General features: G+C 47.3%; 51 protein-coding genes and 1 tRNA gene (1 of these 52 only partly in view). 24 read left to right on the forward strand and 28 right to left on the reverse strand.

Annotation, left to right across the window (positions count from 1 at the left end; all coding sequences use genetic code 11):
* Positions 1-12: 12 nt before the first annotated feature.
* Entirely contained in the window at positions 13-1410 is a 1398-nt protein-coding gene (locus tag P6910_RS12265) for a hypothetical protein (RefSeq protein WP_317141585.1), read from the reverse strand.
* Positions 1411-1707: 297 nt separating this feature from the next.
* Positions 1708-3669 (reverse strand): cation:proton antiporter, encoded by a 1962-nt coding sequence (locus P6910_RS12270; RefSeq protein WP_317141586.1) that lies wholly within the window; start codon positions 3667-3669, stop codon positions 1708-1710.
* Between the two features lie 286 nt (positions 3670-3955).
* Between P6910_RS12270 and P6910_RS12275 the strand changes: the two genes are divergently transcribed.
* The gene (locus P6910_RS12275) at positions 3956-4231 is read left to right on the forward strand and encodes a glutaredoxin family protein (RefSeq protein WP_317141587.1); all 276 of its coding nucleotides are present in this window, start codon (positions 3956-3958) and stop codon (positions 4229-4231) included.
* A 240-nt stretch (positions 4232-4471) separates the two neighbouring features.
* Positions 4472-5359, forward strand: coding sequence for a cation diffusion facilitator family transporter (locus P6910_RS12280; RefSeq protein ID WP_317141588.1), 888 nt, complete (start codon positions 4472-4474; stop codon positions 5357-5359).
* On the opposite strand, the gene P6910_RS12285 is transcribed toward P6910_RS12280, so the two are convergent.
* On the reverse strand, positions 5334-6140 hold the full coding sequence (locus tag P6910_RS12285) for a TatD family hydrolase (RefSeq protein ID WP_317141589.1): 807 nt from the start codon (positions 6138-6140) through the stop codon (positions 5334-5336). The genes P6910_RS12280 and P6910_RS12285 overlap by 26 nt on opposite strands.
* Positions 6141-6245: 105 nt before the next feature.
* Here P6910_RS12285 and P6910_RS12290 point away from each other — a divergent pair, with 105 nt between their 5' ends.
* The gene (locus P6910_RS12290; RefSeq protein ID WP_317141590.1) at positions 6246-7061 is read left to right on the forward strand and encodes an MOSC domain-containing protein; all 816 of its coding nucleotides are present in this window, start codon (positions 6246-6248) and stop codon (positions 7059-7061) included.
* A gap of 67 nt (positions 7062-7128) precedes the next feature.
* Here P6910_RS12290 and xthA read toward each other — a convergent pair whose 3' ends face one another.
* Positions 7129-7947: an exodeoxyribonuclease III gene (gene xthA / locus P6910_RS12295; protein ID WP_317141591.1), complete on the reverse strand. Its 819-nt coding sequence runs from the start codon at positions 7945-7947 to the stop codon at positions 7129-7131.
* A gap of 215 nt (positions 7948-8162) precedes the next feature.
* On the opposite strand from xthA, the gene P6910_RS12300 reads away from it, so the two are divergent.
* Both P6910_RS12300 and P6910_RS12305 read left to right on the forward strand, forming a co-directional pair.
* Positions 8163-9287, forward strand: a complete 1125-nt coding sequence (locus P6910_RS12300) for an efflux RND transporter periplasmic adaptor subunit (protein WP_317141592.1) — start codon at positions 8163-8165, stop codon at positions 9285-9287.
* Entirely contained in the window at positions 9284-12376 is a 3093-nt protein-coding gene (locus P6910_RS12305) for an efflux RND transporter permease subunit (protein WP_317141593.1), read from the forward strand. The genes P6910_RS12300 and P6910_RS12305 overlap by 4 nt, the downstream gene beginning before the upstream one ends.
* Before the next feature lie 86 nt (positions 12377-12462).
* On the opposite strand, the gene P6910_RS12310 is transcribed toward P6910_RS12305, so the two are convergent.
* From P6910_RS12310 to galU, 3 genes are all read right to left on the reverse strand, one after another.
* A complete protein-coding gene (locus P6910_RS12310) occupies positions 12463-15294 on the reverse strand; it encodes a hypothetical protein (RefSeq protein WP_317141594.1) in 2832 nt (943 codons plus the stop codon).
* A 222-nt stretch (positions 15295-15516) separates the two neighbouring features.
* Positions 15517-17124, reverse strand: coding sequence for a hypothetical protein (locus tag P6910_RS12315; protein ID WP_317141595.1), 1608 nt, complete (start codon positions 17122-17124; stop codon positions 15517-15519).
* Positions 17125-17478: 354 nt separating this feature from the next.
* Positions 17479-18306: a UTP--glucose-1-phosphate uridylyltransferase GalU gene (gene galU / locus P6910_RS12320; protein WP_317141596.1), complete on the reverse strand. Its 828-nt coding sequence runs from the start codon at positions 18304-18306 to the stop codon at positions 17479-17481.
* A gap of 234 nt (positions 18307-18540) precedes the next feature.
* Here galU and P6910_RS12325 point away from each other — a divergent pair, with 234 nt between their 5' ends.
* Positions 18541-18870 carry a MarR family winged helix-turn-helix transcriptional regulator gene (locus P6910_RS12325; RefSeq protein WP_317141597.1) on the forward strand — a complete coding sequence of 110 codons (330 nt, stop codon included), beginning with the start codon at positions 18541-18543 and terminating at the stop codon, positions 18868-18870.
* Between the two features lie 191 nt (positions 18871-19061).
* Here P6910_RS12325 and P6910_RS12330 read toward each other — a convergent pair whose 3' ends face one another.
* Positions 19062-19364 (reverse strand): high-potential iron-sulfur protein, encoded by a 303-nt coding sequence (locus tag P6910_RS12330; RefSeq protein WP_317141598.1) that lies wholly within the window; start codon positions 19362-19364, stop codon positions 19062-19064.
* A 196-nt stretch (positions 19365-19560) separates the two neighbouring features.
* On the opposite strand from P6910_RS12330, the gene P6910_RS12335 reads away from it, so the two are divergent.
* The 3 genes from P6910_RS12335 to P6910_RS12345 all read left to right on the forward strand — a co-directional run bounded on the left by P6910_RS12335 (position 19561) and on the right by P6910_RS12345 (position 22875).
* Complete coding sequence (locus tag P6910_RS12335; RefSeq protein ID WP_317141599.1) at positions 19561-20646, forward strand: DNA-binding protein; 1086 nt, start codon at positions 19561-19563, stop codon at positions 20644-20646.
* A complete protein-coding gene (locus P6910_RS12340; protein WP_317141600.1) occupies positions 20643-21785 on the forward strand; it encodes a tyrosine-type recombinase/integrase in 1143 nt (380 codons plus the stop codon). Before P6910_RS12335 ends, P6910_RS12340 begins: the two co-directional genes overlap by 4 nt.
* A 67-nt stretch (positions 21786-21852) precedes the next feature.
* The gene (locus P6910_RS12345) at positions 21853-22875 is read left to right on the forward strand and encodes a protein DA1 (RefSeq protein WP_317141601.1); all 1023 of its coding nucleotides are present in this window, start codon (positions 21853-21855) and stop codon (positions 22873-22875) included.
* Positions 22876-23003: 128 nt separating this feature from the next.
* On the opposite strand, the gene P6910_RS12350 is transcribed toward P6910_RS12345, so the two are convergent.
* Positions 23004-23077: transfer RNA gene (locus P6910_RS12350), tRNA-Cys, on the reverse strand.
* A gap of 291 nt (positions 23078-23368) precedes the next feature.
* On the opposite strand from P6910_RS12350, the gene P6910_RS12355 reads away from it, so the two are divergent.
* Positions 23369-24790: an L-serine ammonia-lyase gene (locus tag P6910_RS12355; RefSeq protein ID WP_317141602.1), complete on the forward strand. Its 1422-nt coding sequence runs from the start codon at positions 23369-23371 to the stop codon at positions 24788-24790.
* A 44-nt stretch (positions 24791-24834) separates the two neighbouring features.
* Here P6910_RS12355 and cyoD read toward each other — a convergent pair whose 3' ends face one another.
* The 4 genes from cyoD to P6910_RS12375 are packed head-to-tail and all read right to left on the reverse strand — an operon-like array spanning position 24835 to position 28565.
* Positions 24835-25137: a cytochrome o ubiquinol oxidase subunit IV gene (gene cyoD, locus P6910_RS12360; protein ID WP_317141603.1), complete on the reverse strand. Its 303-nt coding sequence runs from the start codon at positions 25135-25137 to the stop codon at positions 24835-24837.
* Positions 25138-25146: 9 nt separating this feature from the next.
* Positions 25147-25749 carry a cytochrome o ubiquinol oxidase subunit III gene (gene cyoC / locus P6910_RS12365; protein WP_317141604.1) on the reverse strand — a complete coding sequence of 201 codons (603 nt, stop codon included), beginning with the start codon at positions 25747-25749 and terminating at the stop codon, positions 25147-25149.
* Entirely contained in the window at positions 25746-27746 is a 2001-nt protein-coding gene (locus P6910_RS12370; protein ID WP_317141605.1) for a cbb3-type cytochrome c oxidase subunit I, read from the reverse strand. Before P6910_RS12370 ends, cyoC begins: the two co-directional genes overlap by 4 nt.
* A 3-nt stretch (positions 27747-27749) precedes the next feature.
* Positions 27750-28565: a COX aromatic rich motif-containing protein gene (locus P6910_RS12375; protein WP_317141606.1), complete on the reverse strand. Its 816-nt coding sequence runs from the start codon at positions 28563-28565 to the stop codon at positions 27750-27752.
* Between P6910_RS12375 and P6910_RS12380 the strand changes: the two genes are divergently transcribed.
* Both P6910_RS12380 and P6910_RS12385 read left to right on the forward strand, forming a co-directional pair.
* On the forward strand, positions 28564-28707 hold the full coding sequence (locus P6910_RS12380) for a hypothetical protein (RefSeq protein WP_317141607.1): 144 nt from the start codon (positions 28564-28566) through the stop codon (positions 28705-28707). The two genes, P6910_RS12375 and P6910_RS12380, sit on opposite strands and share 2 nt — an antisense overlap.
* Positions 28708-28997: 290 nt before the next feature.
* Entirely contained in the window at positions 28998-29414 is a 417-nt protein-coding gene (locus P6910_RS12385) for a hypothetical protein (RefSeq protein ID WP_317141608.1), read from the forward strand.
* 45 nt (positions 29415-29459) lie between these two features.
* On the opposite strand, the gene htpG is transcribed toward P6910_RS12385, so the two are convergent.
* Together htpG and P6910_RS12395 are read right to left on the reverse strand one after the other, a co-directional pair.
* Complete coding sequence (htpG, locus tag P6910_RS12390; RefSeq protein ID WP_317141609.1) at positions 29460-31373, reverse strand: molecular chaperone HtpG; 1914 nt, start codon at positions 31371-31373, stop codon at positions 29460-29462.
* A gap of 153 nt (positions 31374-31526) precedes the next feature.
* Positions 31527-32237 carry a DUF599 domain-containing protein gene (locus tag P6910_RS12395; RefSeq protein WP_317141610.1) on the reverse strand — a complete coding sequence of 237 codons (711 nt, stop codon included), beginning with the start codon at positions 32235-32237 and terminating at the stop codon, positions 31527-31529.
* Positions 32238-32556: 319 nt separating this feature from the next.
* Here P6910_RS12395 and P6910_RS12400 point away from each other — a divergent pair, with 319 nt between their 5' ends.
* Entirely contained in the window at positions 32557-32955 is a 399-nt protein-coding gene (locus P6910_RS12400; RefSeq protein WP_317141611.1) for a hypothetical protein, read from the forward strand.
* A gap of 59 nt (positions 32956-33014) precedes the next feature.
* Entirely contained in the window at positions 33015-33791 is a 777-nt protein-coding gene (locus P6910_RS12405) for a class II glutamine amidotransferase (RefSeq protein ID WP_317141612.1), read from the forward strand.
* A gap of 38 nt (positions 33792-33829) precedes the next feature.
* Here P6910_RS12405 and P6910_RS12410 read toward each other — a convergent pair whose 3' ends face one another.
* The 3 genes from P6910_RS12410 to P6910_RS12420 all read right to left on the reverse strand — a co-directional run bounded on the left by P6910_RS12410 (position 33830) and on the right by P6910_RS12420 (position 36283).
* Positions 33830-34840: a potassium channel family protein gene (locus P6910_RS12410; protein ID WP_317141613.1), complete on the reverse strand. Its 1011-nt coding sequence runs from the start codon at positions 34838-34840 to the stop codon at positions 33830-33832.
* Between the two features lie 61 nt (positions 34841-34901).
* A complete protein-coding gene (locus tag P6910_RS12415; RefSeq protein ID WP_317141614.1) occupies positions 34902-35351 on the reverse strand; it encodes an NfeD family protein in 450 nt (149 codons plus the stop codon).
* 17 nt (positions 35352-35368) lie between these two features.
* A complete protein-coding gene (locus tag P6910_RS12420; protein ID WP_317141615.1) occupies positions 35369-36283 on the reverse strand; it encodes an SPFH domain-containing protein in 915 nt (304 codons plus the stop codon).
* Between the two features lie 220 nt (positions 36284-36503).
* On the opposite strand from P6910_RS12420, the gene P6910_RS12425 reads away from it, so the two are divergent.
* The 4 genes from P6910_RS12425 to P6910_RS12440 are packed head-to-tail and all read left to right on the forward strand — an operon-like array spanning position 36504 to position 39553.
* Positions 36504-37340, forward strand: a complete 837-nt coding sequence (locus tag P6910_RS12425) for a MoxR family ATPase (protein ID WP_317141616.1) — start codon at positions 36504-36506, stop codon at positions 37338-37340.
* A 9-nt stretch (positions 37341-37349) separates the two neighbouring features.
* Complete coding sequence (locus P6910_RS12430; RefSeq protein WP_317141617.1) at positions 37350-38531, forward strand: vWA domain-containing protein; 1182 nt, start codon at positions 37350-37352, stop codon at positions 38529-38531.
* Positions 38532-38534: 3 nt separating this feature from the next.
* The gene (locus tag P6910_RS12435; RefSeq protein ID WP_317141618.1) at positions 38535-38891 is read left to right on the forward strand and encodes an SH3 domain-containing protein; all 357 of its coding nucleotides are present in this window, start codon (positions 38535-38537) and stop codon (positions 38889-38891) included.
* A 2-nt stretch (positions 38892-38893) separates the two neighbouring features.
* On the forward strand, positions 38894-39553 hold the full coding sequence (locus P6910_RS12440) for a class I SAM-dependent methyltransferase (RefSeq protein ID WP_317141619.1): 660 nt from the start codon (positions 38894-38896) through the stop codon (positions 39551-39553).
* Between the two features lie 259 nt (positions 39554-39812).
* Here P6910_RS12440 and P6910_RS12445 read toward each other — a convergent pair whose 3' ends face one another.
* From P6910_RS12445 to P6910_RS12460, 4 genes are all read right to left on the reverse strand, one after another.
* Positions 39813-40010 carry a hypothetical protein gene (locus tag P6910_RS12445; protein WP_317141620.1) on the reverse strand — a complete coding sequence of 66 codons (198 nt, stop codon included), beginning with the start codon at positions 40008-40010 and terminating at the stop codon, positions 39813-39815.
* Between the two features lie 285 nt (positions 40011-40295).
* Positions 40296-40592 (reverse strand): 4a-hydroxytetrahydrobiopterin dehydratase, encoded by a 297-nt coding sequence (locus P6910_RS12450; RefSeq protein ID WP_317141621.1) that lies wholly within the window; start codon positions 40590-40592, stop codon positions 40296-40298.
* A 275-nt stretch (positions 40593-40867) separates the two neighbouring features.
* Positions 40868-41266 carry a hypothetical protein gene (locus P6910_RS12455; RefSeq protein WP_317141622.1) on the reverse strand — a complete coding sequence of 133 codons (399 nt, stop codon included), beginning with the start codon at positions 41264-41266 and terminating at the stop codon, positions 40868-40870.
* A 256-nt stretch (positions 41267-41522) separates the two neighbouring features.
* The gene (locus P6910_RS12460) at positions 41523-42977 is read right to left on the reverse strand and encodes an aminoacyl-histidine dipeptidase (protein WP_317141623.1); all 1455 of its coding nucleotides are present in this window, start codon (positions 42975-42977) and stop codon (positions 41523-41525) included.
* A 158-nt stretch (positions 42978-43135) separates the two neighbouring features.
* Between P6910_RS12460 and aat the strand changes: the two genes are divergently transcribed.
* The 3 genes from aat to infA all read left to right on the forward strand — a co-directional run bounded on the left by aat (position 43136) and on the right by infA (position 45009).
* Positions 43136-43825 (forward strand): leucyl/phenylalanyl-tRNA--protein transferase, encoded by a 690-nt coding sequence (aat, locus tag P6910_RS12465; RefSeq protein WP_317141624.1) that lies wholly within the window; start codon positions 43136-43138, stop codon positions 43823-43825.
* 25 nt (positions 43826-43850) lie between these two features.
* Positions 43851-44561 carry an arginyltransferase gene (locus P6910_RS12470; RefSeq protein ID WP_317141625.1) on the forward strand — a complete coding sequence of 237 codons (711 nt, stop codon included), beginning with the start codon at positions 43851-43853 and terminating at the stop codon, positions 44559-44561.
* A gap of 229 nt (positions 44562-44790) precedes the next feature.
* Positions 44791-45009, forward strand: a complete 219-nt coding sequence (infA, locus tag P6910_RS12475) for a translation initiation factor IF-1 (protein ID WP_252180026.1) — start codon at positions 44791-44793, stop codon at positions 45007-45009.
* 37 nt (positions 45010-45046) lie between these two features.
* Here infA and clpA read toward each other — a convergent pair whose 3' ends face one another.
* The 3 genes from clpA to P6910_RS12490 form a co-directional block, all read right to left on the reverse strand.
* On the reverse strand, positions 45047-47347 hold the full coding sequence (gene clpA, locus P6910_RS12480; RefSeq protein ID WP_317141626.1) for an ATP-dependent Clp protease ATP-binding subunit ClpA: 2301 nt from the start codon (positions 47345-47347) through the stop codon (positions 45047-45049).
* A gap of 20 nt (positions 47348-47367) precedes the next feature.
* Positions 47368-47751 carry an ATP-dependent Clp protease adapter ClpS gene (clpS, locus tag P6910_RS12485; protein ID WP_317141627.1) on the reverse strand — a complete coding sequence of 128 codons (384 nt, stop codon included), beginning with the start codon at positions 47749-47751 and terminating at the stop codon, positions 47368-47370.
* Between the two features lie 310 nt (positions 47752-48061).
* Positions 48062-50293, reverse strand: coding sequence for an NADP-dependent isocitrate dehydrogenase (locus P6910_RS12490; protein WP_317141628.1), 2232 nt, complete (start codon positions 50291-50293; stop codon positions 48062-48064).
* A 256-nt stretch (positions 50294-50549) separates the two neighbouring features.
* Here P6910_RS12490 and mnmA point away from each other — a divergent pair, with 256 nt between their 5' ends.
* From mnmA to purB, 3 genes are all read left to right on the forward strand, one after another.
* A complete protein-coding gene (gene mnmA, locus P6910_RS12495; RefSeq protein ID WP_317141629.1) occupies positions 50550-51698 on the forward strand; it encodes a tRNA 2-thiouridine(34) synthase MnmA in 1149 nt (382 codons plus the stop codon).
* 92 nt (positions 51699-51790) lie between these two features.
* Positions 51791-52402, forward strand: a complete 612-nt coding sequence (hflD, locus tag P6910_RS12500) for a high frequency lysogenization protein HflD (protein ID WP_317141630.1) — start codon at positions 51791-51793, stop codon at positions 52400-52402.
* Between the two features lie 77 nt (positions 52403-52479).
* Positions 52480-53850, forward strand: coding sequence for an adenylosuccinate lyase (purB, locus tag P6910_RS12505; protein ID WP_317141631.1), 1371 nt, complete (start codon positions 52480-52482; stop codon positions 53848-53850).
* Between the two features lie 85 nt (positions 53851-53935).
* Here purB and P6910_RS12510 read toward each other — a convergent pair whose 3' ends face one another.
* The 3 genes from P6910_RS12510 to P6910_RS12520 form a co-directional block, all read right to left on the reverse strand.
* Complete coding sequence (locus P6910_RS12510) at positions 53936-56110, reverse strand: malate synthase G (RefSeq protein ID WP_317141632.1); 2175 nt, start codon at positions 56108-56110, stop codon at positions 53936-53938.
* A gap of 515 nt (positions 56111-56625) precedes the next feature.
* A complete protein-coding gene (locus P6910_RS12515) occupies positions 56626-56757 on the reverse strand; it encodes a hypothetical protein (protein ID WP_317141633.1) in 132 nt (43 codons plus the stop codon).
* A gap of 163 nt (positions 56758-56920) precedes the next feature.
* Positions 56921-57671 carry the 3' portion of a LysR family transcriptional regulator gene (locus P6910_RS12520; protein WP_317141634.1) on the reverse strand. Its footprint extends 206 nt past the window's final position, so the window shows 751 of its 957 coding nt (coding positions 207-957); its start codon lies off the right edge, out of view — the gene reads right to left on this strand; the stop codon is at positions 56921-56923.

A 57671-nucleotide genomic window follows, 5' to 3' on the forward strand; every position in this document is an offset into this window, starting at 1 on the left:
TCCGACAGGCTGCTAGGGTCTTCGCTTACAGGCATAGTCATAATTTCCCATCACGGTATGACCAAGTGCCAGAACCTTACCTGCAGCCGGATAAGAATGACTAACCAGTGCAGAGCCCACTTCGTAGATCATGATTAACCCGGAGCCCTGCAATAAGTACATCATCATCGATCCGGGGAAGTAACGGAGGTTGAGGTAAAGCGACCCTGCCGTAATAGCCCCTCCCATGGCGAGCCCAGCCGTATCTTTAGCGACAGGATGATCGAACAGGTTTCGACCCAGAGTGATCGCCATTTCAGTGTTAACCAGACCCGCTGCTTCGACTGCATTCACAAGATAGATCCAGGGCAAACCACCGGAGAATTTCAATAAGGCCAGACCGCTCATGCTGGCCATAGAAACAGAAGCTAATCCTTTACATAAAACCAGTTTTTCTGATTCCCCATAGTGGGCATGAGGTAAAACATGATCAAAGTTTGCCATACAGTAATTTTCAAGAGAGCCAATGGTTTCATAAGCGGCACTGATCATCAGGGCGCCTGATAGGGATACGTGGTAGTATTTTCGACCGACATAACGAGCCATCGCCAATGAATACTGCTCAATATCTTTGGCGTTTATACCTTCCATGGCTGCTGAGTTGAGCAGACCAGTATTAACCACACCAGCCAGAACGACAACATAGATGGTGGTTACATCTCTTGATGCTGCCGCACTTGCTTCATGGCTTGTGTAGCCTCTACTCAGGTAAATATTTTTAAAGCGAGTTCTCAGGGCTGAAGCCATATTGCTGGTAACACCAATGGATTTAGCTCCGATGGCGAAATTTTCCATCATATTCACTCCGGGTCCCGGAGATGGATTGTTGGCATTATAAAATTCAGCGAGTAAATTGAGGCCAGCAAATGACAGGCCGGTCAGGACGTAACCGGCTGAAGGTTCTTCCTTGTAAAGCTGAGTCTCGTTGCTTTCTGTCGTTTTTATTTGGTCCAACATCTTTTCGACTTCACGGTATTGTGCAACAGGTAGAGCGTATTCGTTGGTGAAGCTGGTCTGAGGGATAGACCAGGAAAGAATGGTGACCAGATTCAATAGAAAAACAGGTTTGTGCCAGTAATTAAGGGGATCCACTCCGCCTGCTATTGAATTGGTAAAAGCTGCTCCCAATAGTGCGAAACCACCAAACTTGAATAATGAGGCGGATGGCAGACTATTAAAATAATTAAAATTAGTCTCATAATCATTGCAGAAAAAAGGCTGCTGATGCCGGATCAGGGTAGCATTCTGATTAGGTTCTTCTTCAGAAATAACCGGATACCCTTCCATACCTGAGAAGTAGGATGGCAAGTAAAATCCAGGAAAGATGGCGTGACTATTAAGAGGCTTCATGGTCAGAATCAACGTCAGCATAAAACACGAACCGAGAGACAGCCGAATCGATCGAGTGACCATATTATTCACCTATTTAATAATTATAAAAATTTTTGTTAACACCCTGTTTTACCTGAAAATCCTTTCGAAAAATCATTATAGTGCCTGTTTGAATAATTATTAGGTTATTCTTGTATCATATTGAAATGAATGGAGTTATTTTTATTATATAAATGGTTATTCCTGTCTCAGGCAGTAATCTCACACTGAAAAGTGTTTAATTTTTCGAGAGGATTTTGAGAATGTGGCAGCCCGTATTTCAGGACTGCCAGAATATCAGATAAGGTTCTTTTCAGATTGCTGCATAGGTGCAAGAGGTCCCGTCAGAATAACAATATCGTCTTGTTCGAGGGCATCCACCTCTTCCGGATCCAGACTTTGGCCATTCCGTTTTACTTCAACAACAGAAACGTCTTCTTCAAGCGGTAATTCACAGGGATTCAATCCTTCACAGGTATTACCTCGACAAACGCTAACAGCATGCCGTAAAGAAGTTTCCTCACTGTCTCCCATAACATCTTCATAGCCCGGATAGTAACCGTTGAGAATATCGTATTGTTGTTCTCTGGCTTTATGGATCTTGTCTCTAACCTGATTACGATCTATGCCCAGCATTAACAGAACATGCTTGACGATCAACAAACTGGATTCGAGCACTTCAGGAATAACGGCTGTGGCACCGGCCTTTTTGAGCGAATCTGTCAGACTGTCATCCTGGGTTCTGACCAGAATGGGAATATCCTGATAATGGGAGCGAATCGTTTTGACAATTTCCAGGGCATTTTCACTGCGATCGATGCAGACAATGACTTGCCTGGCGCGCTTCAAACCAACTGACTCCAGAAGCTCCAACCGACGCGAGTCTCCATAAAAGACAGGTTCGCCTGCGAGTCCGGCTTCATGAACATGTAACGGGTCATTATCTACTGCTACAAAGGCCAGCTTTTCCTGCCCCAGGAACCGGCTTATTGTCTGTCCCACACGGCCGTAGCCACAAATGAGGGTATGCTGTCTGATGTGGGAGACCTGCTGCTCAATATCGCCCTGATCAATTTGGGACTGTATAGCCTCTTGTTTCTTATATAAAAGATTGACAATTTTGCTGCTGTTTCTGATGAGCAATGGCGCCAGAATCATGGATAGAATAGTGATGGCCAGCACCACGGAAGCTCTTTCTCCCTCCGTTTGGCCATATTGAGTAGCCAGAGCAATGAGGGCAAAACAGAATTCCCCCCCCTGAGCCAGAGCCAGACCGGTTTTGAGTGAAGTACTTTTTTTCTCTCTGAGCACTCTTGCCAGTAGCGTAATGATACCCAGCTTGAAGATGACCAGACCCACTGTACCCAGAATAATCGCTGGCCAGAAATTCAGCAGGATATTCAGATCCAGCATCAGCCCGACGGAGACAAAGAACAGTCCCAGTAAAATATCCCGGAAAGGTCGGATATCCGCTTCCACCTGATGCTTATAGTTACTCTCACCCATCATCATGCCGGCAATAAAACCACCCAGGGCCATGGACAAACCCAGAACATGGGTTAACCAGGCCGCCATCAGGGCAACCATGAGAGCGGTTAATACGAATAACTCTTCAGAGCGGGTCCTCGCGACTTCGTTAAAGACCCTGGGCAGAATCCATTTACCAACGGCCATCATGAGCAGGACAAAAAGCAGGCCCTTGGCCAGAGCCATGCTAATGGTGGTGAAGATTGATTTGTCTCCCGCCCCCGCCAGGGCTGGAACCAGAATCAGGAACAGAACCGCCGCAATGTCCTGGAACAGCAGCACACCAATCGCCATCTGGCCCTGACGACTGCGAATTTCATTGCTCTGGGTCAACTCTTTGGAAACAATCGCAGTAGAAGACAAAGCAAGAGCCGCTGCGACGATCAATGCTTCTTTTACTGATGTTCCAACCACCAGCAAAACCACAAAGATTCCTGCCCCACACAAAAGGACCTGCCCGCCCCCAAGCCCAAACACTTCCCGCTTCATGGACTTGATTCGTTTAAGCGAGAACTCCAGACCAAGAGTAAACAGCAGGAAGACCACGCCAATTTCTGCCAGCAAGCTGATATCAAAGCTATGGTCGATCAAGCCGGTAGCGGTGGGGCCAAGCACGATACCTACCGCCAGATAGCCGAGGCTTTCTGGCAGATTCAGTCGATGAAACAGAGCAATGGCTCCCACGGAGAGAGCCAGAATTAACATCAATTGATTGAAAAAAGTAAAGTCCATCGTTTATCAGGCCTGGTTATTCTTTTTACAGTGAAAATGCAGCTCTCTAGGAGCCTGACCGAGAATAGACTGCCCTACTGCGGCGGCAGCAAATTGGTCTGAAAATCCGCTTTTGTTCGTCAAATAGCTCGCTATTCTCCTTACAAAACCGAATTTTCATCCTCAATTTTCTGCCGTCCTCGCGACGGGCGCTATTCTCGGTCAGGCTCCTAGCAAAATTTTGGGGTGAGCTAAATGAACGGTTACAATTGTATCCGACTTAGCCTCCCGCTGTTCAGGAAAACTTGTGCTGCACTTATCTTTCTATACCACATCCGGTTGCCATCTGTGTGATCATGTTGAAGAGTTCCTTATAATTCTCGGCCAACATCCCCAACTTCATAGTCAATTCTGTTGGTCGGCGGTTGAAATCAGCGTATCTGACGATTTGATTGAACAATATGGTGTCAGAATCCCGGTGATCGCTACCGAAGAGGGTGATGAGATAGGCTGGCCGTTTGAAATGGAACAGCTCGGAGAATGGATCTACAACCACCTGACTGAGCATTCATCCCGGAGTTGATGGCTTCTTAGTCGGGCTCCTGGCAGCCTGTCGGACTTAAGACTGTCCTACGCGGCAACTGCTCCTGCGTTTCTCTAGCTCCTGCATCCATGCAGTCGTGCGGTTGCGATAAATTGGTCTAAAAATTTCTCGCAATCCTCGTCGCTACGGACGCTCAAGTCCGACAGGCTGCTAGGATTTTTATTACAGATTCAGTATTCTGAAATCAGGGAAACAGCTCACGCAACATTGATGGATCGTATGTCTACAGCTTTTAAAAAAATATCCGGCAGCCATGAAAAGTTAATGAAGCTCGCTTCAGTGGCTTCAGTCACAACTGCCGCCATCCTCTTATTTGTTAAAATTGCCGCCTGGTTTATGACCGGTTCTCTGAGTGTTCTGGCAACACTGCTGGATTCTGTCATGGATGTGGTTGCCTCGGTGATCACACTGGTGGCAGTCAAAATTTCTCTCGAGCCTGCCGACAAAGAGCATCGATTCGGCCATGGCAAAGCAGAGTATCTGGCTGTTCTGGCCCAATCCGCTTTTATTTCTGGCTCGGCCATTATTTTGTTTCTCAGTGCTACTGACCAGCTGTTTGGAGAGGAAGGCAGCGTTGACAATGAAACAGTGGGCATGACCGTCATGCTGTTCTCAATCGTGGTGACTCTCATACTCCTGTCTATACAAAACTATGTCGTGAAGAAGACCGGATCTGCTGCCATTGCTGCAGACTCCGCACATTACCGGGTCGATCTGCTCACCAATGCCTCTGTTATTATTGCGCTCTATGGTGCCAGTCAGGGGTATTTCTATCTTGATCCGGCATTTGCTCTCCTGATTTCGATTTATATGCTGGTCAGTGTTGGCAAAATGGCATGGAATGCGGTTCAGCAGCTTATGGACCATTCATTGCCAGAGCAGCAGGTTCAGGACATTGAGCGCATTGTGCTGGCTATTGAAGGGGTTCTTGGTATTCATGAGATGAGAACCCGTATTTCTGGCCGGGTTCCCTTTATCCAGATGCACATCGACCTTGATGGTGATCAGAGCTTGCACGAAGCTCATGATATTGGTCAGGCAGCGGAAGATGCCATTATGGCGTTCCTTCCCAATGCCGACGTCATTGTTCATCTGGATCCAAATTGAAGAAGTTTCTGGCCGTTTGTGATGTCTCTTTGGCCACTTGCCAGTAGCTTTTGCCCGTTTGCTCAGCAATGGTTTTCACTACCCAGGACAAATAGGCAGGCTCATTCCTCCTGCTCTTTGGTTTTTTGTCCATGCTTCTGGGCAGAAGCCAGGGGGCGTCGGTTTCTATCATCAGGCGATTTGCCGGAATCTCTTTCAGTAATGGATGCAGGTGCGTACCACGCCTTTCATCACAAACCCAGCCGGTTATGCCAATGTGCATATCCAGATCAAGGTATTGATAGAGCGCTTTTTTGTCGGCTGTAAAACAATGCACAACCAACCCATCAAGATGATCTCTGAACTCTCTGGTAATGGCTGTAAAACGCTCAGCTGCATCGCGTTCATGGCAGAAAGCAGGAAGACCTGCTTCAACGGCCAGCTGTAACTGTTGCTGAAAAACGGTTTCCTGAATCGGTCTGGGTGAAAAATCCCGATTAAAGTCCAGACCCATTTCACCCGCAGCAACCACTGGCGGTGCCTGAAACAGCTCCTTCAGGGCTTTGTAACAGGACTCTGTGGCGTTTTTTGCATCGTGAGGATGAATGCCGGCCGTTGAATAGCAGTAATCGGAATACTTTTCAGCCAGTTCCAATGCCTGCTCAGACGCATCAACAGAGGTTCCTGTAAGAATCATCGTATTCACGCCTGCTTTAACGGCACGCGCCACGACTTCGTCCCGATCCTCTGAAAATTGCTTATCGGTGAGGTTTACACCGATGTCCACCAGATTAGGCTTCATAAAACCTCGAAGTTACAGGTAAAAATCTGGTACATTCTCTCCAAAATAAGGTGGGCATGGCAATCGGGCTATGCGCTCAATCTGTAAATTCACAGTGAGACTTTAATGACTCATTCTTCCCTGACTGTTTCCCATCTTGCCATTCATCCGGTGAAGTCACTCAAGAAGATTTCAGTCGATCAGGCTGTTATTGATCGTATGGGATTTATTAATGATCGACGCTGGTTGGTCGTCGAGCCCGAAGGCAAATTTATGACCCAGCGCCATTATCCAAAAATGGCACTGATTTCTGCTATCCCAGACGAAGGTGGATTGATCCTGTCTGCACCGGGCATGTCTGATCTTATGATTAAAGACCCGGAGCAAGCGTCTGCAGCCTCTCAAAAGCGTGTTGTGGTTTGGAAAGATGAAATGCAGGCGCTTGATGCGGGTGATGCCGCATCCCAATGGCTCACGGAATGTCTTGGCTTGCCATGCAGAATGGTTAAGTTCTCAAGTCAGGAGCATCGTCAGGTGGATCTTCGCTTTGCCAATGAAGGAGATTGCACAGGTTTTGCTGATGGCTTCCCTTTTCTTCTGACTACAGAAGCTTCATTGCAGGAGCTTAACAGCCGCCTTGATACTCCGGTCACCATGGACCGTTTCAGACCCAATATTGTCGTTCAGGGCACCGACGCTTATGCAGAAGATCGTTGGAAAAGAATCAAAATAGGTGAGGTGGTTTTCCGTGTCGCCAAGCCTTGCAGCCGATGTGTCATGACAACGGTTGATCCGGCAACAGGCACTAAGACAGGAAAAGATCCGCTATTGACATTGTCAGGTTACAGGAGAGCGGAAATGGGCGTCATTTTTGGACAAAACCTGATCCATGAATCTGAAGGCGTTATCCGATCTGGCGACACAGTCGAGATTATTGAATAGTTTTAAAGAACGTTAAGAAAATGTTGTAGCCTCTTGATAAAAGAGGCTATTTTTTGTCAGATAATAGTCAGACGTCGAATTCTACCCAGAGAGGAGCATGATCTGAAGGCTTCTCCAAACCACGTATATCGTAATCAATGCCGGTTGCTTTGCAATGCGTCATCAAAGAGTCCGTTGCGATAACACCATCTATTCGAAGACCTCGTTTGGGCTCACGATCAAATCCACGACTGCGGTAGTCAAACCAGCTGTACAGTTCTTCACTGTTCTTTTTAGCGCATGCACGGAAGCAATCAGTGAACCCCCAGGCCAGAAGTTGGTCAAACCACTCTCTTTCTTCCGGCAGGAAACTGCATTTTCCCGTTCTTAGCCAGCGCTTTGCATTATCGGGGCCGATACCAATATCAGTATCGGTGTGAGAGATATTAAAGTCGCCCATAACCAGCAAAGGTTGATCCGGTGAATACTCTTTTTCCAGAGTGCTCATCAGATCCTGATAAAAAGCCTGCTTGGCTGGAAACTTGGTAGGGTGATCACGGCTCTCGCCCTGAGGGAAATAACCATTAATGACGGTAAAGGATTGGCCACTGTCGGTCTGATATTCTCCGGTGATAAGACGCCTTTGGGCATCAGGGCCATCGGTTTTGAAACCTTTCTCAACCCGGACTGGCTTTTGACGACTCATCAAGGCAACGCCATAGTGTGTTTTTTGTCCGAAATACTCAACATGATAACCCAGGGCTTCAATGGCCTCGACCGGGAAATCTTCATCAGTGACTTTGATCTCCTGCAGTCCAATGACTTCCGGCTGATGCTTTTCGATCAGAGCCTTGAGTTGATGCAGACGAACACGGATTCCATTGACATTGAATGTAATGACTTTCATAACCTTGAAACGGCTTCCTTAGGTGGTATGAGCTGCATCATAGCCGAAAAGCCTCCTGGTTATAAGCTGAAACGCCAGACCCAAAGGTCAGAGATGTGCAAAGATATTAGCCTTGGCTTGCTGCTTACTGGTCAGCTTTTATATAGTTTCCTTTAAAGAGTCGTACAAGGTCGTACGACATCTCTGGAACCATCACGACACATTGCGAAGACTCTATGCCTGACATTAATCGATCCTGGATCCTTGCTGGAGGAATGGCGGGGCTTTTAGGAATCTACCTGCTGAGCGCAGATGTGACTTCCATGTCCGATACCGGTAAGTCCTCATCTCTGGCGGAAAACAGACCTGTTGCTGAATTACCACTGGCCAGAGTTTCAGCCAGAGTTTTTCCTGTTGAATCCATTCACCGTACCCTTAACTTATTTGGCGAAACCCAGCCCGACAGGATCGTGACGATCAGTGCAGAAATTTCTGCCAGGGTGGTAGCCGCAACAGGTCAGAAAGGGCAGCTCATAAACAGTGGAGAAGCTATCGTCACTTTGAAAGGTGGGGCATTACCGGCGCAAATTGCTACTGCCAAAGCCAGAGTCCGAAAAGCTGAGCTGGACTATGAATCGGCACTGTCACTGAAAAGTAAAAACCTGATTGCTGAGAATGATTTGCCACGACTGGAAGTGGACCTGAGCGAAGCGCGATCAGCGCTTGCAACGCTTGAAATTGATTTCGATAACACCCGAATCCGTGCTCCGGTAACCGGAATCCTGAATGACCGGTTTGTTGAGCAGGGTGATTATATTGAAACAGGGAAACCCGTCGCTGAGATACTCGATCTTGATCCTCTGGTGGTGTCTGTTGATGTTCCCCAGTCACATATTGCTGCAGTTACCCAGGGTGATAGTGCAGATATTCGTTTTGCTTCCGGTGCAACAGCCTCTGCAAAAGTTCGCAACATTGCCCGTCTGGCGGAGTCAGGCACCCGAACCTTTAAGGTAGAACTCAGTCTGCCTAATGCTGCTATGGAGATTCCGGCCGGTTTGAGTGTTGAGGCTGAACTTCAACTGGAACAAGTTCAAGCCATCAAGGTTTCACCGGCCTTATTAAGTCTGGATGAGACCGGTAACCCCGGCATCAAATGGGTGGATGAACAGGATCAGGTGCACTTTACTGCCGTCGATATTGTCAAATCTGAAGCCAGCGGTATCTGGCTTGGCGGTATTCCTGCCAATGCCAGACTCATCACCAGAGGACAGGGCTTTGTCAGGGAAGGGGACCGGGTGATGGTTGAACTGGAGCAGGCTCTTGCAGCGGCAGGAGACAGGCTTGCAGGAGAGACACCATGAGCAGCCTGATTGGTCTGTCACTGAATCGCAGTCGAACAGTTCTGATGATGTTTGTCCTGATTCTTATTTCAGGAATGGTGTCCTATCTGACAATTCCCAGAGAATCTTCACCGGATATTCCTATTCCCATCATCTATGTTTCCGTCAGCTACGAAGGCATTTCACCGGAAGATTCAGAAAGATTACTGATTCTGCCCCTGGAAAAAGAGCTACAGGGACTTGAAGGTGTCAAGGAACTCTCTGCAACTGCGTCACAATCCCATGCCTCTGTTACGCTTGAGTTTGAGGCCGGTATGGAGCTTGATAAGGCGCTCGCCGATGTCCGCGACAAGGTGAATCTGGCAAAAAGCAAGCTGCCAGACGGAACCGATGAGCCCGTCATTGAACAAATTACCATGGCCAGTGTAAACCCTGTGATGACTGCCATCCTCTCGGGCCATCTTCCTGAAAGAACCATGGTAAAGATTGCCCGAGCCCTGAAGGATGAACTGGAATCCCGCAAGGCGATTCTGGAAGTAGACATTGCCGGTGACAGGGAAGAAGTCGTAGACGTTATTATCGATCCTATGAAGCTGGAAAGTTACGGTCTGGTGCCTGCCGATGTCATTAACCTGGTGTCACAGAATAATCAGCTGGTCGCCGCTGGCAGTATGGATACCGGTCAGGGCAGTTACTCTATTAAAGTGCCTGCCGTTTACAAAACCCCGGCAGATATTCTTTCCCAACCGGTAAAAGTAGAAGAGAACCGGGTAGTGACTTTTGCAGATGTTGCTACCGTCCTGAGTACGTTTAAAGAGGGCGGGGGGTATGCCCGCCTGAACGGCGAAAACAGTATTGCCCTGGAAATAAAAAAACGACCCGGCGAGAACATTATCGAAGCCATTGAAGTGGCAAAAACTATCATCAATCATGGCATTGCAGCCGGCCCCGAGACGTTGAAAGTGGATTACGTGGGTGATCAGTCCGAAGAAATAAAAAGGATGCTGACTGACTTGCAGAACAATGTTCTGTCTGCGGTAATTCTCGTTGTGATCATTATTATTGGTGCTCTGGGGGCTCGGAGTGCCTTTCTGGTGGGCATCGCAATACCCGGTTCATTCCTGTCGGGCATTCTGATCCTGGAGATTATGGGCCTGACCATTAATATGGTTGTGCTTTTCTCGCTGATTATGGCGGTAGGTATGCTGGTTGATGGCGCTATTGTTGTCACTGAGTATGCAGACAGGAGAATGGGGGAGGGGATTCATCGCCAACAGGCCTATCTCGAAGCCTCTCGCAAAATGGCCTGGCCCATCACCGCCTCCACAGCCACAACACTGGCAGCCTTCTTTCCACTGATGTTCTGGCCGGGAATGATGGGGGAGTTTATGAAGTACTTGCCCCTGACTCTGATTGCAACACTGGCTTCTTCACTGATCATGGCCCTGATTTTCATCCCGACGCTGGGTGCCATGATTGGCAAACCCCGCTCACTGGGGGCTGGAGAAAAAGCATCCATGCAGGCTGTTGAGTCAGGCGAATTTGATCAGACCACCGGATTCACCGGGCGATATGTTTCATTTTTAGCCCGCGCGATAGACAACCCTGGTAAGGTGTTACTTTTTACCTGCATCACGGTAGCGCTGATTTTTACTCTTTTTATCAAGACTTCCCGTGGCGTCGAATTCTTCCCTGATGTGGATACTGACGCCATTATCATTACCGTAAAAGTGAACGCAGGGAACCTTTCCGTTGATGAAAAAGATGCCCTGATGAAAAACATAGAAGCCCGCCTGCTGGATCTGCCTGGCATGGAGACACTTTATGCCAGAACCGGAGATAACCAGATTGTAGGGACGTTAAGAGTCAATCTTGAAGACTGGCAGTACCGTGACACCACTCTGGCCATTGCCCGGGAGGCTGAACAAAGATTGTCAGTATTCTCAGGGCTTGATATAGCCGTTGAACGTGTCAAGGATGGTCCTCCCGGCAGTAAGCCTCTGGAGCTGGTTGTCAGGGCCGACAATCTTGACACTCTCTACAATGCAGTGGCTAAAGCAAGAAACCTGCTCGAGAATCTGGGTTCTTTTACCAATATTGAAGATTCAGGGCCAGCACCCGGTTACGAGTGGCGACTGAGTGTTGATCGTGCTGAAGCTGCCCGATATGGAGCCGACGTTACAACAACCGGTAGTATGGTAAGAATGGTCACATCCGGATTAACAGTGGGGTCCTATCGCCCTGACGATTCCGACGATGAGGTGGATATACGCATCCGTTATCCTGAAAGTGAACGACACCTGGAAAGTATTGACCAGCTTCGTCTAATGACTTCTTCCGGACTGGTGCCCATCAGTAACTTTACAGAGCGGCAGGTCAGTAGCAAGCTCGATAATATCAAACGCATAGACGGTAAACGAAGCATCACCCTTTCAGCTGATCTGGTTGATGGAGAGCTGCTTTCACAACAAATCCCGTTACTGACCCAAGCGTTAGCAGCGGCCAATTTTGGCGATGGTGTCAGCTTTGACTTTAAGGGCGAGGAAGAGGACCAGAAAGAGAGCGGACAATTCCTGATGCAAGCATTCAGTGTTGCGCTGTTTGTCATGGCCATGATCCTGGTCACCCAGTTCAACAGCTTCTATCAGGCCGCATTAATTATGTCAGCCGTGATATTGGCCACCGGTGGTGTCTTCCTGGGACTGATGATCAACGGTCAGAGCTTTGGCATCGTAATGTGTGGTATCGGCATTATTGCCCTGGCGGGTATTGTCGTGAATAACAACATTGTTTTGATCGATACTTTCAATAGTCTTAAAAGAGAAGGGCACAGTATCCGTGAAGCAATTCTCAGAACCGGTGCCCAGCGCCTCAGGCCCGTTATGCTGACAACCATCACAACCGTATTGGGCCTGATGCCCATGGTATTATCAATGAACATCAATATGTTTGATCATTCCATCGAGATTGGAGCGCCCTCCACCCAGATGTGGAATCAGCTGGCGACCTCCATAGCAGGGGGGCTGACCTTTGCCACTGTGTTAACATTGCTGGTGACTCCCTGCTTGTTGATGATCTCCGGGAAATGGCAAGCTATTAAAGTTCGCTGATCTCGTCAAGGGCATAATGCTTGCTGTTGAGGATTATGCCCTTCTGGCTTCTAAGCCTGCAATTTGGATAAATTGCATCTCTATATCTATACACTTTCATGCTCGAAAAGAGCCGCAATTGCTTTAGATCGTTGATCGAAAGACATTTGCTCAGGCTCCCTGTTTTTGACAGGGTCAAGCATGGCAGTGGGGATCGGTTCGTCCGTCGCCTCATGTCCCATTGCTCGAATACGTTCAAAGGTTTTCTCCATGCTTGCCTGATGCGTCTCTTTTAAATGGGCTTGCAGCTCGCGCTTCTGACCAAAATTAGTCCGACAGGCAAGGCAGAAGGTCTTATGGAGGTATAACCCCTTCATTTTCCTTTTATCCAGGGGAATAAAGTTATTATCCTTTCCAGCTGCCAGGTCATGAAGGTGTTTATTAAATGATTCAATATTGTGATAGACCTCCTGACATGGAATTGCCTTAAATGACTTAGGCCTTGCAGACTGCAGAGTGTCCGGTTTAAACAGTGATCTTGTCTCTTGTGGCTTTTTCTGCAAATAGCTAACAGCAGCAGCTGCCTGTTCCGGGTTTTTATCAAACCAGTCAAGGATTTTAGCATTGCTTATTCGGGAGGTTGGGTTGTCAGCATGGTGTTTATACAGTTGCCGGAGCACTTTATTATATTTTAGTTGCCCGGCAGGTAGTGCTGAATGTCGGTGACGTCGTTGTTTTTTTGCGGGAGAGTTTACTTTTTTACGAAATACTTCGGTTATAAACTTGCGCTGGTCCTTATCAATCACGAATTCTGAGCGGTGTTTTTTCTCACACCGGCTTCCATCCGTGAGCATGTGCTCCAAACGAGTCATTTTAGCTGGATGGGAGAGGGTGCTTTTATCAGGATCAGCAGGGGACTTTGTGCGTTTTCTGTTATTTGGGTTTTGTGTCTGTGCTGCGGGAATGGCTATTTGCTTATCTTCTACCAACACAGGAGTGCCTTCTGTACAGAAATTTTTAGCATAAAAATCCTTAACGCTTTTAACAATTCTTTGTTTCAGGACGTGATCTCTGTGTTTGTTCTCTCTTATGGCAAGCCTCTGGTTCAAGCCATCCCTACATTCGCAAAGATAACGGGTTGCTTCGCAAACGGTACACGTTGAACAGCGGCAAGTAATAAATTTACTTTGTTGTTCCTTCAGTTTTTCGTGCTCATCGGCCAGATCTGAAGGCTCCGAATCTTGTGACAGTGTCAAATCTTCCAATAGTTCCGGAATGGCAGTGCTCTCAGCATAAGCGCGGCTCATTTTCCAGTACCGTTGCTCAGCAATGGGTAATTCATCAAATGCCTCAAGCAACTGGTTCAACTGCAAAGCCGTTACTTTAAAGGGAATAGGGATGCCAATATGTTGTTCAACGGCCAGTTTTTGTTCCTTAAGGTGACTAATGTATTGTTTGCGCGCTCGATAATATTCCTCTCCATAGCTGATATTGCCCTGATTATCCTTTGTTGCTGCAAATCCCTGCTCTTTGAACTGCTTTTTAATGAGTTCAGATTTCTCTTTTTTAATCTGCTTTATCGTAGTTTTAATGGCCTCAGTGAACCCTTGTCTGGCTTTCAGTCGCCTTTGTTCTTTTTGGAATACTTTGAATTCTTCTGTTCCTAAAAACAGTTTCTGATTGTTGGGATTGGTATAAAACTGAGACAGTATCTCTTTTACTTCCGGAATAGGAGGTAACGTTTTCCATTCAGCCAGTTGAATTGGAAACGCCAACTGTTTAGTGGTGCTGTCGAAATAGTCTCCATTAGCTATCGCTTCAGTGAGTGTTTTGCTTCTCCAACTGACCACTGATCTATAGTTCATCAGGTAGTTAAAAATGCCATCAAGGTAATGTAAGGTAAGGGCAATATTAGGGATGATCTCGGCCTCAACCTTTTTGCAAACCTTATCTTGCTGGGCTGGATCCTGCCACTGCGAATACAGAGGAGTCAGTTTATCGGTCTTGTCAGTAAAGGCCCTGCCAATCATCAACTGAAAGGTTTCAAGTTTATGATCAGTCCATAACGATGGGTTTGCTACCAGCATAAAAGCAAAAGCGCCAATATCATAAGTCGATGAGATGCCTTTTTTCAGCTCCCGTTGAATGACATTTTCGAATTGTTCTTTTCGACTGGCTCCTTCATATTTGGTGGTATTGCCAGATATTTCCTTGGTAAAGAAAATCAGCAGATGGCAGACTCTGTTCATAGTGCATGCATTGTTCGTATCTATAGCACCGAACCAGATGTCTTTGACCAGACGGAAAAATGCCAGATAGCCTAACTGTGTTGGTGCACCTCTATAGCCTCGATAGTGGTTGGAGCAGACCTCTGACGTAGAACCGAAGTTAAACTTCACGTCACCTTTTAAGACCAGTTCTGGCCAGTTTCTTTTAATATATCGAGCTTGCTCTTTGAGTTCAGGAGGCCAACCGTCGACGATGGTTGCAATTTCCGCACTATTGGGCCACAAGGTGGCATAGTGTTTGTCAAGTTTCTCGGCTACATCATTATTGACTAACTCTGCAAATTTTGTCAGTGCCTCGGCCAGCCGGGCTTTACCCTGAACGCCTGGTGTCCGTTTAATAGCTTCACTGAGCTGGTCAAAAAGAGGAAAACGACCAGTGCGCGAGCCCGGATCCAAAAAGTGGGATATAGCTTCATAGGTGGGGGTAATGTTTCTCTCTTGAAGTGTTTTCTCTGCTGCACTGATTTCTCGTTGTGAAAATCCCCGAATCTTCAGACTCTGTATTTCAAGTGGCTCTGTTGTAGAGGTATTTCGTGAGTGAAAAGTACTGGTTATTGATGCAGAATCCTCCTCCGAGTCACTCAGACCCACTAGCCAGAACCTTTCATTCTGATCGGTTGTACTTCGATTTAGCGTCGATGAAATATCCATTTAAATTTTCTCCAATCTATATCTGCCTCTGTTAATGACCAAAGTGGGCAACACTCAAAGAATTGCTGGTAACCCTCTGTGAAAAAAACCATAAAACTGCAGAGTGACCATAATGGCGAAGTTGAATTACCCTCTATGGGTACTTGTAAATATTGACCAGTGAATTAAACAAAAGTTCCATAAAATGAATAAAATAAAAGTTCCATTTTCTCCAATCTTTATTCAGGCCGGATCGTTATCAGCAGGCTGGCTCAGGCTGCTCTCACTATCACCCGGAGGCTTGCCACTCAAGTTCAGATGCAGCTTTTCAGCCAATTCATGTTTACGCATCAACTCCCACACTTTTACCTGAGCCTGGTCAAAGTCAAAATTACCAGATGGCTCACATTGTGCTCTCTCGTCGGCATCTTGCCCTTTATTTCTCAGAGCCAGCAGCCGTGCTTCAGCAACACGGTAACGTCCAGCTGCTTGTTCACAAAGACTCAGGGTCAGGTCAAGGTTAGGAATAGTCGAAGCTCCGAATTCATTTAGCGAGTTTTTCGACCTTAGCACTTCCAGAATAGAGCAGGCTTGCGTCCTTTTTTCATAGGTCTGTTCTTTCAGCGAGCTTGCAAGCCCTATGATAATATTCTCGCATTCACTAAGACTCAGCATGAGCGGGGCTTCGTTCAAGATGTCTCGGAATAATTCTTCCGCATGTCTGAAATTTTGTTTTTCCAGTTCTATGAAAGCTTCACGCATTCTATCTTTAGCGGTAGTCATGTTTTTACTTGTTACAGGATCTGTTGTGAAATCTGCTCGATTGAATCCTTTCCTGACGTAGATTTGCACCTGCGTAGGATTTGACAAAGTCCCTCGTAAAGGAATTTTATCAAGCAATTCATAGTGTTCTCTGAGAAACTCTATTGTCTCTTTTGACACAGAAAAAAAATGACCCTGTTGGTCATCATCGTTGACAATAAGAAGAACAACCACTTTATTCAATGCTTCCGATTCAGTGTATTTTTTTACCAGAGGAAAGCTAATAGGATGCCCCGGCAAGTCAGGGAAACTCATAAATAATACTGAGTTCTTATCAAAAAATGAGGGAGTAATATCATCGCCCGTCAAATCTTTATCGTTTACCTTCAGAAAAGGAGAAAGAGCTTTTTCTGCTAAGCCATGATCTTCTTTATCGTAGAGACTTCTGCCAGGTGAATAGTCGTAAGGTCTCACAGTAAAGCCTGCCATGGCAAATAGCGCACTGTGATAACAAAAAGGCCCTGAGCCCGCATCAATGATAACATTGTCTTTTGGATCCAGATTTAAGTTGTCCTCCAAAAAACTGCGAACCTCATCAAACTCGGACGGCAATAATGGAGCATATGTTACTATGTCCCCAGCTAAAAAAGCTTTAGGTTTAGCCATAAGCTTATGATATTTGATTAATCCAACTATTGAGTCTTCTGAAATATCGCAAATATCACGGCATTCACCCGGCCTGTTGCTAACCTCAAACTTCTTGCCGGGATGAGCTTCCGCCTTAAAGATTTCTTGCCAGTAAATAAGACCAATACTACTGACATCAACAAAATCCAGTTTTGGTTTGCGCTCAGCCGCTTTACAAGCATTTACATCGAAAGCAACTGCTCTGGAGGAAATTTCGATCTCTTTTTGTCTTGCTGCAGGGGTGGGTGTGAAATCCGCTTGATTGATTCCAGATGGCTCACCGCTGACAGGCCTTACGGTTTTGCATGAGGCATTGCCATAATTCTCATTAGCATCGCTTTTAGCACTATAGCCAGACTGGCTTGGTCCCGGATTACATGAGGTGTTAGTTAATCTGTCCATCGTTTTATTCTCTTGGCTTTATCCATGATGAAGGAAAGTTACCCTCTACGGGTACTTACGCTTGTTGACCAGTGAATAAAAAAAAAGTTCCATACAACAGAGGAAGAGGGTCTTGAATCCTGAATAGTTCCAAGGAAAAAACATCTTACGTTAATCTGATGCAGACATGGTCAATGCCTCTGAATCAATCTTCGGATCATGTCTATATTTAACATAATATATATTATGCGCAATCTATGATATCAAAAAACCGGCAATGTATGCCGACTATATAAACCTTAAACTTATTAACTACCACTCTCTGTTGCTTCCAGAAATTCCTTAGCAATCTCTGTTTCAGTAACTTTGCCGATTCTACGCCTTATAGACATTCTCGTAGCAGAAATTAGTCGCTTCTATGTAACCCTCGATACTGCCACAGTCAAAGCGTGTACCCTCAAACTTATAGGCGAGAACCAAACCGGCCTTACACTGTTCACGCAGAGCGTCTGTGATCTGGATCTCACCATTACTGCCCGGAGGTGTTTCTCTGAGGATGTCGAAGATATCCGGCGTTAAAATATAGCGACCAATAATAGCCATGTTGCTGGGCGCTTCACCTTGAGCCGGTTTTTCTACCATATCTTCAACACGGTATAGCCCTGGCTTGATCATTTCACCACTGATAACCCCGTACTTGTAGGCCTCTTCGGCAGGCACTTCCTCAATAGCGACAATACTGCAACGGAACTGTTTGTACAGTTTAACCATCTGGGACAGAATACCTTTTCCATCAAGGTTGATACAGAGGTCGTCGGCTAAGACGACAGCGAACGGCTCATCTCCGATCAGGGTTTCTCCGGTCAGAATGGCATGACCCAGTCCTTTCATTTCACGCTGACGTGTATAGGAGAACGTACATTCGTCCATCAAACCCCGAATGCCCGAAAGGGTTTGTTCCCTGGCTGTTCCCTGAATCTGATGTTCCAGCTCATAATTTATATCAAAATGGTCGTCCAAAGCCCGTTTACCCCGTCCTGTAACGATGCAAATCTGATGCAAACCACCTTGCAGCGCTTCGTCAACGCCGTACTCAATAAGGGGTTTGTTTACGATGGGCATCATTTCCTTGGGCATCGATTTGGTCGCAGGCAGAAAGCGTGTCCCGTAACCGGCAGCAGGAAAAAGGCATTTTTTGATCATGGGTTAATAGTAGCCTTACTTGTTTCAAAGCGTAACAGCTATGTCACCTTTGTATTAAAATAGACGACCTGACTCTTAAAATTTGCCAGATCAGTATAAAACTGTCTAATATTTGTTCTGGTACCTCTGTTGTTGCACCCGTTGTGCAGTATGCTTTAGAGGCCGAAACACAAGAAGTATACGACGCCTTAAGCTCACAGCGTACCCATAACCTAACTTAAAGGTAGATTAATAATGACATTAAAAGGTCTGATTAAACTTACCCACCTGCTTCAGGAATACCCACTGACCATTATCCAGTGGCAGATCCTGCTGGTAGTGGCTGAGAATCCTGGCGAAACCATAACTGACCTGGTGAATGCTGAAAAACTGACCTGCGGCACACCCAGCGATATTGCTGTCAGTGTGAAGCGTTTGGGCGAAGGCCGTCATGACCGTCCTGGTCTGGGTCTGATTAAAAAGGCTCAACATGAGGATGACGGTCGTTATTTCAAACTGACCTTAACCCCCAAAGGTAAGAAGCTGGTCGAAAAAGTAAAATCCAAAGCTCGCTATATTAAGTGACCCTCCTTTTGGGCTCAGGAATGCTGCTAACGGGTATATTAGCAAGTACGTCTTTCCAGCTTGAGCCCTTATTTCGGTTTATATTGCGCCCGACTCCAATGGTTGCACCGGACGCAGTCTTGTACCTGCTGTGGGACTGTTACAAGTCACTCTTCAGATAGCCCCGAACAAGGAATTGTTAAAAGGGTAAATTATTTCGGTTTTGCTACCCAGGCTGTGCACCAACCACCCTCCTCTACGCTGCGACCGGCAAAAAGTGTGCAGCCATTATTTTTACTAGCCTCAAAGAACATGCAGTTTTTGCAGATCTCCCCTTCCTTATATTTTGGATTGCCCTTGGCCTCAGAAGCATTCTTCACGTAGTTGAGAGCTTTTGCCTGTGGATCGTCTTCCTGGACTTCACCAGCGGCTGCCGGTTCGGCAACAGTATCCATTGCAACCAGTGGGATTAAGCTGCAGGCCAACCCAAGCTGCATAAACTTTCTTCTATCCATTTTCAGTCCTCATCGTATGTCATTCATCAGAATTGTTTTGTACGCATTCGAATTTAAAGCAGATCTTTAGAATTTTCGCAAAAACCATTACTTACTACCGGTAAGATCAGTTACCGGTAGTAAATAAAAATCTTCAATACTGTTAATACCAGTATTATAATACTGGTACTAACAGTATTTCTTCGAGCAAAAAATCATGGATAACAAAGCCAATAGCGAGAATCAGAAGGAAATTCAGCGCAGAGAGCTGGTTTTCAGAGTCCTGGACGACCTCAAGACCAGAGGTGAACGAATTAATGCCGATAAACTCGCCCGCATTGCCCAAATGGGGAAACAAACGGTTTTGCCCTATTACAATGAGTGGCGCTTTCTGGATGACGCCCAGAAAGAAGCAAATGAAGCGCTACCTGATGATCTCGTGCGTGTTCTGAAACGCTCTCTTATCCAATGGAAGCATGATGCAACCGCCTCGCAGCGTGACTTTGAAGATCAGGCCAATCAGGAAATTGACGAGCTGCAACAGCTAGTCCAACAGCTCTCTGAAGAAAGACTGGACCTGAAACACCAACTGGAGCAATTAGCGGCTGAAAATAAGTTGTTACAAGAAAATGGAGAGAAGCTGATTCAGCAACAGTCAGAGCATGAGAAAAGCATTATTCAGTTGAAGGAACAGCTAAACGGAGAGATCGAAAAAAACAAAAAGCTTGAGGAAATTCTTGCTTCCAATAAAAAAGAGCATACTGATGCCCTCGCCTCTCTGGAGACTAAGCTCGACAGTCAGTACCAGGCACAAATCAACCACTGGATCAAAACCGTCGACAGTGAGCGTCGGCTAAGAACGGATATTGAATCAAAGCTAGAGCAACAGAAAGAGTCCGGACTGGCTGTCGAGAAAGCGCACAATGAAATTCAATATCGACTGGAAGCCAAGTCTAAAGCCCATTTGGAAGCCTGCGAAGAGAGGAATCATTACAAAGCCATTGTCAAAGAATCAGATTTAGAGCTTCAAGCTATCAAAGAGCTGACACTGCTTTTGAACCTTCCTGTTGAGGCGATTACCAGCGCAGTGCGACAGCTCATGGATACAGAACAAAAAGCCCGACATAACCAGGATGTCATCAAAGAGTCCAGAAGGCATCAAGCTGGCCTTGAGCAAAAAAATAGGGAGCTACAGGAAGAACTTGATTCAAAAAAAGCACTGGAGCGCGAAGTTGAACGACTTAAAGGCTATAACGATGCTCTAAAGCTGTCTATTGAACAAAGTAAAGAGAGCAGGCAATGAGTTTACCAGCGCTCTCAAAACTTCTGCTACTTCCCGGGGGCGACCATCCGCACCATCAGTCCGACTTATCGTCGTTAAATACTGATATGACCGGCGCTGTCAATGACAGTGAGATTCTTACTTTGTTTCTAAACAAATCTGCAGCCCGTTCTGGCGAAACGCTCAGGCGCTATGAAAGAGAAATCTTGCGTTTCAGCGCCTGGTTGTACCAGGATATGGGGGCAACTTATAAAGAAGTTCGGCTAAAGCATCTTCAGATGTATCTTCATCATCTACAAAATCTGCCAGATCGCTGGTTAAAGAAAGGTATTCTCCCCGGACAACCAGAAAGAATACTGTTTAAGGCACCTATCAAGCCTGGAAAAAGCACTGATCAGATCATAGACGTACTCTCATCTTTCTTTTCTTTTCTGGAGAAAAATCGATACACACCGGGCAACCCCGCTGTTTCATTGGTTCGTTCCGGCGAAAAGCTCGCCAGAGGCACCTCTATTGTCCGCTTCTTTCATGAAGAAGAATGGCAACATTTACTGAACTGCCTTGAGCTGCACAGGCAAAGTGAGCGCATCTCTGAATCAGAGTCAGCAAGAACACGCTACATCATTATGTTGGGCTACGGTCTCGGACTTCGAGAGTCTGAACTGACCGGACATAGCTGTAATGATATTCATCCAGATATTGAAGGCGGCTATTTTCTCAGTATTCTGGGGAAGGGTCGAAAACGTCGTCAGCTGCCACTGAATAACAAGCTTATTGAAGAGATCAAGGCGTTCAGGCAAAGGTTTCACTATGAAGGCCTTTTGGGGGACGACTTTCCATTAGCTCCCAGAACACGCAAAATTCAGGGCAAAATAGGCGGACTTTCCTCCAGAGGTTTACGTTTCTGGTGGCAGAGCTTTATGGACTTCTGCGCTTCTCAATCAAACGGGATGGCTGTCAGTAACAGCCTGCGGGCAAGTCGATTCAAGGCTATGCCTTTCCATGCTCTGCGACATACTGCATTGACACACCTTGCTCGTCAGATGGACATAGAAGATCTGGCCATTTTTGCAGGTCATGACTCGATCAACACCACCAGCCAGTATTACCACACTGAGGCCAGGAGATTGAAGCAAATGACTGAAACCCATTTTCTCTGAATCATCAACAGCTTTAACCTGCTCCTGCTAAAGTTATTGAGTAAGCATCACATGGCCAGGGAAGGACATGAATTTCTGCAAGAGCTGTCGAAAGCCAATCCACGGAAATGGTCTGGAAGCCCTTGGTAGTCATTGGCACACGCATTGTTTTAACTGTCGAACCTGCAAAAAGTCGTTATTAAACAAATCGTTTGTTGGCTTTAATGGCCGCCCTTTTCATCCAAGATGCCTGAAATGCCCCGGATGCCGGAAGACCATCAAAGACAAATACGTAGAAAACGATGGCATGCCTTGGCATCTGGACTGCTACCTGAAGCAGCATCATCCGCCCTGTGCTGTCTGCCGCAGACCCCTCGGTGAACAATATTTGATGGATTTTTGGGGTAATACCTTCTGCGAAACCCATCAGGACTATACCAATTGTTCAAGTTGCGGCCGCATAGTCTGCAAAAACATCACCGATGGCGGCATGTCTTTCCCGGATGGGCTGGTGATCTGCAACCTCTGCAATCTTCACGGTGTAGTTTCTCAGGAAGAAGGAGACAGAATCATGGAGCAGATGCGCTCTGCCCTCTCTTCTGTAGGATTGAATTTGCACCAATCCAAAACCCCCCTGACACTGTGCGGCCGTGATGAACTCAGGGAAGCCAGTCGGCATAACTTTCATAATGAAAGGCCAATACTGGGTCTGGCACGATGGAGTATCTCTACGACAGCGAATGGTCAGGTCATAGCCCGAGAGTTCAACGATATTCTGATCCAGAGGCATCTACCAGAAGAACATTTCCGAACCGTAGCCATCCATGAATTAACCCATGCCTGGTTCTTCTACAACAACTATCGCGACCTGCCACTGGAGGTTGAAGAAGGCATGTGCGTCATGATGGAGTATATCTGGTTGAAAAACCAAGATACAAAAGACGCAGAATTCCGCAGAGCAGCGATAGAAAACAGTGACGATCCTGTTTACGGCCTCGGCTTCAAGAAGGCCAGGGCTTCCCTGAAATTAATGCCCTTGAAAACCCTGCTGCAATTTATCAAGGAACGGAGAGAATTCCCAAGCCGCTGGAGTGCTTTCTTTTATCACTGAATTGGCGACTAACACCTCTTGAACTCATCATAAGCCTGGAAAATAGATAAGTGGCCGACCTGTTCTGGCACCAAAGCTCCATGCATTTTTGTCCGGGGTGAAAGATTAGATCCTCTTGAAAGAGGGAATGGAGGCGAGTACCGGAGTCGAACCGGTCTAAATGGAGTTGCAGTCCACTGCATAACCGCTTTGCTAACTCGCCTTTTTGGATCGATTTTCAGATAAAAAAAGTCTTTAAAACCAACAACTTCCAAAATCTGGCGTTATTCTATGAGAGATCACACCAAATGACAATGCTTTTTTAAAGCAATATTTGAACCCGACATTAGATTCGCTCATTACACATCAGGATAAGAGTTGGGTGTATCCAAAACTATCGTTTCACAGCTAATCTGATATCGGTTACCCTCGACGCGCTGTGTACAATTCGTACTGATAAACGTCTGGCTATGAATCAAACCAGGCGACAATAACCATAAGTTGACAAAGCGGCATGCTGAGTATTTTTGACATTTTCAAGATTGGTATTGGTCCTTCCAGTTCTCACACTGTCGGTCCTATGTGGGCAGGTCGGCGTTTTTTGTCCGAACTTCATACAAAAAAAATTATCGACAAAGCAGCTACTGTTAAAGTCAAATTGTACGGTTCTCTTGCACTGACAGGCCATGGTCACGGCACTGACAAGGCCGCTATGTTGGGTCTGACTGGTTTTCAGCCTGACACTGTTGACCCCGATGAAACCGATAATATCGTCGAAGAAATCAAACAAAAGAAGCAAATCAAGCTGGCTGGTCAGCACACCGTCAGTTTTGACTACGACACCCAGATGGCTTTCCATAACGAAACCTGTTTGCCTGAGCATCCCAATGGCATGCAGATACTGGCCAGAGACAATGATGGTATTGTTATTTATGAGAATACTTACCTGTCCATTGGAGGCGGTTTTATCAAAACTCTGGAAGAGTTTAGCCAGCCGGAAGTGCCTGCCAATTCCGAAGAAGCCTCTGATAAGATTGAAATCCCCTACCCTTTTCGTTCAGCAGAACAACTGTTAACACTTTGTCGTGAGAACAACCTTTCCATTGCTCAACTGACCATGGCCAATGAGCTCGCCCGACATAATGACGATGTTCATTCGGTTCATAACAAAATCGACAGCATCTGGGCTGTTATGAAAGCCTGCATTGATCGCGGACTGTCCAAGGAAGGTCATTTGCCAGTCAGTGGTGTTAAACGAAGAGCTGCTAATATGCACAAACACTTGCTGGCAAATCCTGAAGCGATGCTGAGCGACCATTTTGCCATTATGGATTGGGTTACCCTGTTTGCCATGTCTGTCAATGAAGAAAATGCCTGTGGTGGCCGGGTAGTCACCGCACCTACCAACGGTGCTGCCGGTGTTATCCCGGCAGTACTGGCCTATTACACTCGATTTATCTCTCGTAATAATACCCAGGGCATCCGTGACTTTATTGCCACCGCCGCAGCCATCGGCTCACTGATTAAAATGAATGCTTCTATATCGGGCGCAGAAGCAGGCTGCCAGGCAGAGGTGGGATCTGCCTGTTCCATGGCCGCCGCGGCACTGGTTGCTGTTCAGGGCGGAACCATTGAGCAGGTGGAAAATGCCGCAGAAATCGGCATGGAACATCATCTAGGCATGACCTGTGACCCTATTGCCGGTCTGGTCCAGATCCCCTGCATCGAGCGAAATGGTATGGCGGCTATCAAGGCAATTACTGCTGCACGTCTGGCTATGCGTGGTGACGGTACTCACGCAGTATCACTCGATAGCTGCATCGAAACCATGTATCGAACCGGTCTTGATCTGCAGGCCAAATATCGTGAAACCTCACTGGGAGGACTGGCTATATACGCCAGGGAAGTGAAAGAATATAACGCGATTGTCGCTTGACTCTTAAGGCAGCAGCCTAATAAATCGCTGTTGCCTTCTACCACTCACATCATTCTGAAGTTCAGATCAAACAGTATCCAGACAGTCCCACCCACCATAATGAAAATCAGAACTCCGGCAAAAAACAGCGCTGTCAGATAGTCCCTGCCTGTATGCCTGAGGCCGATGTTTAAAAAAAAGCGTAAGTGAACCAGAGCCTGAATCAAAGCACACAGAGCAATAATGGCAAACAGTATTTTGGCCGGGAAAGCTGAGGACCAGACGACCCAGAAAGGGATCACCGTCAGAACGATCGCCAGAACGAACCCTGTAAGATAGTCTTTCAGGCTATGTTCATGTGCTTGCACGGCTCCCTCCTATATGAACACCGGCAGGTAAACGACAGAAAAGATCCCGATCCAGACAATATCCAGAAAATGCCAGAACAGACCAAGACGAAACAACCTGGAGCAGACCTGAGGCGTCAGCCCTTTCATAAAAACCTGCAAAACCATCATCAGGATGCCGAGCATGCCAATACTCACATGGATGCCATGGGTAGCAACCAGTGTAAAAAAAGACGACAAGTAACCACTGGCTTGTGGCCCAGCTCCCTCTCTGATCATTTCTGCAAATTCGGCGATTTCCAGAGAAACAAAGGAGACACCAAAAACGAGGGTAATGATTAACCAAAGCATCACAGTCGGTAGTTTTTTATTCATAGCTGCCAACCAGGCAAAACCAAATGTGACACTGGAGATCAACAGGCAGGCAGTCTCAAGAGAAACATGTTTGAGATCAAAGAGATTTATGGGCTCAGGGCCGTTGGCAGTATTTCTGAACATACTGACATAGGTAGCAAAAAGCAGCGCGAAGATAATCGCATCCGTCATCAAGTAGAGCCAGAAACCGAATTCCCGGTTATCAAGGCATTCTTCAAGATGCTCAGCCATGACTTGTTGGAGCCTATTATGACTCATGCAGGCGCTCCTCTGGCTGAGAGACCTTCAACGGATATCAACTGAGCTTTACGTTTACTTTCAATCGCCATGATGGCTTCTGGCGTGATGATCTCCTCTCCATGATCATTGCAACTTCTGACGATAACCACTGCCATAGCACTAACCATAGCGAGGATAGCCAGCCACCAGAGGTACCAGACGAAAGCAAACCCTACTAAAAAACCGCACAGACCGATCAAAACGCCGGCTGCGGTATTAGCAGGCATTATGATCGGCTCATATTGATCAGGAAAATCATAGGCCTCCCCCTTTTTTTTCATTTCCCAGAAGGCATCAACGGAATTAACTTCGGGAATCACAGCAAAGTTATAGGGTGCTGCCGGTGAGGAGGTGGCCCACTCAAGGGTTCTGCCATTCCATGGATCACCGGTTAGATCCCGATGTTCATTACGGTTTTTAATACTGACGTAAAACTGCATAAAGACACTGAAAACGCCAACCAGTACAACACATGCCCCTGCAAAGGCTACCAGCAGAAAAGGTTGCCAATCAGGGTGAGTGTACTGTTCAAGCCTTCTTGTCATACCCAGAAGCCCAAGGGCGTAGAGTGGCATAAAGGCGAGATAGAAACCGATCAACCAGCAGGAAAACACCATCTTGCCCCAAAACTCATTGAGCCTGAAGCCAAAGACCTTGGGGAACCAAAACTGAGTGCCTGCAAAGTAACCAAACAAGGCGCCGGGTATCAGCATGTTATGAAAGTGCGCTACTAAAAAGGTGGTATTATGCATCTGGTAGTCTACCGGAGGAATTGCCAGTAAGACTCCGGTAATACCCCCTATTACAAAGGTAATAATAAAACCGATGGTAAACAGCATAGCGGGATGAAAAGCAATCCGCCCCCTGACCATAGTAAAGAGCCAGTCAAATATTTTAACGCCTGTGGGAACAGCAATAATCATCGTGGCAATACCAAATATGGCGTTAACGTTTGGACTGGAGCCCATAGTAAAGAAATGATGCAACCATACTGTGAACGACAACAGTCCAATAGCCATGGTGGCATAGACTAACGAACGATAACCAAACAGCCTTTTCCGGGAAAACACAGCGGTCACTTCAGAGAATACTCCGAAAGCAGGCAGAATCAGAATGTAGACTTCAGGGTGTCCCCAAATCCAGATCAGATTGGCAAAGTTCATCATATTGCCGCCCAGCTCATTGGTAAAAAAGTGCATCCCCACTGTCCTGTCCAGCCCCAGCAGAGCCGCCACTACGGTCAGGGCAGGAAAAGCAAACGCCATCAGGATACTGGTGCAAAGTGTGGTCCAGACAAACAACGGCATCTGCATCAATTTCATGCCAGGAGCCCGACATCTTAAGATGGTTGTTATAAAGTTAATTCCTGTCATGGTACTGCCCACACCACTGACCAGCAGCGCCCAGATCCAGTAATCCACACCAACCCCCGGACTGAAACCAATACCTGAATAAGGTGGATACCCGGTCCAACCCGCTGTTGAGAACTTGCCCAGAACCAGAGAAATACCCACCAGCCCGGCACCTGCAGCAGTCAGCCATAAACTGACCGAATTCATGAAGGGAAAAGCCACATCTCTGGCGCCAAGCTGCTGCGGAACAACGATATTGATCAGGCCAGTCAGAAACGGCATGGCCATAAAGAAGACCATGATAGTGCCATGGGAAGTAAAAATCTGTTCAAAATGCTCCGGCGGCAAATATCCTTCATTATTCAGGGCAATCGCTTGCTGAGCCCGCATCATAATGGCATCAATAAAACCCCGGACAAGCATGACCAGTGCCAGCATGATATACATAACGCCGATTCGCTTATGATCGACACTGGTCAGCCATTCTTCCCACAAATATCGCCACTTGCCTGCCCAGGTCACTACCAGAGCCGTCAAAAGCACAATCAGTACGGTAACAAGAGCACCTCCCATAGCGACCCAGCTATAGAACGGCAGTGCATCAATGGTCAATCTGCCTAACATGGCTTACTCCAGACTTCCGGTTTTTTGCAGGGGTAAGGCACCGCTTGCTCCGGTGTATTTAGCAATGATTCGACTGAATAGCTCCGGTTCAACCCAGGAGTAATACTCTACCGGGTACTTTGTTGCCGGCCTGAGGAGCTTCTGATAACTCATTGAGTCCAGTCGTTTATTCGCTTTTTTGACGTTATCGAGCCATCGTGCAAAGTCATTTTCAGAGAGTAATTGAACCTCAAACACCATATGAGGAAAGCCCCTGCCACTGAACTGGGTATTTCTTCCAGTACAGCGACCTGGCTCGAAGGCTTCGAGGTTCAGATGAGTGGTCATTCCAGCCATGGCATAAATTTGGCCACCCAGCGCAGGGATGATGAAAGATGTCATGACAGTGTCTGAAGTAATTTCAATATTAACGGGCCTGCCACTGGGAAAAGCCAGTTCATTGACTACCGCTACTTGCTGGTCCGGGTAGATAAAAAGCCACTTCCAGTTCTGTGCCACTGCCTGAACCCTGAACGTTTTCTCATCACTGACCAGAGGTTTATAGGGGTCGAGTCGGTAGGTGTAAATCACAACAAGAACACCGATCACAACGATAATGACCAGTGGACCGGCCCAGATAAACAGTTCAACGAAAATGGATTTGTGCCAGTCTGGCCTATAGGCCCCTTTGCCATTGGCTCGATAACGCCAGCATGACCAGAAAGTGATCAGGTAAACGGGCAGCAAAGTAAAAAGCATGATGGCTGTCGCGAGGAATAACAGATCCCGCTCGGTTTCAGCAACCGGCCCTTTTGGATAAAGAATGGGAGATGACTGCATGCTGCAGCCAGAAATCAGAAGAAGCGCTAACAGAACAGTTAGCCATTTTGACAAAGATACGGTAAGGACGGACTTCATGAAAGAGTGCCACTGTCACAGGGAACTGATGAGAAAAACCCGTTTCAGCCTCAATACAGCGTAGATCAAAACTGGAAACAATGAACTGAACTGGCAGTAATTTTGTCAAGTTAACCTTAAGTCTAATCGATCAAGGTCGTATACTGCCCAGGGAGTCCTCTCCACTATTCTGAGTGCAAACATAGTAGTGATTCATTGAATGGAGGGACCAAAGGAGACGAGGAAGCTATTGCTTATGAATCAACCGGCCGAATGATAACCAACTGGTTAACTGAACTTACGAAACAGGACCGAAACAGCATTAAATAACTCTACAATCAAACAGAGATTAAAACGAACAGGGAGGTATCGTTTATGAAAGTAGAAGGACAACAACCCTATGGAAGACCGTATCAGCCTGAGACTGACAACCTTCCGCAAACCGCCAGTGGTCGTACCTGTAATCGGGACGTTGAATCCAGATCAAGTCTGGACAGCCTGCTTTACATACTGGCGGAGTTTCTTGAAGACGTGGCTCTGGAGTTTAAGCCTATCAGCAACTACCTGTGCAAGGTGTTAACACTTGAGAACTTTATGAAAGCTGCCAATAATCTCAGACACGAGGCAGAACAGGCCAGCATTGATGTCAAGATGAAAAGCACGAACTCAAAATTCAAGCACTTTCAATTGAAAGCAAGCAAAGAGATGAAGGAGTTCAGGCACGATGTCAAAAACCGATGGTCAGAACTCAGGGACGACTTTAAGACAGGGTGGAAAAAACTGAGCAAGTGACAGTTGGGAGCTGGAACTTGGATTAAGCTCCAGCTCCAACATCTATCAGCCTGCCATTTCTAACAGGAGTTTGTTCAAACGCTGAACGTAGCTGGCAGGATCATCCAGCTGGCCACCTGCAGCCAAGTTGGCCTGATCAAAGACCACACGACACAGATCAGCAAAACGATCTTCATCTGCTTCCTGGTCCAGACGGGTAATCAGAGGGTGCTCTGGATTGATCTCAAAGATAGGCTTGGATTCAGGCATGGCCTGTCCCGCAGCTTCCATGATCTTACGCATTTGGGCGCCCATATCGTGGTCACCTACGACCAGACAGGCGGGTGAATCCGTCAGACGGTGCGTTACACGGACTTCTTCAACCTGGTCCGCCAGGGCATCCTTAATGCGCTTGAGCAGATCTTCTTTCTCTTTGGCACTTTCTTCCAGGGCTTTCTTGTCACCTTCATCGTCCAGCTGACCCAGATCCAGGTCACCACGGGCGATGTCAGCAAACTGTTTGCCATCGAATTCGTTCAGGTGGGACATCAGCCACTCATCGACACGGTCGCTCAGCAGAAGAACTTCGATCCCCTTCTTCCTGAACACTTCCAGGTGAGGACTGTTAGCCGCCGCATTGTGGGTTTCTGCAGTGATGTAGTAGATCTTGTCCTGACCTTCCTTCATTCTGGAAACATAGCCTTCCAGAGACTGATCCTGATCAGTGCCCTTGCTCTCGGTAGAAGCAAAACGCAGCAGTTTGGCAACTTTCTCACGGTTTGCGAAGTCCTCGGCAGGGCCTTCTTTTAATACCTGACCAAACTCTTTCCAGAACTCTGCATACTGCTTTTCTTCCTTCTTGGCCATTTTTTCCAGCATGTCCAGAACACGCTTGGTCAATGCGGCTTTCATGCCGTCGACAGCGGGGTCTTTCTGAAGGATTTCACGGGATACGTTCAAAGAGAGATCGTTAGAATCCACCACACCCTTAATGAAACGCAGGTACATGGGCAGGAATTCATCGGCCTGATCCATGATGAAAACGCGCTGAACGTAGAGTTTCAGGCCTTTCTGCATATCACGATTATAAAGATCGAAGGGAGCTTTGGCAGGAATGAACAAAAGGCTGTTGTATTCCAGCTTGCCTTCAACACGGTTATGACTCCACTTTATGGGGTCAGCAAAGTCATGGCTGATGTGTTTGTAGAACTCTTTGTACTCTTCATCAGTAATATCAGAACGGGAGCGAGTCCAGAGTGCCTTGGCGGTATTAACTGTTTCCCACTCAGGCGCCTTGTCTTCGTGCTTTTCCTCTTCTTCTGAAGGCATCTCCTGCTTGACCATAAGAATCGGCATGGAGATATGGTCAGAATACTTGCGAACAATGTTGCGTAGACGCCAGCCGTCAGCAAACTCTTCGGCATCGTCCTTCAGGTGCAAGATGATGGAGGTGCCACGTTTTTCCTTGCTGATCCCTTCAACGGTGAATTCACCGGAGCCGTCGGATACCCAACGGACGGCTTGCTCAGCGGGTGCATCTGCCTTGCGGGTTTCAACGGTGACCTTGTCAGCGACAATAAAGGCAGAGTAGAAACCGACGCCGAACTGACCAATCAGCTGGGAGTCTTTCTTCTGGTCACCGGTCAGCTGTTGCAGGAAGTCAGCGGTGCCGGACTTGGCAATGGTACCCAAGTGAGCAATAACATCCTCACGGTTCATACCAATGCCGTTATCAGCGACGGTGACGGTTTTTGCTCCCTTGTCAAAATCAACACGGATATCCAGATTGGGATCGCTTTCCAGCAGACCATCATTATGCAACGCTTCAAAGCGCAGTTTGTCAGCAGCATCTGAAGCGTTAGAGATCAACTCCCGCAAAAAGATTTCGCGGTTGGAGTACAGGGAGTGGATCATGAGGTGAAGAAGTTGCTTGACCTCGGTTTGGAAACCCAGTGTTTCTTTTTTGGCTTCGACAGTCATTTGACCCTCTACATTGTTTTCTGGCAGTGGCCGTCGTTCAGAACCTTCTCCTGAGCGATCAGCCTGATCATAAATTGCTTTGAAACTAATGTGGGGACAGGCTTTTTGATTTCAAGGCAGAATTCGAGAATTTTATGAATATTCTTTTGCCTGCTACTCCTTTGCATTATCAGAGAGCGTATCAAGGACTTTGGAATGAAACTCCCGACGGTACAGAATGACCACCACCATGACCGTGCTGATGATAAAGAGAGACGGATGAATAAACCAGGACAATGTGGCCAGAGAAAAATAGTAGGCTCGCAGGCCGTAGTTAAAGTGATTGGCGGCCAGCGTCATGATAAAGCCGACCTTGTCCGCAAATACTTTCTGTTCCGTTTTATTACCACTGATATCCTGCATCAGGGGGGCACTCCCCATAAGAACACAGGTAAAGTTGTAGAGCCTGAGACTCCAGGTGAACTCAAAGAAGGTATACACAAATATAACCAGCATGACCAATACCTTGAGTTCCCAGAGTTCACGGGTATTGGTCGTCACAAAAGGCATAGCCGACAGAACGCCGACGGCTTCTTCTGATGCTGCGATTCCGGTGACCAGACCCGCCATGACCAGAATACTGGTGGAAGCGAAGAAACTGACAGATGCCCGAAGGCTGGCGAGCAGACTGGCATCGGCTATTCGGTTATCCCTGCCAAGCAGCCGATACATCCAGTCTCGTCTATAGAGTGCCAGTACGCTGGCCAGACATGCCGTCGCCTGCCCCCTTCGATAGGCAAAAATGGTATAGCCTACCCATAATAAAATCAGTGACAGGAGTGCCAGCCAGTCAAACCAGGAGGCAATCCCAGATAGATTGACCATAGCGTCCGTCCTCTTGGGTTATTGTTGTCATTCGATAAAGCGGTTTTTTCTATCTACCCCGATAGCCATGACTGCGAAGGCAATACCTGCAACAGGCCGGGAAAAGATCAAATTGTCAAAAACATATGTTAAAGTGGCCTCAAGTTAAGACTCTGGATTGCTTCAGGCGTTATATTCACGGGTTAACACCTGCATCAATATAGACTATTGTTTCAGTTTTAATCGGCCGACATCCCGGGATCGACCACCTGAATTTTCTTATCGGCTATTTTCACTCCAGCTCTTGCTTAACCCGGTGCCATCGTCAACAGGAGAAAGGATGACAAGTTCGCAATTTATTTTAGGCTGGACAATTTACCTGGCAGGTGCAATGGGTTGTCTGGTGTCCCTTATTATGATCACCGGAAGACTGTCTGCGCGCCTGAAGTGGGTACTGCGTCTTGTAGCTGCCGCCCTGCTTTGTACACCCTGGTGGATAACCAGGGGCTCTGATCTGTTGTCTCCCGCGCTGTTTACAATGATATACGATGGCATGACCCACGGTTTTGAAGCCATGTCCAGAACAGGAATGATCATTGTGTTCACCACTGGATTTGCGGCCCTGATTGCCTTTATCCTGCCTCTAAAGAAGACAAAGACAGACAAGAAAAAAACTGGGCAGGCACCGAAACCCTCTGGCAGCGAGATACGATCCAAAAGGCAAGAACCCACCTGCTGATAATTTCGTGAACCATCGGAACAAACAATGCCAAGAAACAATACTAACGGACAGTTGAGATGTGTGAACTGCTGGGCATGAGCGCCAACACACCGACCGACATTTGCTTCAGCTTCAGTGGTTTGATGCAGAGAGGCGGACGCACCGGTCCCCACAGTGATGGCTGGGGTATCGTCTTTTATGAAGGAGCGGGTGTGCGTGAATTTCGCGACCCCCATCCAAGCTGTGAGTCAGAAATCGCCAGACTGGTCAGGAATTATCCAATCAAGAGCGATATTGTGATCAGCCATATCCGTCAGGCAAATGCCGGACGGGTTTCTCTGGAAAACACCCACCCTTTTACCCGGGAGTTTTGGGGACGAAACTGGACCTTTGCCCACAATGGCCAGCTTAAGGGTATCAAGAAAAAACCGCTTTGCTATTACCGTCCGGTGGGCACCACTGACAGCGAATATGCTTTCTGCTGGTTAATGTGCCAGCTCAGGGAACGCTTTCCTAAACCCCCCGCCCGAGCTGCAACCCTGCACCGCTATATCCATAAGCTGGCGTTGGAATTAAGAGAGATGGGGGTGTTCAATATGTTATTAACGGATTCAAAACATCTTTATTGCTTCTGCACGACCAAACTAAGCTGGATTACCCGAAAAGCACCTTTTGAAAAAGCGACTCTGAAGGATGATTCATTGAGTGTTGATTTTAAGCAGGTGACAACAAAAAACGATATTGTCACCGTAGTCGCCACCGAGCCTCTGACCACCAATGAGAGCTGGAACATTATGAAGTCCGGAGAATTTATTGCATTCCGGGAAGGCCAGCTTCACTACCACCATGAGTGAAAAATTAACCGGGATGCCTTAAATCCCTGACCATTTAATTACTGCTTAATATCGCTCCAGCGAATTTCTCCGGAGCGAATTCTCTGTGCCGACATGTAATAAACCAGTTGACCCGCTGTTACTCGCTGTTCACCATCGGGGTTGAGAACCAGATCATCACCGGTGGCCGTTTCAGCGACTCCCAGAACAATGGCTTCATGTTGCTCCTTCATAAATTCCAGCAATCGATTGAACCTCACTCCCTTAAAGTCTTCAGGGACTTTAACACTGTATTGTGTGGGGCCAATCAGCGTTGACAGCAGCTGCCCCTGGATTCGAGAAGAGCCGGGGTCCTGAGCTGATCGCACCAGCATCTCCATGGAAACACTGGTATGACACTCCACTTGCGGACAATGGGACTTCAGCAGTTTAACCATATGTTCATACTCAAACCAGGCCACAATATGAGCGGTTTTCGTCATCGCTGTTACGGTCAGGCAGCTGGTCAGTGTTTTGTCATCGTTGGAGCGGTAAATGATGACCCGGTCGGCAGAAATCACTCCTGCCCGACTAAGCAATTCATAATCACTCAGGCTCTTGCCTTGAATAAACAAAACCTGATCAGGAAAAGGGTTGTCCATCTCTTCTGTGGCACAGAGCACCACCTTACGATCTTCTCTGCGGATATCCCCGAAAATCAGTTCGATCATTCTGGCTGTCCTTTCAGGATGCCAGCCCAAAATCACTATATGCCCGGTCAATGCTGAATAATCGCCTTTGCCCTTCATATTTTTTCTCCATAACTCGACAAAAAATGAAGACAGCTTGCCGAGAAAGCCAGCAAAAATCACCAAGCCACCCGGCATTAAAAAAAGTGAAGCAGTCATTTTTCCGCCCGCTGTCTGTGGGGTGAAATCGCCATAACCCACCGTGGTTGCCGTGGCCACAAAATAATAAAACCAGTTCTTTGGAGAAGTCAGTTCCTGTTCTCCGAACAGCCACATTAACAACCAGCTGCCAAAAAATAACAGCAGCAAAACAACAAGCAGTGCCAGCCAGCTCAACCTCATCAGATTCTGAGTGATAAAGTGCAGGCTAGTTTTTATCGGCCCCACGATTTGTTCTCCACGGTCAGTTATGTCTGTCGATCAGAAGTATCATTCCTTCTGTGCCGGTGACGATGACTGAGCAACCTTTCTCAAAGTCTCCGGGCGCTTTAACGGACCAGAGGGTATCACCAACCCTGATCTTTCCCTGCCCGCCAGGCAGGTCATTTTCCAAAACCAGCACCAGGCCGATCAATTGAGCAGAACGCTGATTTAACTGAGGGTGATCACTTTTTTCATTCACCCGACGGAAAAACTTCCAGTAAGCCACCGTAAAGATCAGGCTACCCAATGCAAACCAGACCAGTTGCCAGGCCCAACTGATTTCGGGCAGCAGCCACACCAACGCCGCCAGTAACAAAGCCGCTGCAGCACTGCCCAGAAGGAAGCCACCTGCCCCGAGCGCTTCCAGACCAAGACACAGGAACGCAACAATCAACCAGTGCCAGGGTTGCAAAGTATTCAGAAAGTCCATTGATATACCAGATCCTGTCAAGGTGTTTTCTTCAAGCCATCAACGAGCTCTTTAATACCCGCCAACGAACCAATCACATTACCCGCTTCCAGTGGCATCATGATGGTCTTGCTGTTTTCTGCGGCCGCAACGGATTGCAAGGCATCCACGTATTTTTGCGCAACAAAATAGTTGATAGCCCGGGCGTCGCCATTAGCAATAGCCTGGGAAACGACTTCAGTTGCCCGCGCTTCCGCCTCTGCCAGTCTTTCCCTGGCCTCAGCTTCTCTCTTGGCTGCTTCCAGCTCACCTTCTGCCTGCAGAATCTGAGCCTGTTTTTCACCTTCTGCTACTTTAATTGCCGCTTCCCGGCTACCTTCTGCTTCAAGTATCTGAGCTCTTTTCTCCCGCTCCGCTTTCATCTGACGGGCCATGGATTCCACCAGATCATTAGGAGGAGCAATGTCCCGAATCTCGATGCGAGTCACTTTCACTCCCCATGGGCTGGTAGCTTCGTCCACCTTGACGAGCAGCATGTTGTTAATACGGTCACGGTTGGACAACATCTCATCCAGCTCCATGGAGCCGAGAACCGCACGAATATTTGTCATCACCAGATTCTGCATAGCCCGATAGAGTTCATTGACCTCGTAGGACGCGCGAACAGCATCCTGAACCTGGTAAAAACAAACGGCGTCTGTCGTTACCTGGGCATTATCGGAGGAGATAATTTCCTGTGAAGGTATATCAAGAACCTGCTCCATCATATTGATTTTCTTACCAATCCTGTCAACGACAGGCACTATAACATGCAGACCGGGAGACAGTGTTCGTGTGTACTTACCAAAACGTTCTACAGTGAAATGAAAGCCCTGTGGAACCATTCTGACACCTGTGCCTATCAGCACAGCGATCAGGACTACCAATGCAATGGCTGTAATCTCAAAGCCCATTTAGTCACTCCTTAGCCTGAAAAGTAGAATCAATTGAGCGAATAGTCTGACAGAAAAAATCAACAATGTCCTAAATCTGTCATAGCCCCTATAAAGTCAGGGGAATCATGGAAGGACAGTCTTCGTTGATCGGACAAAATATCAAATAAGTATTCACAGCAGCTACAAACCTCGCTAGAGTGCTGACAGAACTCTAACGCCAAGAAATCCGATTGTGATCATGAAATTCGATTCTACCAACAATTATATTGCAACCAGCGAACTGAAAACTGCTGTGAACGCTGCCATTGCCCTGCAACGTCCTCTTCTGATCAAGGGCGAACCCGGAACCGGAAAAACCATGCTCGCAGAAGAAGTGGCAGAATCCCTGGGCAAACGACTTTTGCAGTGGAACATCAAATCCACCACCAAGGCCCAGCAGGGATTGTATGAGTACGATGCAGTTTCAAGACTGCGCGACTCCCAGCTGGGCGATGAAAAAGTACACGATATCAGCAATTACATCGTCAAGGGTAAATTGTGGGAGGCCTTTGACGCCGATGAACAGGTTGTTCTGCTGATTGATGAAATCGACAAGGCTGATATCGAGTTCCCCAACGATTTGCTTCAGGAACTGGATAAGATGGAGTTCTTTGTGTACGAGACCCGGAAAATGGTCAAGGCTCGACAGCGGCCCATCGTGATCATCACCAGTAACAATGAAAAAGAACTGCCCGATGCGTTTCTCAGACGCTGTTTCTTCCACTACATCCGATTCCCTGATCCGGCCACTATGAAGCAGATTGTCGATGTTCACTTTCCCACCCTGAAGCAGGGGCTGGTTTCCGAAGCTTTGCAGATGTTTTTTGAATTGAGGGATATCCCCGGCCTGAAGAAAAAGCCTTCTACCTCTGAGCTGATTGACTGGCTCAAGCTATTGAACTCTGACGACATACCCGTCGATGTGCTCAGAAACAGCGATGCTCGCAGTGCTATACCGCCACTCTGCGGAGCCCTGGTTAAAAACGAACAGGATATTCATCTACTGGAACGGCTCGCCTTCATGACCCGTCGATAAGGTGAACCGATGCTGACTAACTTTTTCGATACGGTTCGCGCCTTTGGTGTCCCGGCCAGTACCCGAGAATATCTTGACCTGCTCAGAGCTGTGCAGGCTCATGTAGTCTTCGCGGATAACGAAGCTTTCTATCAACTGTCCAGAGCCATACTGGTCAAAGATGAACGTCACTACGACCGCTTCGATAAAGCCTGCAAAGCTTTTTTCGACGGCATTGAGAGCGTTGAAGATCTGCTTGAAGCCACTATACCGGAAGAATGGCTCAGAAAAGAATTCATCAACCAGCTCAGTGAAGAAGAGAGGGAAAAGCTCAAGGCTCTGGGCAGCCTTGAAGAATTGATGGAGACACTGAAGCAGCGTCTGCAGGAGCAAAAAGAACGTCATGCCGGGGGGAACAAATGGATTGGCACTGGCGGCACGTCGCCTTTTGGTGCTTATGGTAACAATCCAATGGGGGTTCGCATTGGGCAACACCAGAGCAGAAACCGGAGCGCCAGTAAAGTCTGGGATAAACGGGAATTTCAAAACCTGGATGACGATGAAAGACTGGGCAGTCGCAATATGAAAATGGCCCTGCGCAGACTCAGAAAATTCGCACGACAGGGAGTTCCGGATCAGCTGGATCTCGATGACACCATTCGATCCACAGCCAATAAAGGGCTGCTGGACATAAAAATGGTTCCGCAAAGGCGTAATTCAGCAAAAGTACTGCTTTTTATGGATATCGGTGGCTCCATGGATGCTCACGTGAAAGACTGTGAAGCACTCTTTTCCTGTGCACGCTCTGAATTCAAGCATATGGAGTTTTTCTACTTTCATAACTATCTCTATGAATGGGTCTGGAAAAACAACGTTCGCCGACAAACTGAAAAGACCGAAACCTGGGACATCGTTCATCGCTTTGGTAAAGACTACAAAGTGATTTTTGTTGGAGATGCCCAGATGTCACCCTATGAAATCACCTCACCGGGCGGAAGCGTTGAACACTGGAATGATGAACCGGGGCACACCTGGATGCAGCGTGTTCTGGATCATTTTGACAATGCTATCTGGTTGAACCCCATCAATAAAGACAGCTGGTTTTTCACCCATTCTACAAAGATCATCCATGAACAGCTGGAGGGCAGAATGTTCCCTCTGACGGTGAAGGGTCTGGAAGAGGGTATGAATGAGTTGTCTACTAAAAGCTGAGTTATGAAAACAGTCAAGGTTATAGAAGATTATCAGGCCTGCTACCCGGACCCAGTGACTTTCAGTGAAGGTGACAGTCTGATATTAGGTAAAAGTGATGATGAATTTCCCGGATGGATCTGGGTCACATCGGGATCGGGCAAAGAAGGCTGGGCCCCCCTGCCACTGATAAGACGCTTGAGTCAGAAAGAGGGGATTGCACTAGAGGACTACAACGCCAGAGAACTCAGCGTGAATGTAGGCGAAGATTTGAGAATCTTGCGTGAGATTAACGCCTGGGGCTGGGTAGAAAATCAACAGAAACAGACGGGCTGGGTGCCTATTTCCAAATTCGCTGAATACTCTCATGAAAGCAATTGATAATGTTACTTTCAACCACTGAAAACAGTCAATGTCCCCTGTGCAGTGCCGTATCCAACGACTTTGCCAGCGATAAAAGAAGAGATTATTTCAGATGCACTAGGTGCTCACTGGTGTTTGCTGATCAAAAAAGCTGGCCAACGCCTGAGCAGGAACGCTCAGAATATGAGCTTCATAAAAACAACGCCTTTGAGCCGGGATATCGGAAATTTCTTTCAAGGGTGGCAGAGCCATTGAAAGACAGAATATCTTTGGATGCAAAGGGACTGGACTTTGGCTGCGGGCCTGGCCCCACACTTTCTTTGATGATGGCTGAAGCCGGTTGGCCTATGGCTCTGTATGACCCCTTTTTCCACCCGGATCAAAGCGCTTTGGAAAAAACATACGATTTTATTACAGCCACTGAAGTCATAGAGCACATCCATCAACCGGATGTATGGTTGCCGAAACTCTGGGGTATGATCAGACCCGACGGGACACTGGTATTCATGACCAAAATGGTGATAGATCAGGAAGCCTTTTGCCGATGGCATTACAAGAATGACCCTACCCATGTCTGTTTTTACTCAATAGAAACCTTTCAGTACCTTGCTGAACAATGGCAGGCAGTGCTCAGTTTTGAAGCTCGGGATGTTATATTTTTCTACAAATCAATACATTGAATAGAGGTATTACTATAAAGCACTCAAAAAAACTTCATCTCGGAAATGTCGAAGAAGTATTCGGGGTTATTTTGCAAGTTGGCAAGTACGAAAGGCACATTGTTTCACTATGCTGGGTACAGTTGAGCAAGAATGGAAAGAGTGTCTAAAAAAACGATCTCTTGACTCAAGGCGACACAAAAGAGCAAATCCGTCTTCTGACGAAGCCAAGAGCCCATTAGAGGCAAGGACTCAAAGAGAAAAGCTGGGCATATTGTTCTCAGGTATCTTTTCTGATGACTTTATAGGGTCCGGAAATTGTCAGATCGCAGTCAGCTCCGATGTTTTTCTTATCAGCGTGACTGAGTTCAGCAGCGATCTTGGCAAAGCTCAGAGAAATCCTTTGGCATTTACAATACCGGTCGACCTCTTCCTGCTGAAGTTCATTTAGATAGCTATCAACGAAATTCTCATTCATTGTTTTTTAGAATACCCTCTAGGGCATTCATGGCTGATAACGAAGCTATCAGACAATTACTCTGTAGACTTACATTAACCCTGAGGGTGTATTATGAGAGCTGACGGCTTCGTTGTTGTTTGATTGCATTGAAGCATATCAAAATTCTGTTGCAAACTTGCTCTCCACCCTGGCAAGTTTTTATTCTTGCTTGATCGCAACCAGGTATGTTTTAGATAAAAAAGATTTCTCTGACGGTTATAGAACACACCAAAGTTCTGGCTTAATCAGCCAATTCAGAGACAATCATAGCTGGATATCGCCCGATACCTGTTTGACCTGAAATAGCTCGAACAATCGATCCGTTTCCTGAGCGAGATGACGATCTCTGGCCATGACTCCTGACCCTTGATCAGACTCATGAGTCCCCCAGGCAACCGTTACTCTGCCCCACTCAATAACCATTCTTGGATGATGTACGTAGGACTCCGCCAGTCCCGCCACCGCATTAAGAAAACAGAGAGACTTCGAATACTTTTTGAAGGTATAGGATCTCTCAAGGTGATCAACGCCTTCATACTGACACAACGTCCAGTTACTCATAAACTATCCTCTTGGTGGTTTATTACCCTACCTGACAGGTATGGCGATAAAGCGCTCTGATGCTACAGAGAAAGTTTATACAGATAACCCAGAAAGGATAAATGAATTTTGGGCTTTGATAGAACCTCCTTGACCAGGAAAAGGCAACTGAATGAATAAACGTGCTAATCAGCAAGGGCTATACAGTATATATCTTTTCAAGACATAACTGCCTGATGGCTTGAGCCTCACATCCATACGCTGCACAGCCTGCTGCACATTACAAGAGCCTTTTATCAGCTCTCTTCGGTTTCTTCCTGATCAACCTTTTCAGCCTGAAGTTGCTCCAACTCCTGCTTGCTGGCATTTAGCTGCTGAGTCAGCTGCTTCTGCTTGGTTTTCAGTGTCCCGTTCTCTGTCGTCAGAGTCCGGTTCTGCTCCTGCAGACGTTTGATCTGTTTCTTCATACGATCAGGATTGCTGGCTCGCAGCGTTTTCAGCTCGTTATCAGCGCTCTTGACCTGCTTGTTCAGCTTTTCAGCCTTCTGCTCAGCCGCATCAAGCCGTGACTTCAGCTGAGTCACTTCTTTATCGTGCTGATCAGTGATATCAAGGAGAGCTTGCAGGCGCTGTTGCTCAATAACGTCCAGTTCTTCATTTTTAAAGAAACGGCCTCCCGCGCTCAGGGTACCCATATTAATTACCTACCTCCGAAAAGAGTTTGAAGTGATGACAATAGGAAGCAGCCCTTGCCAGCGCAGGGCATCCACACATGTATGGGGGATATTTGATAATGAGATCAATTGTTCTTCATTCAATGGCTGGCAAAAGCAGACTGACTTTAGACGGAGGCAAGTCTATTACACTTGCCTCCCCTAGGAAAGCGCAATTTACACAATTTTTTGCAATGCTGCCAGTTTATTTGCTCATTCTGGCAGCATTATTGGTCAATCAGGCTTCTGGTATGGCCTCCAGTGTTTTAATCAGGTAGTTCCAGAAATTTTCAACAGCCGGAATATGAACCTTTTCATCCGGCGAATGGGGGAACCGAATGGTTGGGCCAAATGAAATCATGTCCCAGTTTGGGTAAGCACTCCCCAGTAACCCGCACTCCAGGCCAGCATGAATAACTTTGATCTCAGGCTCGTAACCGAACAGCTGTTCATGAATATCCTTCATGGTTTTCAAAATAGTGGACTCGGTATTAGGCTTCCATCCGGGGTAAGCCCCCTGTTTTTTGACTTCTGCTCCCATTAACCGATAAAGACCAGCAATACTCTCGGCATGTTCTTCCCTCGCACTGTCAATGAGGCTTCGCACCATATTTTCTATGGTAATCCGACCCTCCTTTATCTTGATGACCGCAAGGTTATTTGACGTTTCCACCACGCCTTCGACACTCAGACTCATTCGGTGGACGCCATTTGGAGATACATGCAGGGTGTCCAAGAGCTGACTTTGTGCCTCAAGGGGCATAGCCTTCTGAACAGATTCTGAGGCCTGTATAACAAGACTTAGATCTGGCTCTACTTCTGCCAGCTCTGTGCGGAATACATTCAGATACTCATCAACTATGCGGGCAGCTTCTTCGCGATTGCATGAAGGGATAGCTACCTGAGCAAAGGCTTCTCTCGGGATTGCATTTCTGAGTGAACCGCCGGAATATTCTGCCAGTCTGGCACCTATTCCAGTCAAGGCTTTCAGTAGCCTCACCATCAGTTTATTGGCATTACCCCGCTGCAGTTTAATATCAACGCCGGAATGACCGCCTTTCAGGCCTTTCAACGCAAGACTGAAACTGCTATACCCCTCCTCCAGAGACTCTTCCTGATAGCTGTGAGAAACAGAAATATCGACACCACCAGCACAGCCAACGTAGAGTTCTCCTTCATCTTCAGAGTCCATGTTCAGCATAATCTCACCGTTCAGCAAACCTGGCTTAAGACCGTGAGCACCGCTCATGCCACTCTCTTCATCAATGGTAAACAGAGCTTCAACAGGACCATGAGGAATATCCGTCGACTCAAATACTGCCATAGCCGCCGCAACACCAATACCGTTATCAGCTCCCAGAGTGGTTCCTTCTGCAGTAACCCAATCGCCATCAACGTACGCCCTGATAGGATCTTTAGTAAAATCATGTTCCGTATCCGCGTTTTTTTGAGGCACCATGTCCAGATGACTCTGGAGAACGACACCACGGCAGTTCTCCATACCCTGAGTAGCTGGCTTGCGGATGATCACATTGCCAACTTCATCTACCAGGGTATCCAGGCCAAGATTTTCGCCAAACTCCTTTACGTAGGCGCGCACAGCATCTTCATGTTTGGAGGGACGGGGAATCTTGCAAAGTGCCTGAAAGTGTCGCCAAATAGGTTGATGGGATAATTCAACTAGCTGGGTCACAGCTATCTCCTGTTGATGAGGGGAAAGGAGTCTATGAAAATAGCCCCTGCGAGAACGAACGCCCATTAGTGAATACACCAATCAAAGACCGAGATTACCGTATTCACCAGAAGCAAAATCGAAGACTTAATCTATTTTTTTACCCGGTTGCCCAGATAATGCGTAAAACCATACCTCTACTTGATCCGGATAAACCTCAATTCCCTGCCGTTCATGAGGCTCTGGATTACCCTGATGGCCTATTGGCCATGGGTGGCAACCTTGCCCCTGAGACACTGACAGACGCATACAAGAGGGGCATATTCCCGTGGTTCAACAAAGGCGAACCCATTCTTTGGTGGTCTCCTAACCCAAGAATGGTGCTTTATCCAGAGCACCTGCACATTAGCCGCTCCATGAAGCGCTTTCTAAAAAAGCACCCTTATCGAGTGAGTTTTGATGAAGCCTTCAGTGAGGTCATGACTGCCTGCTCGTCTCCACGGACCAATCAGGATGGCACATGGATCATCAAAGAAATGAAAGAAGCCTATACTGCCCTTTTTAAAGAGGGTCTGGCTCATTCGGTGGAAGTCTGGTCAGACGATAAGCTGGTGGGCGGGCTGTATGGCGTTACGATTGACAAAGTATTCTTTGGAGAGTCCATGTTCAGTTTCGAAGCCAACACTTCAAAACTTGCAATGATTATGTTGTGCAAAGAGTTACTGAATAGGAACTTCCATCTGATCGATTGCCAGATACACAGCCCTCACCTGGAATCACTGGGCGCGAGAATGATAAGCCGGGATGCATTTCTCAAGGCATTGAAAGACGGTTGCCGAACGCCTGCAACCAGTGCACACTGGAATTAGATAGGGCAAAGGACGGCCGAAGCTGATGAGCGCACTTAAAGACCTAAAATTCTACGCAACCCAGCCACATAGCTGCAGCTATCTGGAGGATAAGCAGGCTATAACATTATTTATGGATCCCGACAAAGACTTGGATCCAGCTCTTTACCGACACTTGGCCGACATAGGGTTTCGAAGAAGCGGTCAACACGTATACAGACCTCACTGCCAAGGCTGCAGCGCTTGTATTCCGGCCAGAGTAGTTGTCAACAGTTTCGAACCCAGACGCAAGCATAGAAAACTATTCAAAAAAAATCAGGATCTCCTGATCACTCGATCCGAAGCTTCATATGATGAAGAGACCTATCAGCTTTACAAAAAATACATCTCCGTGCAGCACCGCGATGGCGACATGTACCCTCCCTCCATGGAGCAATTCCAATCCTTTTTGGTAGGTTGCCCTGAATTCTGTTGCTACTACAAATTCTGGCTGGACGAAAAACTGGTGGCTGTCGCAGTCACCGACGAGCTGTCAAATGGACTCTCTGCAATTTATACCTTTTATGACCCTGAAGTCAGCAAAACCAGGAGCCTGGGTAGTTACTGCATTCTCTGGCAGATAGAGGAAGCCAAAAAACTAGGGCTCAAGCACCTCCACTTGGGCTATTGGATCAAGGACTGCAAAAAAATGAGTTACAAAATTCAATACCGTCCTCTGGAAGTCTACGTTAACAACCGCTGGGTTACTTTGAAGTAGTCGCCCTAACGCATGCTGTAGCTGATTATTTAGACAGGCTGAATCAGCTACAGCGTCATCACCTCTCAGTCAATTCACCGTGTTACCTGGTTAATCAGGATTGAAAGTGATGACAAACAATGTTTTTAAATGGATAAAGGCCGGTTCACTTTGCTTTAAAGCTGGTTTTCAGGCAGAATGCCTGCCAGATTTATTCAGCTAACGCTCTATTCCTGAGGTCAAACTTTATATGGCGAAAGAAGAAAGTCTTGAAATGGAAGGCACTGTCATTGACACCCTACCTAATACTATGTTCCGTGTAGAACTGGAAAACGGCCACGTTGTGACCGCTCATATTTCAGGCAAAATGCGTAAAAACTACATCCGCATTTTGACAGGTGACAAGGTCAAAGTTGAACTGACCCCTTATGATCTGACCAAAGGTCGTATCACATACCGTTCCCGCTGACAGGGGCCTCTTGCCCCTGTCCCTCTCCTGGCATTTTTCAGCCCTGCTCACCGTCCACAACTTCAAGATCTGAAGTCAGGCTCTTGGCAGGTTCGAACTTTAGGAACAACCCTCCTTTCTTGACCGTCACGCGAACAAATCCACCGTTCTCAGACAGCTTACCAAAAAGGATCTGTTCCGCCAGGGGCTTCTTGAGGTGTTCCTGAATAATACGCCCCATAGGACGAGCACCCATCATACGATCATAACCTTTCTCTGCCAGCCACTCTCGTGCTTTATCATCAACGTCAATCTGGACCATCCTCTCATCCAGCTGCGCCTGAAGCTCTGTAAGGAACTTATCGACAACATGCTTGATAGTATCTTCAGTCAGTGAGTCAAAGGGAATGATGGAGTCAAGACGATTCCTGAATTCCGGTGTAAAGGTTTTCTTAATGGCTTCCATACCGTCTGTCGTATGATCCTGCTCAGTGAAACCAATAGAAGTACGCGTCATGCTCTCAGCACCGGCATTGGTCGTCATGATCAGAATAACATTTCTAAAGTCAGCTTTACGACCATTGTTGTCTGTTAGAGTGCCGTGGTCCATCACCTGCAAAAGCAGGTTAAACACATCCGGATGTCCTTTCTCAATTTCGTCCAGCAACAAGACACAATGGGGTGTCTTGTTGATCGCTTCTGTCAAAAGTCCACCCTGGTCATAACCGACATAGCCAGGAGGCGCACCAATCAGTCTTGAAACGGTGTGAGCTTCCATGTACTCGGACATATCAAAACGGACCAGCTCAACCCCCATGGACTTGGCTAACTGACGACAAACTTCCGTTTTGCCGACACCTGTTGGTCCAGAGAACAGGAAAGCACCCACCGGCTTGTCAGGCGCCTTCAAACCAGCACGTGACAATTTAATCGCAGTTGAAAGAGAAACAATGGCTTCGTCCTGACCGAAGACCACCATCTTGAGATTTCTTTCAAGCTTGGAGAGTAACTCTTTATCAGAAGAAGAGACAGACTTAGGTGGAATCCGTGCAATCTTGGCGACAATACTTTCAACATCACCCACCTCAATGAACTTCTTGCGCTCGTTTTCTGGCAAAAGACGCTGATAAGCACCAGCCTCATCAATAACGTCAATCGCTTTGTCAGGCATATGACGATCGTTAATATAGCGACTAGCTAACTCTGCTGCTGCTTTCAGGGCATCATCCTTGTATTCAATGGTGTGATGCTCTTCAAAGCGGCTCTTGAGTCCACGAAGAATATCAATGGTATCGTCAACACTCGGTTCACTGATGTCCACTTTCTGGAAACGACGGGCCAGGGCACGATCTTTTTCGAAAATACCTCGAAACTCTTGAAAGGTCGTTGAGCCGATGCAACGAAGATCACCGGAAGTCAGTAGTGGCTTTAAAAGATTAGAAGCATCCATCACACCACCGGATGCAGCGCCGGCACCAATAATAGTGTGAATCTCATCAATGAAGAGAATGGCGTTATCGAGCTTTTTAAGTTCGCTGAGCAACTTTTTGAACCGCTTCTCAAAATCACCACGGTATTTGGTTCCAGCCAGCAACGAACCAAGATCCAGAGAGTACACAACCGCTTTGGAGAGCACCTCAGGCACCTCTCCGTCCACAATTCTTTTTGCCAGACCTTCAGCAACCGCTGTTTTACCTACACCGGCCTCACCCACCAGCAGAGGATTATTCTTACGACGTCGCGTCAATATCTGGGATACCCGCTCAACCTCTTCTGCCCGACCTACCAGTGGATCAATCTTACCTATACGGGCCTGTTCGTTCAGGTTAGTGGCGTAATTCTTAAGGGGGTCTTTACCGGCGGCCTCAGAGTCAGTGCTTTCCTCCATAAGTTCACCACCCAACTCTTCCAACTCATTACCCGGCATTTTGGAAATTCCGTGAGCGATATAATTTACGACATCTATGCGAGCAACGTCCTGCTGCTTTAGAAAATAAACGGCCTGACTCTCTTGCTCACTGAAGATTGCAACCAGAACATTTGCTCCGGTCACTTCTTTTTTTCCTGAGCTTTGCACATGAAAAACAGCGCGTTGCAGAACTCTCTGAAATCCGAGAGTGGGTTGGGTTTCTCGCTCGGTATCGTTGGTGGGTATTAAAGGAGTTGTTGAATCAACAAAATCAATCAGCTCCCTGCGCAGCTTTTCGGTTTCTACACCACAAGCTACCAGAACACGGGACGCGGATTCATTATCAAGCAGTGCCAGAAGCAGATGTTCCACGGTCATGAATTCATGTCGCTTGCTTCTTACATCACGAAAAGCACTGTTAAGAGTCAGTTCGAGGTCTTTATTGAGCATATGATATTACCCTGAGAACACTAATCGGCCTTAATTGTTTTGCACAACAGGGGATGCTGGAATTCTCTGGAGTACTCGTTGACTTGCTGGGCTTTGGTTTCAGCCACATCCTTGCTGAATAATCCACATACAGCCTTGCCTTGCGTATGAACCATCAGCATGATTTGTGTTGCCTGTTCACTACTCATGCTGAAAAACTTCTCCAGGACCTCAACCACAAAATCCATCGGTGTAAAATCATCATTCAAGAGCAGTACCTGATACATAGCGGGCGGTTTGACTCTGGCTTTAGCTGGTGCCAGTGCTACATCATGATCGCCTTCCTGCTCTATCCCTTCATTCTCTAAGCTTAGACGAAGCCACTCAAAGTTACTCATGTATTGATGAACTGCTATCTGCTGCATTGCACTCGCTTCCAGGTGAATTTACAGCTGAATTAACCAGGCTCTGGACCGCCTGTAACCAGGTGTCGATGACGAACAAACGTCAAAAGCACCACACCCTGAATACCATTCTAAACACGCTGAGAGCAAAGAAAAACAATTTACGTCACTCGTCACTTCAAAAGCTATTGATTTCATGGATACCATCGACTGACAACCGGAATAAAATAGCAAAAGAATCAGAAAAATAATCATTTGATCCGACAAGCAAGAAAAATGACCGCAGAAAAAACCTGCAGCCATTTTTGATGGGTGGAAAAATGCCCGGAAATTAAATCATGCCATCAATTGCCGCATTAAAGGTAGTGCTTGGACGCATAGCTTCTGTGGCTTTAGCTGGAGTAGGCTCATAATAGCCACCCAGATCAACAGCACCACCCTGACAATCTGTCAGTTCTGAGACAATCTGCCCTTCTTTCTCGACCAGCTCCCTTGCCAGACTGGAAAACTTGCTGCTGAGTTCCTGATCCACTTCCTGAGCCACTAAAGCTTCTGCCCAGAACTGAGCCAGATAGAAATGGCTGCCACGGTTGTCAAGCTCTTTCACCCTTCGGGAAGGTGACTTGTTAGCATCCAGATATTGGCCAATAGCAGCGTTCAATGTGTCAGCCAGAATCTGGGCCCTGGCATTCCCAGTCTTAACTGCAATATCTTCAAGCGATACAGCGATAGCCAGAAATTCACCCAGAGAATCCCAACGCAGATGATTTTCTTTAACAAACTGTTGAACGTGCTTGGGGGCTGAACCACCAGCACCAGTCTCGAACAGACCTCCACCAGCCAGCAGAGGGACAATAGAGAGCATTTTAGCACTGGTACCTAGCTCCAGAATCGGAAACAGGTCGGTCAGGTAATCACGCAGAACGTTTCCGGTCACGGAAATGACATCTTTGCCTGTCCGAATCGTTTCCATACTCAGACGGCAGGCATCTACCGGAGAGAGAATACGGATATCCAGGCCCTCGGTATTGTGGAACTTCAGGTATTCGTTGACCTTGGCAATCAGGTTGGCATCGTGAGCACGGTTTTCGTCCAGCCAGAAAAGAGTCAGAGCTCCTGTTGCCCGGGCACGGTTAACGGCCAGCTTGACCCAATCGCGAATCGGCGCGTCCTTGGTCTGACACATTCTCCAGATGTCACCCTCTTCAACATTGTGCTCAAACACAGTGCTGCCAGATTCTTCGACAACACGGATAATGCCGTTTGCAGGTGCCTTGAAGGTCTTGTCATGAGAACCGTACTCTTCAGCTTTTTGAGCCATCAGACCTACGTTGGAAACATTACCCATAGTGGTGACATCAAAAGCGCCGTTCTTCTTGCAGAAATCAATGACTTCCTGATAAATAGCCGCATAGCAACGATCAGGAATCATGGCTTTAGTGTCATGCAGCTTGCCGTCAGGCCCCCACATCTGGCCCGAAGAACGCAAAGCGGCAGGCATAGACGCATCGATAATGACATCGTTCGGTACATGCAGATTAGTGATACCCTTATCGGAGTCCACCATCGCCAGCTCAGGGCGAGTCTTGTATACGGCCTGAATATCCGCCTTTACTTCTTCCTTCTGCTCAGCAGGCAGTTTGGCAATCTTGGCATAAACGTCACCCAAACCGTTGTCCGGATCAACACCCAGATCTGAAAATAGAGAAGCGTGTTTCTCAAATACGTCTTTAAAGAAGACTGTGACAGCATGACCAAACATGATCGGGTCAGAAACCTTCATCATTGTAGCTTTCAGGTGCAGGGACAGCAGAACATTTTGCTCTTTAGCTTCCTGGGCAGAAGCTTCATAGAATGCTCTCAAACCCTTCACATTCATGACAGCGCTGTCAATAACTTCACCGGCCAGCAGGCTGGTGCTGGGCTTAAGCACCGAAACTGCCCCGTCATTGCCAACAAACTCGATTCTTACATCCGTGGCCTCGGGCATGACTGCTGACTGCTCACTGGAGTAAAAGTCTCCGCTGTGCATATGAGCAACGTGAGATTTGGAATCAGGAGCCCAGGCACCCATGGAGTGAGGGTTCTTCTTCGCATACTCTTTTACAGGAGCCGCTACACGGCGATCAGAGTTACCCTCTCGAAGAACCGGGTTTACCGCACTGCCAAGCACTTTAGCATAGCGAGCCTTGATCGCTTCTTCCTCAGGATTTCCGGGTTCTACAGGGAAATCAGGAATGTCATAACCGTGTTCCTGAAGCTCTTTGATCGCATCTGTCAGTTGCGGGATAGAAGCACTGATATTAGGCAACTTGATAATGTTTGCCTGAGGCGTCTTGGCCAACTCACCCAACTCAGACAGAGCATCACTCTGCTTTTGTTCTGCACTCAGCTTCTCGGGGAAATTAGCTATGATTCGACCAGCCAGTGAAATATCCTTGGTTTCAACAGCTACTTCTGCGGCTCGGGTAAAAGCCTTGAGGATAGGGAGCAATGAATAGGTGGCTAAGGCGGGAGCTTCGTCAGTAATAGTGTAAATAATTCTGGTTGTATCTGTTGTCATGTTATCTCCAAAAAACAACTGGCTGTGGTGCCTCTGCGGAGGGGTTTAAGTGGAGTTTGACGACCACTATTTATCACTTTATTTGCACAGCCCCGTAACGCTTTTGACGTTATCGCCTATAAGATATACCAATGTGCGTAAGGAATAAATGTAGTTTTGCTACACAATCTTCTGTTTGCATATCGAAAGACTCTATAGAAGTGAATTCATCAGACGGGTACAATGCCCGGCTTCCTGATTCAGCCATACAGTAATTATGATAGACTCTTGTGCCACTTTTTCTGACAAAAACCCTCAGGACACCCATGTAATCGTAGGCATGTCCGGTGGCGTTGATTCCTCAGTATCTGCACTTCTGCTCAAACAGCAGGGTTACCAGGTAGAAGGTCTGTTCATGAAAAACTGGGAGGAAGATGATGGCACTGAATACTGCACTGCCATGACCGATCTGGAAGATGCCCAGGCCGTTTGCAACAAAATTGGCATTAAACTCCATAAAGCCAATTTCGCTGCTGAATACTGGGATAATGTCTTTGAGCATTTTTTACAGGAATACAAGGCCGGACGTACCCCCAACCCCGACATTCTCTGCAACAAAGAAATCAAGTTCAAGGCTTTTCTGGATTATGCCCAGACACTGGAAGCTGACTGTATCGCCATGGGCCACTACGCCCGCAGAGATAACATTAATGACCAGGCTTGTCTGAGAAAGGGTCTCGACCCCAATAAAGACCAGAGCTACTTCCTGCACCAGGTCGGCACCGAACAACTGGCCAGAACTCTGTTCCCGGTGGGTGAAATAGCAAAGCCTGAAGTTCGACGCATAGCAGAAGAACACGACTTAATCACCCACAACAAGAAAGACAGCACAGGTATCTGTTTTATTGGTGAACGTCGTTTTCGTGACTTCCTGAAGCAGTACCTTCCGGCCCAGCCTGGCGTCATTGCGACCGATCAGGGTGCAGTTATTGGCGAGCATTCAGGCTTGATGTACCATACCATCGGCCAAAGACAGGGCCTTGGTATTGGCGGACTGAAAGGCGCTTTAGAATCACCCTGGTATGTTGTTGAGAAAGATCTTGAGAACAATCGGCTGATCGTTGCTCAGGGCAATAATCACCCCTTGCTGTTCTCTGAAGCCCTGACCGCTTCTGAAATATTCTGGATCTCCGGCTCAGCGCCTGCACTACCAGCCAGTCTAACCGCCAAGATCCGCTATCGGCAGCAGGATCAGGCCTGCCGCCTTGAGCAAACATCAGACGGGAGATACCTTGTGGTTTTTGACAAACCTCAGAGAGCGGTCACTCCGGGGCAATCTGTCGTTTTCTACCAGAATGATATTTGTCTGGGCGGTGGGGTTATTGAAACCAGACACCACTCTCTGAGTGAGGCTCATATTCAATAAAACACCAATCGGTTCGCTCAACTCAACTCTCCACAACCGGGAGCAGACAACCTTCCGGATAGAGAAAGCACACATAAGGTAGAGAAAATCAGGTGCAATACACAGCAAAGGAACAGGCAGCTGCCCTCTCAGCAATTTTTCAGGCTGCTGGCCTTGTAGAACGTTTGGCCAAGAGCGGGCAAATCAGTGAAGAGCCACTGGAGCCACTGATTGGCAGCCTGTTTGTCATTTCTCCTGATCGTGTTGAAGATGTCTTCAATGGCTACGACAGCCTGCTCACTGGCAGAAAAATTCTAAACGATGTCCTTCAGCGTCAGGCCGACGCAATCCAGGCCGACACCGTTCGTTATGCCCTGACCCTGATACATCTGGAACGCAAACTTTCCCGAAATCGTAACATGCTTGGTGAGATCTCCCAGCGCCTGCAACGCTGCAGGGAACAGGCCGAACACTTTGGCATCCTCCATGAAAATGTTATTGCCAGCCTTGCCGGTATTTACCTCGACACCATCAGCACCTTTAAGACAAGAGTGCAAGTTTCAGGCGACCTCCAACATCTTCAGAATCAGGGCAATGCTGACAAGATACGCGCCATTTTGTTTGCCGGGATACGCGCTGCCATTCTCTGGCGCCAGACAGGTGGCAGCCGCTGGCAGTTATTACTTAGCCGAAAAAAGCTATTGAATGGCTTGAATCAGCTTTAAACCGAATCATCCACCCTGCATCCTAAGCGGTTTTCCGGTATGATGCGCCCTTTCTACGAGCATAAGGCATGTTAAACATGGAGCTGTCTGCACTGACTGCTGTTTCCCCCGTCGACGGTCGCTATGGGGACAAGACCCAGAGCCTGAGAAGCATTTTCAGTGAGTATGGTCTGATCCGCTTCCGGGTAACTGTTGAAGTTAAATGGTTACAGGCACTGGCCAGCCACCCCGAAATCAGCGAAGTTCCTGAACTTTCAAGGGGTGCTTACGCGCTTTTAGACCAGCTGGTCGACAACTTTTCCCTTGAAGATGCCCAGCGTGTCAAGGAAATTGAGCGCACCACAAACCATGATGTTAAGGCCGTTGAGTACTTGATCAAGGAAAAGGTACAGGACAACAGTGAGCTAGCTGCTATCAGTGAGTTTGTTCACTTTGCCTGCACTTCCGAGGACATTAACAACCTGTCCCACGGACTAATGCTGAAGACTGGCATGGAACAGGCGGTACTACCGCCCATGCAACAGATCATCAAGGAAATTGAAAGCCTTGCTCATCAGCACGGCGATCAGCCAATGCTGTCCCGTACTCACGGACAAACGGCCTCTCCCACCACGCTGGGCAAAGAGATGGCAAACGTTGCTTACCGTCTGCGCCGTCAGGTTCAGCAAATCACCCGAATCACCCCACTGGGCAAAATCAACGGTGCCGTTGGTAACTACAATGCTCACCTGTCCGCTTACCCTGAAGTTGACTGGCAGCAACATGCTGAAAAGTTTGTCGCCAGCCTGGGCCTGGAATGGAACCCCTACACCACCCAGATTGAACCTCACGACTACATCGCTGAACTATTTGATGCCATTTGCCGTTTCAACACTGTCTTGATCGATTTTGATCGTGATATCTGGGGCTATATCTCCCTGGGATACTTCAAACAAAAAACCGTAGTCGGCGAAGTGGGCTCTTCCACCATGCCTCACAAAGTTAATCCGATTGACTTTGAAAACTCCGAAGGCAATCTGGGTATTGCTAATGCCGTTATGCAGCATCTGGCAATGAAACTACCTGTTTCCCGATGGCAGCGCGACCTAACAGACTCAACCGTTCTGCGTAACTTGGGAGCGGGTCTGGGTTACAGCCTGATTGCTTATGCATCGACTCTGAAAGGTATTGGCAAGCTACAGGCCAATGCTGAACGCCTGAATGAAGACCTGGATAATGCCTGGGAAGTTCTGGCGGAGCCCATCCAGACAGTTATGCGCCGATACGGTATCGAGCAGCCTTACGAAAAACTCAAGGCTCTGACTCGTGGTCAGGAAGGTATCACCCAGGCGACTCTGGAGACCTTTATTGATAACCTGGACATGCCTGCCGGGGTAAAAGCTGAACTTAAGAAGCTGACACCCGCGAATTATGTGGGCAACGCTGCTACTCAAGCCAAAGCGATCTAACCTGACGATAACGAAGCGAGCAAACCGTCTCAAGAAGACAACAAAGCCCTCAATTGAGGGCTTTGTTTATAACCTTTCAGTTATTTCATTTTGCAGTGGCTTTAAATTCACGCCTTCTTGCATGCAGTACCGGTTCGGTATATCCATTAGGCTGCTGACAACCTTTCAGGACCAGCTCGCATGCTGCTTTAAAAGCAACACTGGCATCATAATCGGGAGCCATAGGTCGGTATTCAGGATCCCCGGCATTCTGCTCATCAACCACTTTTGCCATACGCCTCATGGCATCCATCACCTGCTCCTCAGAACAGACACCATGCCTCATCCAGTTAGCCATATGCTGACTGGAAATACGCAGCGTTGCGCGATCCTCCATCAAGCCTACATCGTGGATGTCGGGAACTTTTGAACAACCCACGCCCTGGTCCACCCATCGAACAACATAACCGAGAATACCCTGAGCATTGTTATCCAGCTCTTGCTGAATCACGTCGTCAGTCAGAGAAGACCTGTCATGCAACAAAGGAATAGTCAGAAGATCATCCAGACTCGCTCTTTGACGCTCAGATATAGATTCCTGAACTTCAAGAACATTTACGGAATGATAATGAGTTGAGTGCAGTGTCGCGGCATTAGGTGAAGGCACCCAGGCCGTATTCGCTCCTGACTGGGGATGCCCGATTTTAGTCGCCAGCATCTTAGCCATCTCATCCGGCATAGCCCACATACCTTTACCAATCTGGGCACGACCGGCCAGACCACAGTCGAGCCCTACCTCAACATTCTGGTCCTCGTAAGCATTGATCCAGACAGACTGTTTCATTTCACCTTTTGGAATCATCGGACCGGCTTCCATGCTGGTGTGTATCTCATCCCCGGTACGATCAAGGAAACCTGTATTAATAAAGACGACCCGATCTTTGGCCGCCCGGATACAGGCTTTGAGATTGACAGAAGTACGACGTTCTTCGTCCATTATGCCAACCTTCAGGGTATTATTCTCAAGACCCAGAACAGCTTCAATCTTGCCAAACAACTTGTTGGTGAAGTCTACCTCCTCGGGCCCGTGCATTTTTGGCTTAACAATATAAACACTGCCGGTGCGGGAGTTTCTCATGCCTTCCTGTTTTTTCAGGTCATGCATGGCAATCAGCGTAGTAAACATTCCGTCCATAATGCCTTCCGGAATCTCATTTCCCTGACGATCCAGAATGGCATCAGTAGTCATTAGGTGCCCGACATTTCGAACAAACATCAGACTCCGGCCATGCAGAGAAAACGCTTCACCTGTGGGGGATGTATAGTTGCGATCAGCAACCAGCTGACGGGTTAGGGTTTTATCACCTTTAATGAATGTTTCCTGCAGGTCAGCTTTCATTAATCCGAGCCAGTTTCGATAAACCAGTGCTTTATCTTCAGCATCAACGGCAGCCACAGAATCTTCACAGTCCATAATGGTTGTCAGAGCCGCTTCTACCACCAGATCCTTCACTCCGGCTGCATCAGCCTTTCCTATAGGAGATTGACGGTCGATTTGAATCTCAATATGAAGGCCATTATTTTTGATCAGAATACTGTCAGGCGCTTTTTCACTGCCTGTATACCCAACGAACTTTACAGGCTGGGCCAGCGCTGTGACGCTGCCGTCTTCCAAAGAGAGAGCCAACTCTCCCTCCCTGACAGCATAACCGGTGACCTTGGAATGATTTCCTTTGACCAGTGGCGCCGCCTGATTGAGCAACGCCTTACCAAAAGCGATAACTTTCTGTCCACGCACAGGGTTATAGCCCTTACCACGCTCAGCACCATCACTTTCAGGAATAGCGTCAGTACCATACAAAGCATCATAAAGACTTCCCCAACGAGCGTTCGCTGCGTTGAGGGCAAAACGGGCATTCATCACAGGTACAACCAGCTGAGGCCCCGCCTGGGATGCAATTTCTGAATCAACATTTTCCGTTGTAATCTTAAAGTCTTCGCCTTCAGATTGCAGGTAACCGATTTCCAACAGAAACTGTTTATAGGCAGAAGGATCATGGGGCTGCTGTTTATGATCTTTATGCCACTGATCAATTTGATTTTGCAGAGCCTCTCGCCTCTGCAACAGAGACCTGTTCTCAACAACACACTCATCCAGAACACGCTCAAAACCTGACCAGAAGACCTCTGGAGTCACTCCAGTGCCCTCAATAGCTTCAACCAAGAGATTGTGGATAGGGGCCGCTATCTGCAAACCTCCGATCTGAATACGATCAGCCATATGCCTTCCTTCTACACGCTTTTATCTTCAATTCGCGTAAGACCACCACCGAACCAGGTGGGGATGTAAGCGAGACTTGCGCAGAGCAAGCCTGTGAACTATTTTTTCCGTTTCTATTAGACCTAACCGTAGGGCTCACGGGATGTTAAGTCTGCAGAGTTAGTTTGAAGCGCGTGAAGCAAGCTCGATTCGCCCATTAAAAGCTCCCACTACGGGGATTTTACGCGACAACCAAGACTACTCCCTGAGCAACGAACTATGAAACAGAAACCTGTCAGGTGACTAACAGGAAACCCCTCACCGGAATCAGGTGTGGGGGGAACGCCAATGTCGAGATGAACCGCCTGATTTCACCAAAAAAACCGGCAACTCAAGTCTGACACTATTCTGTTTGAACCGACAGGTGATGACCAATTCAACTCAGTTATATATGATATTTTTTCAATAAATAGCAATTATTAACAAAGCTTATGCATAGAAAAGCCGCACAATGGCGGCTTTTCTGGATTTTGAGCTCAATCGTCCGGATGTGATTCCTGCTTTTGCTCGGCAATTATCAGGTAGTAGCTTTCTGATGTATTCTCAATGCATTCATCAGCTACTGAGTAAAGAGTATGTTCTGTGTTCAATTGTGTTAACCAGTTCATTTTATCTTACCTTCCGGTGGACCTCGTTTGGGTATTATCAGGACTTCGACAGGCAAAGCACTTAGCTACCCGCCATCGCTCAAAGGCAATCAGAGATTAACACTAGTTAACACAACTTTCTAGATAATTGGGCCGCTTATTTCACATATATTATCATTTGTTATCAAACAGGCTCGTCAACTGGATTGGCTTGTTGTGTAGTAGCCTTGATGACCTGCCGTAACCAGTTGTGCCCTGCATCATGGTGCAACAACGGACTCCATGCCATACGAAGCTGGATTGGGGGAATCTCAAATGGTGGCGGCAGAACCACCAACTCATCTTCATGGCGGTGTAATTCAGCCAGCTTACTGGGCAGAGTCGCAATAAGGTCATTTTGGGATGAGAGCAGCATAGCTACCTGATAATGTCTGGTAAGAACCCTGATATCACGCTTGTGACCAATAGCCGACAGTGCCTCATCAACCCATCCGAGTTGCTGCACATCTTTTGGATCAATACCTACTCCGACACCCATGCCTGTCTTACTTGCCCAAATATGCTGGGCGGAAAGATAACTATCAAGGGTGAAATTACTAATAACCGGATTGTCCCGACTCAGGACACAGGAAAAAGAGTCCTCCCAGATCAATGACTGGTGGAAAGATTGTGGCATATGACTGAAACGGTTAATGGCCATATCAACACGACCATGTTCCACATCATGAAAGGTCACATCACTGGGCGTGAGAATATCAAGAGTAATCCCGGGAGCCTGAGCCCTGAGCTTTTTCAGCACCATAGGAATGACAGTAGATTCTGAGTAATCACTGGCCATAACACGAAACACTCTGGAGCTTTCTCCAGGATTAAAGGCATCTCTGGGCAGAACAGCCTGCTCCAAAAGTTTCAGAGCGTCTGCAATCTGGGGTTTG

This window comes from Endozoicomonas sp. 8E, from assembly GCF_032883915.1.
In the GTDB taxonomy this organism is placed as follows: domain Bacteria; phylum Pseudomonadota; class Gammaproteobacteria; order Pseudomonadales; family Endozoicomonadaceae; genus Endozoicomonas_A.

What these genes read in the sequence shown, in the direction of transcription:
- P6910_RS12265 (WP_317141585.1), bottom strand. Translation starts at nt 1,410, where the DNA reads ATGCTGACGTTGATTCTGACCATGAAGCCTCTTAATAGTCACGCCATC.
- P6910_RS12270 (WP_317141586.1), bottom strand. Translation starts at nt 3,669, where the DNA reads ATGGACTTTACTTTTTTCAATCAATTGATGTTAATTCTGGCTCTCTCC.
- P6910_RS12280 (WP_317141588.1), top strand. Translation starts at nt 4,472, where the DNA reads ATGTCTACAGCTTTTAAAAAAATATCCGGCAGCCATGAAAAGTTAATG.
- P6910_RS12285 (WP_317141589.1), bottom strand. Translation starts at nt 6,140, where the DNA reads ATGAAGCCTAATCTGGTGGACATCGGTGTAAACCTCACCGATAAGCAA.
- P6910_RS12290 (WP_317141590.1), top strand. Translation starts at nt 6,246, where the DNA reads ATGACTCATTCTTCCCTGACTGTTTCCCATCTTGCCATTCATCCGGTG.
- xthA (WP_317141591.1), bottom strand. Translation starts at nt 7,947, where the DNA reads ATGAAAGTCATTACATTCAATGTCAATGGAATCCGTGTTCGTCTGCAT.
- P6910_RS12300 (WP_317141592.1), top strand. Translation starts at nt 8,163, where the DNA reads ATGCCTGACATTAATCGATCCTGGATCCTTGCTGGAGGAATGGCGGGG.
- P6910_RS12305 (WP_317141593.1), top strand. Translation starts at nt 9,284, where the DNA reads ATGAGCAGCCTGATTGGTCTGTCACTGAATCGCAGTCGAACAGTTCTG.
- P6910_RS12310 (WP_317141594.1), bottom strand. Translation starts at nt 15,294, where the DNA reads ATGGATATTTCATCGACGCTAAATCGAAGTACAACCGATCAGAATGAA.
- P6910_RS12315 (WP_317141595.1), bottom strand. Translation starts at nt 17,124, where the DNA reads ATGGACAGATTAACTAACACCTCATGTAATCCGGGACCAAGCCAGTCT.
- galU (WP_317141596.1), bottom strand. Translation starts at nt 18,306, where the DNA reads ATGATCAAAAAATGCCTTTTTCCTGCTGCCGGTTACGGGACACGCTTT.
- P6910_RS12325 (WP_317141597.1), top strand. Translation starts at nt 18,541, where the DNA reads ATGACATTAAAAGGTCTGATTAAACTTACCCACCTGCTTCAGGAATAC.
- P6910_RS12330 (WP_317141598.1), bottom strand. Translation starts at nt 19,364, where the DNA reads ATGGATAGAAGAAAGTTTATGCAGCTTGGGTTGGCCTGCAGCTTAATC.
- P6910_RS12335 (WP_317141599.1), top strand. Translation starts at nt 19,561, where the DNA reads ATGGATAACAAAGCCAATAGCGAGAATCAGAAGGAAATTCAGCGCAGA.
- P6910_RS12340 (WP_317141600.1), top strand. Translation starts at nt 20,643, where the DNA reads ATGAGTTTACCAGCGCTCTCAAAACTTCTGCTACTTCCCGGGGGCGAC.
- P6910_RS12345 (WP_317141601.1), top strand. Translation starts at nt 21,853, where the DNA reads ATGAATTTCTGCAAGAGCTGTCGAAAGCCAATCCACGGAAATGGTCTG.
- P6910_RS12355 (WP_317141602.1), top strand. Translation starts at nt 23,369, where the DNA reads ATGCTGAGTATTTTTGACATTTTCAAGATTGGTATTGGTCCTTCCAGT.
- cyoC (WP_317141604.1), bottom strand. Translation starts at nt 25,749, where the DNA reads ATGAGTCATAATAGGCTCCAACAAGTCATGGCTGAGCATCTTGAAGAA.
- P6910_RS12370 (WP_317141605.1), bottom strand. Translation starts at nt 27,746, where the DNA reads ATGTTAGGCAGATTGACCATTGATGCACTGCCGTTCTATAGCTGGGTC.
- P6910_RS12380 (WP_317141607.1), top strand. Translation starts at nt 28,564, where the DNA reads ATGCTGCAGCCAGAAATCAGAAGAAGCGCTAACAGAACAGTTAGCCAT.
- P6910_RS12375 (WP_317141606.1), bottom strand. Translation starts at nt 28,565, where the DNA reads ATGCAGTCATCTCCCATTCTTTATCCAAAAGGGCCGGTTGCTGAAACC.
- P6910_RS12385 (WP_317141608.1), top strand. Translation starts at nt 28,998, where the DNA reads ATGAAAGTAGAAGGACAACAACCCTATGGAAGACCGTATCAGCCTGAG.
- htpG (WP_317141609.1), bottom strand. Translation starts at nt 31,373, where the DNA reads ATGACTGTCGAAGCCAAAAAAGAAACACTGGGTTTCCAAACCGAGGTC.
- P6910_RS12395 (WP_317141610.1), bottom strand. Translation starts at nt 32,237, where the DNA reads ATGGTCAATCTATCTGGGATTGCCTCCTGGTTTGACTGGCTGGCACTC.
- P6910_RS12400 (WP_317141611.1), top strand. Translation starts at nt 32,557, where the DNA reads ATGACAAGTTCGCAATTTATTTTAGGCTGGACAATTTACCTGGCAGGT.
- P6910_RS12405 (WP_317141612.1), top strand. Translation starts at nt 33,015, where the DNA reads ATGTGTGAACTGCTGGGCATGAGCGCCAACACACCGACCGACATTTGC.
- P6910_RS12410 (WP_317141613.1), bottom strand. Translation starts at nt 34,840, where the DNA reads ATGAGGTTGAGCTGGCTGGCACTGCTTGTTGTTTTGCTGCTGTTATTT.
- P6910_RS12415 (WP_317141614.1), bottom strand. Translation starts at nt 35,351, where the DNA reads ATGGACTTTCTGAATACTTTGCAACCCTGGCACTGGTTGATTGTTGCG.
- P6910_RS12420 (WP_317141615.1), bottom strand. Translation starts at nt 36,283, where the DNA reads ATGGGCTTTGAGATTACAGCCATTGCATTGGTAGTCCTGATCGCTGTG.
- P6910_RS12425 (WP_317141616.1), top strand. Translation starts at nt 36,504, where the DNA reads ATGAAATTCGATTCTACCAACAATTATATTGCAACCAGCGAACTGAAA.
- P6910_RS12430 (WP_317141617.1), top strand. Translation starts at nt 37,350, where the DNA reads ATGCTGACTAACTTTTTCGATACGGTTCGCGCCTTTGGTGTCCCGGCC.
- P6910_RS12435 (WP_317141618.1), top strand. Translation starts at nt 38,535, where the DNA reads ATGAAAACAGTCAAGGTTATAGAAGATTATCAGGCCTGCTACCCGGAC.
- P6910_RS12440 (WP_317141619.1), top strand. Translation starts at nt 38,894, where the DNA reads ATGTTACTTTCAACCACTGAAAACAGTCAATGTCCCCTGTGCAGTGCC.
- P6910_RS12445 (WP_317141620.1), bottom strand. Translation starts at nt 40,010, where the DNA reads ATGAATGAGAATTTCGTTGATAGCTATCTAAATGAACTTCAGCAGGAA.
- P6910_RS12450 (WP_317141621.1), bottom strand. Translation starts at nt 40,592, where the DNA reads ATGAGTAACTGGACGTTGTGTCAGTATGAAGGCGTTGATCACCTTGAG.
- P6910_RS12455 (WP_317141622.1), bottom strand. Translation starts at nt 41,266, where the DNA reads ATGGGTACCCTGAGCGCGGGAGGCCGTTTCTTTAAAAATGAAGAACTG.
- aat (WP_317141624.1), top strand. Translation starts at nt 43,136, where the DNA reads ATGCGTAAAACCATACCTCTACTTGATCCGGATAAACCTCAATTCCCT.
- P6910_RS12470 (WP_317141625.1), top strand. Translation starts at nt 43,851, where the DNA reads ATGAGCGCACTTAAAGACCTAAAATTCTACGCAACCCAGCCACATAGC.
- infA (WP_252180026.1), top strand. Translation starts at nt 44,791, where the DNA reads ATGGCGAAAGAAGAAAGTCTTGAAATGGAAGGCACTGTCATTGACACC.
- clpA (WP_317141626.1), bottom strand. Translation starts at nt 47,347, where the DNA reads ATGCTCAATAAAGACCTCGAACTGACTCTTAACAGTGCTTTTCGTGAT.
- clpS (WP_317141627.1), bottom strand. Translation starts at nt 47,751, where the DNA reads ATGCAGCAGATAGCAGTTCATCAATACATGAGTAACTTTGAGTGGCTT.
- P6910_RS12490 (WP_317141628.1), bottom strand. Translation starts at nt 50,293, where the DNA reads ATGACAACAGATACAACCAGAATTATTTACACTATTACTGACGAAGCT.
- mnmA (WP_317141629.1), top strand. Translation starts at nt 50,550, where the DNA reads ATGATAGACTCTTGTGCCACTTTTTCTGACAAAAACCCTCAGGACACC.
- purB (WP_317141631.1), top strand. Translation starts at nt 52,480, where the DNA reads ATGGAGCTGTCTGCACTGACTGCTGTTTCCCCCGTCGACGGTCGCTAT.
- P6910_RS12510 (WP_317141632.1), bottom strand. Translation starts at nt 56,110, where the DNA reads ATGGCTGATCGTATTCAGATCGGAGGTTTGCAGATAGCGGCCCCTATC.
- P6910_RS12515 (WP_317141633.1), bottom strand. Translation starts at nt 56,757, where the DNA reads ATGAACTGGTTAACACAATTGAACACAGAACATACTCTTTACTCAGTA.